Origin of the sequence: Curtobacterium sp. VKM Ac-1395 (assembly GCF_015350975.1) — a bacterium.
Lineage (GTDB): Bacteria > Actinomycetota > Actinomycetes > Actinomycetales > Microbacteriaceae > Curtobacterium.
Window position 1 is genome coordinate 293,278 of sequence record NZ_JADKRX010000003.1, and the last position, 55,299, is coordinate 348,576.

Genomic DNA, 55,299 nt, shown 5'->3' on the forward strand with positions numbered 1-55,299 from the left:
CTGGTCCTGGTCCTGGTCCTGGTCCTGGTCCTGGTCCTGGTCCTGGTCCTGGTCCTGGTCCTGGTCCTGGTCCTGGTCCTGGTACGCAGCCTTCACCAACCGCACTGCTTCTGCTGAGCTGACACCGAGTGCACTCATGCCTTGGACGAAGGCGATGGCGGCGTGGTGTGCTCGTTCGCGAACGTCGTCGCCGTCCGTGGCCACCACGGTTCCGGCCCGCCGCCGGGTCACCACGAGGCCAGCAGCTTCGAGCTCCTTGTAGGCGCGACCAACCGTGTTCGTCGCGACGCCGAGATCCGCCGCCAAGCGCCGAACCGTCGGCAGTCGCATGCCCCCCAGCAGCTCCCCCTCGAGTATCTGCGCGCGGAGCTGCAGACGAATCTGCTCGTAGGGCGGCGTCGGCGACGTGTCGTCGAGGACGATCACGACGATGCGCTTCGCGCCGCGGGTCGATCTGCGGAGACGGAACGGAACGTTCTTGCCGGCCGGAAGACGATCATCGACACGGCGATCCCACCCATGACGTTGACCGCGACCCTGAACACCGTGACCGCCGCAGGTGTCGGGAGGGTCACGCCGAGCATCTCCAGCAGCAACGGGCTCGTGAAGAGGACAGCCAGGCTGCCCGTCAGTGTCGAGGCCCAGGCGAGGTCGCTCAGAGCGCTTCGCCGGATGAGGTCTTCGGCAGACAGCTCTGCTGCGCTGCTGGCCGTCGTGGAGCGTGCAGCGAGGCTCCGACCCCGCACCTCGAACATGATCAGCCCCAGCGACGCGACAACCGCCATGAGCACGGGCGGATCGAGCAGGAACGCCACGAGGGGCGACCTCGCAGACCAGTACTGCGTTGCACCCTGACGCATCGCGACCAGAGCGACCGTGACGATGAGGACCACCACCGCGAGGACGACCATCAGGCGAGCACACCACCGCAGTCGTGAGGGCACCAGGTCCTCGAAGCGCAGGTGCCGTGAGTGCGCCACTCTCGAGCTCGTGGGACTGCGTCTGGACCGAGGAACGCCGGCGACCACGAGCCCGATGACGCTGCCGAGCAGAGCCACAGCGACGATCAACCAGACAGCAGGGCTGCCCCTGTCGATCCCCAGGGCCCACACTTCGAACCCGGACAGCAGGGTGCCGCAGATCAGACCGAAACCAACACCAGCCAACCGGCGTCGACGCCACCGCAGCATGTGGGCATCGCTCCCCGGCGTGGTTCCGGAAGCGCTGTCGACACCGGCACGTCTGACGAGGGAGGCGACTGCGACGACCACTCCCACCGCGGCGGAGCACACGACAGCGACAGCTGTGGGCTGAGCGAGCAGCATCATGACCCCCCTCGTTTGTCGCAGGTTGTGTACCTTCCTGACGGGACACAAGCTCCCACAGAGCACCACCAGTTGTCCAGCGCAATCGGTCGACGATGGCGAGCGACCTCCGATCGACTTCGACTCCACAACTGTCGCCTGCCCGGTGTTGGCCCGTGGGATCGGACAGCAGGTCTGGGATCCGGCGTGTGACCAGCCTCGCTCTGTGTCGTCGTCTGCGCTGCGATCGTTGTCGGGTCAGGTGGTGCCGATGACGAGGGTGCTGCGGGCGCCTTCGACGACGTCGTTGGTGATGACGTCGAGCTCGTTGATCTTCATGACGCGTTTGATCGGAAGGAGGAGGCGCTCGATGAGCCGGAAGTTGCCGCGAGTGATGCGCTCGACGGCGGCGATGGCTTGCGCGTCGATGAAGTCGTCGGGGTCGCGTGTCTTGCCGAGCTTTCGCCATCGGCGTTCGAGGACGAAGAGCAGCTCGACGATGAGGAAGTCCAGCATCGTGTGGTCCTCCTGCCAGATCGCGTTCAAGCGGTCGGCGCGACGTCGGAGCAGCAGCTCAGATTTCGGGACTGGGTTCCGCTACGACACACGCCGCCTCGCACCCTGACGGAGCGCCGGTACGGACCGTCGTAGCGGAATCGTTCGTGTTCGTCACGTCTGTCGCGCTCGCGCGGCGAGCTGGAGTGCTTGCACGGAACGGAGGTGTTGTTCCGAGCGGTGGCGGCCGTTGGCGGGAGACGGATGTGGTGCTGCGATGACCGGAAGGAGTCGGGGGTGCTCGTCCAGGGTGAGGTGTCGCATGATGCCGTCGAGGGCGACGGCCCCGTACGTGACGATCGCAGTGAGCGCGGGGAGGGCCGCGAGCAGTGCGGCGAGGGCATGCCGCCCCTCGTCGATGTCCGCGAGCCGCACGCGGCCGGGGACTTCCCATGGGATGAGGTTCCAGCGGAGGTACTCGTTGCGTGCGAGTCCGGACTCGATGCGGGCTGCGCGGAACGCGGTCGCGGTCGGGCCCGGGTTGTCCTCGCTGCAGATCGCTGCGTGCGCTGCGGCGATGGTCTGGGGGCCGGGCGACTGCATCAGGACCAGCACGCGGCTTGATGTACCGCCGGATCGTGGGTCGAAGCTCGGAACGAACCGTCGCGAGCCGTCCGGTGCGGTGCGCCATGTCTCGGCGAGGGCGTTCAGCGATCGAACGTCCGCGAGCTCCTCGGCGGTGCTCACGCCGGCTGTGGCGGTGCCAGGAGGGTGCCACGGATGACGGATCCGTGGAAGGTGCGGACGGCAACGGTGATCCACGCGACGACGAGGCCGACGTAGTAGACAACTGCGAGGACGGCGACGACGGTCAGTCCTGAGTGCAGGGCGAGCCCGTTCAGGCCGGTGACGCAGGTCCCGACGGGGAACGTGAAGGACCACCAGGTCAGGCTGAACGGCAAGTGTTCGCGGGCGGTGCGGATGGTGATCGCGAGGGCGATGACGGTCCACAGCAGCGCGAAGCCGAGCATCGCGAACCCGTACACCAGCGCCACGACCAGCAGGGCATGCGCGGTACTCGCATCGACAACGGTGGGGGCGTTCGATGCGAGGAGGTTCACCGCGGTGATCGACTGTCCGACCGGCCCGAGGACGATCCACAGAGTCGGGACCATGCCCGCGGCACCGACCTTGTGCTGCGCGAGACGGTTCCAGATCAGCGTGATCACGACCAGCGACGTGATGAGGCTGAGGCCGAAGAAGCCGTAGCAGGACCACAGCAGCGTCTCCCGCGCCTGCCCGGCGGGGGCGTACGGCAGCAGGAGCGCACCGGTAGAGGCGGACACCATCGGCGGGACGATCGGCATCAACCAACCGCCGAACGCGGAGTCGGGCTTGTTCTCGTGGCGGGTGAACGCCAGGTACGGCACCAGGACTGCCGTGAGCAGTCCTCCGATGGTGCCGATGGTCCACAGGACCCAGTCGACGGTGACGGCGGCGGGCAGGCCGATCCAGTCCTTGCCGAGCAGGATCGTTCCGGCACCAACGGTGAGGAACGCCATCGGCGGTGCCCCGTAGAAGTGGGAGATCACCGGGTTGAGGTAGTGCCCGGCTGCAGTGCTCCGGTAGCGCATCCAGTGCAGCACCGTCGCGATCGTGAGGGCGACGAGGAGCACCGCGGCGATCGCCCACACGACCGTCGCCGCGAGGCGCAGCCCGGGGAACTGCAGCGGGAGTGACGCAGCTGCGACAGCGACGATCCCCGTGCCCATGATCGACGCGAACCAGTTCGGTGTGAGGTTCGACACGATCAGGCCTGGCCGCTCCAGGTCACGGAACAACGCCGTCTGCGGCCGTTGGGGCAGCTGGTTGCCGTTCGCGGGTGCAGGGTCGGTGCGGAGCGTTGTCATGGGCCAAGCCTGCGCGAATCCTGCCTCTGGCGGTACCCGGAACCTCTTGGCGGGGCACAATCAATGATTGTGGCACTACGGCGACTCACGGACCGAACCCTCGACCTCGACACACTCGACGTGCTCGCACGCGTCGCCGAGACCGGCTCCCTCTCCGCTGCCGCTGGAGCGCTCGACGTCACGCAACAGGCAGTGTCTGCTCGGATCCGGGTCGCCGAGCGCATGGTCGGTCACTTGTTGGTGCACCGCTCGACCACGGGGTCGGTGCTGACCGAGACCGGCCGGCTCGTCGTCGGGCTGGCCGGCCCGGTCCTCGACGCGTCTCGCCACCTCGAGGCAGGAGTGGCTGCGCTGCGGGCTCCCACGGGTTCGCTCGTCGTCGCAGCGTCACAGACGATCGCGGAGCTGCTGCTGCCGGGCTGGCTGCTCGAATTCCGCCGCCGCGAACCCGACGTGCGGGTGCGCCTGATCGCGGGCAACTCCGCCGCGGTGACGGACCTCGTGCAGTCGGGTGGCGCGAACCTCGGGTTCACGGAGACCCCGGTGACGGCGGCAGGTGTGTCCGCGCAGGTGATCGCGGACGATGAGCTCGCGGTCGTCGTTGCGCCGGAACATCCCTGGGCTCGGTCGACCGGGATCACTGCGGAGGTCCTGGCGGCGACGGCTCTGCTCCTGCGGGAAGAAGGTTCCGGAACTCGCGCGACCCTCGCCGCATGGCTCAGGGAGGCCGGTTTGAGCATGTCGGTTCCGGCCGCGGTGCTGGAGACCACGAGCATCATCCGGGCGAACGCGCAGGCTGGAATTGCACCGGCGGTGATGAGCCTTCGCACGGTCGCCGCCGACATCAACGACGGGTCGCTGGTGCGGGTCCCGCTCGCTGGGCCGCCACTTGCCCGGCCGTTGCGGGCGATCTGGTCGGGAGAGCCTCAGCCAGCTGGTTCTGCTTTCCTGCGCGTCGCCCACGAGGTGACCGGTCGGGGTCAGCGCAGCCCGTAGGGCAGCTCCGGATTGTTCTCCGCGATCTCGGTGAGCCGGTTGTACTTCGCGACGCGTTCTCCGCGGGCGGGTGCGCCGGACTTGATCTGTCCGGTTCCGGTGCCGACGACGAGGTCCGCGATGAACGTGTCGGTAGTCTCGCCGGACCGGTGCGACACCATGCTCCGCATCCCGAGCGAGCGTGCGACGCCGATCGCGTCGAGGGTCTGGGAGACGGTGCCGATCTGGTTCGGCTTGATGAGCGCCGCGTTCGAGAGCCCGTCCTTCCCACCGTCGCGGATGCGCTGCGGATCGGTGACGTAGAGATCATCGCCGACGATCTGGAGCATGTCGCCGAGCGCGAACGACATCGCCTTCCAGCCGCCGTGGTCATCTTCGGAGAAGCCGTCTTCGATGCTCCGGATCGGATACCGGCTGATGAGGTCGCGGTAGTAGTCGACCATGCCTGCGCGGTCGAGCCGGCGGTCCACGACCCGGTAGCTACCGTCACCGAGCGCGAACTCGTTCGCCGCCGGGTCGAGTGCGATCGCGACGGTGTCCACGCCGGGCTCGTAACCGGCGGCACTGATCGCGGCGACGAGGAGGTCGAGGGCCTCCTCGGGCGCGGCGATCGACGGGGCGAAGCCGCCTTCGTCCCCGAGACCGAGACTGCCGAACCGTTCCCGGACCAGTGCCGCCAGTGCGTGGTAGACGTCCGATCCGATCCGAACCGCGTCGGTCATGGTCTCGGCGTTCACCGGTGCGATCATGAACTCCTGGAAGTCGAGCGCGTTCGCTGCGTGCGCTCCGCCGTTGAGCACGTTGAAGTGCGGGACGGGCAGGCGGGGCGTGCTGCCGGTGACGTCTGCGATCCAACGCCAGAGCGGCAGCTCCGCTGCGGCGGCGAGAGCGCGTGCCATCGCGATCGAGGTCGCGACGACACTGTTCGCGCCGAGCCGGCGGTGGTTCGGGGTGCCGTCGAGGGCAGCGAGGGCGGCGTCGGCCTGCCCGATCGAGGTCCACGACTGGCCGGTGATCATCGGTGCGACGTCCGTCGTGATGAGGTGCAGTGCCTGGCTCACGTCGCGGCCGCCGTAGCTGCTGCCGCCGTCGCGAAGCTCGACAGCCTCGTGCGCGCCAGTGGATGCGCCTGCGGGGGCGTCACCGGTGACGACGGTGCCGTCCTCGAGCTCGAGACGCACCTGGATCGTCGGGTAGCCGCGGGAGTCGAGGATCCGGGAGCCGTGCAGGCTGCTGATGGTGACGGGGCGGCTGGTGTGGGTCACGTACTCGCCCTGATGGTGGGTGGTGTGGTGGACGTTGCTGATGTAGTCGTTCACGGCGGTTGTCGCCTTTCGGGTTGGTCGTGCGGGTGTGGGCCGCGGGGAGGCGGAGGGACGACCTCCTGGCGATCACTGGGCGCCAGTTGCCTCCCCACGGCGGTTCAGGGCGCGCACTGGATGGTGTCGGGTGCGCGGGTGCCGGTCAGGGGTGCGGGGTGAACCGTTCCTGTGCGGCGCGGATGATGGCTTCGGCGTCGACACGGTTCGCCCACCCGTTGGTGGTGACGTGCTTGCCGTGCTCGATCTCCTTGTAGTGGGCGAAGAAGTGCTCGATCTCCGCCAGGACCGGCTCCGCGACGTCGGAGATGTCCTGGACGTGGTCGAAGCGGACGTCTCCGGCGGGGACGGTGAGGATCTTGTCATCGCCGCCGTTCTCGTCGACCATGCGGAGCATCCCGACCGGGCGGACGTCGATGACGACGCCGGGGAACGTGGGCCGGGGCAGCAGCACGAGCGCGTCGAGGGGGTCGCCGTCATCGCCGAGAGTGTCGTCGATCGAGCCGTAGTCCTGCGGGAACACCATGCTGGTGAACACCGCCCGGTCCAGGCGGATCCGTCCGGTGGCGTGGTCGACCTCGTACTTGTTGCCGCTGCCGCGGGGGATCTCGATCGTGATGTCGAAGTGCATGAGCTGTTCTTCTCCCAGTCGGATGGTCAAGTGAGGGTGCCGAGGGTGACGCCCCCGGCGGCTGCGGCGACGGAGACGACGAGCATCCCGAGCCCGTTCACGGCAGCCGCGGTGGTGCGGCCGGTGCGTGCGAGGCGGACGGTCTCGAAGCTGGCGGTGCTGAACGTGGTGTAGCCACCCATGAGCCCTGTTCCGAGCACCGCGACGGGGGTGGCGCCGAGGTGACCGGCGGCGCCGGTGATCAAGCCCAGCAGGAACGAGCCGGTGATGTTGATGGTCAGCGTCCCGACCGGGAGCCGGAACTGTCGACCCCGGTTGATCGCACCATCCACGAAGAACCGTGCGGCCGCGCCGACACCGCCAGCGACAGCGACGCTGAGGAAGGCCAGGGCGCTCATGATGTGGCCCCGTTCGGTCGGACCAAACCCGCGATCGCGAGGCCGCTAGCGGTGGCGATCGCGCCGGCGAGGACCGTCAGGAGCCCGTACCCGGTGCCGGCCAACCCGCGGCCAGCGAGGAACAACACCGCGGTGCTGGTCGCGAGGGTGCTGTAGGTGGTGAACCCGCCGAGGACACCGGTTCCCAGGAGCAGGCGCAGTGTCCGGCGGCGACCCTCGTCAGGTCCGCGATGCGCGAGGTGTTCCAGCAGCACACCCAGGAGGAGCGCGCCGGCGATGTTGATCCAGAAGATCGCCCAGGACACTCCGTGCTGAGCGGGGAACGCGGTGCTGAGTCCGTCGCGTGCGGCGGTACCGATGGCGCCGCCGAGTGCGACGACACCGAGGTACCGCCAGCGCAGATGTACTGGCCGGGCGATACGTTCCGGGTCATTGGCGTCGATGTCCGGGTCGGGCGGGAGCTGGCCATCGGGCAGGTCCGTGTCCGTTCGGGAGGTCATGTTCCACCTTCCGCAGCGACCGCTGCCGCTGCTGCTCGTGCTGCCGGATGCAGGTACTCCCCACCCCGCGGACAGAATCCACCGTCGTCGAGCCGGTAGATCAGGGGTTCGCCCGTGGGGAGGTTCAGGTCCGCGAGCTCACCGTCAGTCAGGCCGTCCATGCAGGCACACAGTGCCCGCAGTGAGTTGCCGTGCGCGACGACGAGCACTGTCTGCCCGTCGCGGAGTGCCGGGGTGATGCGGTCCGACAGGACGGGTCGGACCCGGCGGATGACGTCGGAGAGTGTCTCGGTTCGACGAACTGCCGCCCACGGCAGTCCACGAAGCGCCGGCGTCCGCCGGAGCGCCAGCCACGCGCGGATCGACATGCGTGGCGGCCGGCCCGTGCGGGTCCGGCGAACAGCGAAGAACTGCTCCGCCCCCAACGTCGCTTGCGCATTCTGCTTGGACATGCCGGTGAGGGCGCCGTAGTTCCGCTCGTTCAACCGCCACGTCGACTCGATCGGCGCATCACGTCCGAGGACCTCGGTGACGATCTCCGCAGTGTGGAGCGCCCGCTCGAGCGTCGACGTGAGCACGAGGTCCGGTTGGATGCCGGCATGCAGGAGGAGCAACCCAGCCCGATTCGCTTCGGCGCTGCCCTGTTCGGTGAGCGCGACGTCTCGCAAGCCGGTGAAGGTGCCGGCAGCGTTCGCAGTGCTCTGTCCGTGGCGGAGCAGAACGAGCTGGCCGGTCACGGGGTGTCCCACGGCAGTGGGGCATCGAACCCGACCGGATCAACGGGCACCACGAGCACTGAACGGTGCTGTCGATGGGTCAGCCGTGCCGCGACCGACCCCGTGAAGAACTCCGCGATTCGACCCGCTCCCGTCCTGGCCCCGACGACCAGCATCGCCGCGTCGCGGTCTTCGGCCACCTGCGACAGAGCCCGGCTCGGGTCCCCGACACCCGGAACGAACGTGACGTCGACGCCGTAGGTCGTTGCGGCAGCACGTACTGCCGCCTCGTCACTGTCCGACAAGCCCTGCGGTGTCGTGTCAGCGGTGTCAGGGTCGATCGGTTCCACCATCACCGACCCGTCCGAGCGCGTACCGGCATCGATGAGCGACGCATCCACGCTGACGCACACCAGCGTCGTACCGAAGCGCCGCGCGATGGACGCCGCAACCTCGATCACCCCCGGCGCGAGGCCGGGTGGGACACCGACGACGACCGGTCCGGTACCGATTGGTGCTGTCATGACACTCCCTACCTCAGGCGCGCCGAAACGCGACCAGCTGAGATAGGGACTGTTGTCGACGACTGTCGAGGTTGGGTCCGGCAAGCCCCACTGCCGGGTCCGAAGACACCACCAGTATGCACCCGAACCCCTGATCGCGCGAGCCGTCTCGCACACCCGTGACGTCCCGACACCGAAGGACGCGATCACGACGACACGGATCGACGCTGCCCACAGATCTGGCGGAAGCGTTCAGGCCTCGGTGGGACCGCTCGATGGCCGATCGGCTGTCGAGGTGGTCACCTCAAGTGGCCACTGGTCCGAACCAGAGCAGGATCGGCCCCAGGGCGAGCAGGATCGCGCTGAGGGCCGCGACTGTCTCGCTGCGGGTGGCGACAGCCTGATCCCGGGACCGTGTCGCCAGCACCAAGGCGGTCCATGCGCCGCCCCACGGTCCCACGGCCAGCAAGAAGACGATCGGGTAGAGGAAGAGACTGCCCGCGCCGCCGGTCAGGAGCACGGGAACCCACATGATCGCCCAGAGGATCGCGAAGCCCGTCGCGGAGCAGACAAGCAGCACCAGCGCTGCGGTGGACGGTCCGGTCTTCGACGGCTCGGGCTGAACAGGCGACCACACAGCGTGAGACTATCGAGACCGTCGCAGCCGGATCCACTTCCGGAGACCACATGTCGGCGGCCCGTGCCCCGGTTCGCCCTCCGCCGGCGGTGTGGACGCGTGGCGGGATTCCGGTTGACGCGGCCCGCCCCGGTGGACTGCGTGTCCAGGTCGGGGCTTCGCCACCGGGCGGCGAGGAGTGCCGGCCCAGCCGTACGTGACCACGGTCAGAGCGGAGCGGGCATGTCTCGTTCTCACTAGCCAGCCCGCGGCCGACGAGTCGAGCGTGAGACCCGCCACGACGGGATCGGCAGACGGGACGCGCTCGAGCAGGTGCTCAGAGATCGTGAAGACGTGCGCGTATCGACAATTCGGACGCTGGCGATGCGTGTCTCCGCGGAGCAGGAGGCGCACTGGCCGCGGTTCGCAGCCGCTGCGATGCTCGCAGCAGAGGAGGACCGCGGATGTGTTCGCGCCACAGTCTGGGTCAGCTGGGCTGGTGCGCGGCGAGGAACCGTCCCGCTCTCCGGTACATCACCGCGAGCTGGACGAACACGGCGATGAAGCAGGCGGACACGGCGACTTCGAGTAAGCGGAGGTAGAGGACATCCGTGCTCACCGCTGTCGAGGCGGCGAACAGCATCATCGCGGCGTAGATCGGCGCCATCCCGAGCGTGGCTCTCCGGCTCTGAGCAGCGACCGCAGTCACGATGTCGGCATGTTCGGCATCGAGCGGTTCCTTGTCCGCGATCTGGCGTTGGACTGACCGCTTCTCAGCCCGCGAGAGTGGACTGCTCACGAACCGCCAGCGAGTGATGTAGTGCCCGGTCCGGTAGGCCCACGCGAAACCCACTCCGCCAACGATGAACCCGACGGCCAGGAGCGCCACCTGCACCAGCAACCGCACGGTCGAGGTGTCCCCCGTCTGGTCACCGTGCCCTGCGGTCGGCAGGATCAGCGCAAGGCCCACTCCAGCGGCCCACGAGAGCAGAACGAGGGTCCCCACCCAGACCAGGACGCGGGTTCGACGGCGGAGTGTCCCGTCATCCGTCAGACCCTCGGCGAGCCGCGCAGCGGCAGTCCATCGATCCGGATCCACAGGCGTGGTGTCAGCGGGAGGCATCCTGGTGTTCCTGTCGTCGAGGTCGCTGTAACCCTAGCGAGAACGGTCGCGTCCGCCGTCTTCAGGAGCCGTTGCCAGCCGGGCCGAGCGGGGTCGTCCCGAGGCCTGGGACTAGCTGTCCAGGAGAACAACCCAGATCGTCATCAGGACTCCTACGACAGTGGTCAGCGCCATCGCGCTCCAGAACCACGGGGCACCTGGTCGGCGGAGCAGGCTCCCTTGGCCGAATCCGTACTCGCGAACCGTCAGTACCGCGGATCGCACGAAGAGGCCGAGCGCGCCGAGTAGGACGAGCACGAGCGCTGACCAGGTCCACCAGGAGCACTCCATGGCGTCAGACTGCCGCAGACAACGCGGCTTCGCATGGAGAGCGTTCGCTCGGTGGTCGGCATGCTCGACCGCGTCCGGCATGCCGAGCCACGTTCGGACGGGCTGACCGCGTCTCGTGCAGACCCCATGGCTCGGAGACGTCGGTACGGCGCGGGCTCGGTCAGCGGATCGTGCCCAGCGCAGACGCAATCCGACTGATCGTCCGGCGCATCGCGTACTCGTCCTGCGCCGGCTGGTCGTCGGCCACCCACAGGTGGACCGCTCCGGGCCCCAGTGTCCTGGGCGCGAGGTGGACCACGATCCCCCATCTGTACGCGACACCGCGCGGCGTGGGCTCGGTGAACACATCGAAGCCGAGCACCTCCGAACGGAGGGCGATCGGTGTCCCCTGCCCGTCATTGCGCGTCGACCAACTCGTGATCCCCGTGCGATCGAAACCGAGGTCGCACGGGAACGAGACACGCAGCCTCGGGCTCCAGGCCGAGAGGTCGGCGGCCGTCGTTTCCGCCGCATGCGCGGTGATGAACGCGGTACCGGGATGAGTCTCGGCCTTCTGCCGAAGCCGCGCCCGCCGGCGGTGGTTGACCTCAGTGGTGACGCAGGCAACGCCGATCACGAATGTGATGAGGATGCCGAGACGGAGCTCGGTGCACAGTGCCCGTCCCCCGTCGGTGCCGATCAGGACCGCGACGGCGATCGTCGCGACTCCGAAGGCGACGGTGATGGCGGCGAGGAGGATCGTCGACGGGCGCACGGCTCGACGATGCCAGAACTCGACGCGCCGTGGAATGCCCGCACGCTCACAGTGAGCACGACGTCCGCGGACTGAGAACCGGCCGATCGACGATCGGCTACCGGGACACGATGCGACGTTCTCTTGCCAACGACGAGCTCCGACCTGAAGGGCCGACAACCGAAGCTCAGCACCGCGCAGCAGCGACATCTCCTTGAAGTGCACCGAGCCGGCACGCACTCGATACAGGAGCTCGCTGAGCCCTTCGCCATCGGCCGAGCCACCGTCTACCGCTGCATCGAGCGGCAGTCCCACCACAACCACCAACCGAACCGGCATCCGCTCCCGGACCTCGTCCGAGAGCGGATCGCTCATCGACACGGAATGTCCCATGCCCGTCGGTAGCGTTGAGGCATGGCCCACAACCGCCACAAGCCGTACCGGACAAGCATGATCGACGTGGACGGCGGTGCGTCGCTCCACTGCGAAGAGTCGGGCGCCGAAGACGGCGTCCCCGCGCTCTGGCTCCACGGTGGGCCCGGAGGGTCCCTGGGCAGCGGCTGGTAACGCACCCACTTCGACCCGTCCCGCTACCGCCTCATCGGGATCGATCAGCGCGGCTCGGGCAGGAGCCAGAGCCCGGACAGCGACCACGCCGACTCGGTGACTTGGCAGAACACCCAGCAGCTCATCGACGACATCGAAGTGGTCCGCATGGCACTCGGCATCGACACGTGGGTCGTCACGGGGATCTCCTGGGGCACCACGCTCGCCATGGCGTACGCACAACAGCACCCGGAGCGAGTCCGAGCGCTCGCGCTCATGGCCGTCACCACGACCAGTCGCAGGGAGGTCGACTGGATCACGGAAGGCGTCGGCCGCCTGTTCCCCGCCGAGTGGGACGCGTTCAACCGCGCGAGCCACCGGCGCCCCGGCGAACGGCTCGTCGAGGCCTACGCACGGCAGCTCGTGTCGCAGGACGCCGCCGTCCGCGAAGCAGCAGCAGCGGCCTGGGATCGCTGGGAGAACGTGCACGTCTCGCTGGATCACCCTGAGATCCGAGACCAGGGGCACATCGGACCTGCGCGACGTGAGGAGTTCGCAAGGCTGGTGACGCACTACTGGAGCAACGACGCCTTCTTGCCCGGTGACCAAGCAGTCCTCGCTCGTCTGGACCGCATCCGACACATCCCGACCACGCTCGTCCACGGGCGTCGCGACGTCAGCGGTCCTGCGGAAACGGCCTGGCGCCTCCACAAGGGCCTGCCGGAAAGCACACTGACCATCGCGGAACGCGAAGGACACGGCGGCCCTGAGCAGAGCGAAGCACTGACACGCGCGCTCGACCAGCACGCCAACCGGGCCTGAACCGGCAGGGGCAGGCTGAGCCCGTTCAAGGATCGGGTAACGGACGCGGAAGGTCCGTCAGAGCGGTCAGTCGCCAATATAGCGCCCAGCCTGGCAGTGAACCGAAGAGTGACCAGCGGAACAGCATCGCGGGCCGGGCGCCTCCAGCCAGAGCACGTCAGGCGTAGAACAGCAACTCCCACAGACCGACGAACCCCAGCACGATGGACGCCGCGCATGTGGCCATCGCCAGCACGGTGACTACTTGGAGGAATAGCCACTCGGCACGGATCTCCGACGACAAGCGAGTCGTCAGCAGTGTCGCGGCGAATGAGACCGGCAGGCCGGCCATCCGCACGACCGCCTCCACGGCTGCAGCGCAGGGCTCAACAGCGGACGGCGCGGGGTACGCCGGCCCGACCTGTTTCGGCGTCCAGGTCACCTACCCCGCGAACGCCGACGACGCCCGCAGACACTCTCTCCGCCGCACGACTTCGACCGTGCATCATCTTCTCCGTACCCTTACGCCATGACCGACGACCCGATGCGCGACCTCATCGAGGAGGCGACCACGACCGTCGCAACTGGCGGCGACATGAGGCGAGCGGTCGGCCTCATCAGCCTCCTGTCCCTCGTCACCACGAGCGTTGCTGCGGTGACGGCTGGAACCATCGCCCTCGTCGTGTTCCTCATCATCCTGTCGCCGTTCGCCTTCCTGCTCGGCTTCGGACTACTGCTCGGCTGACCGGGATACGAGACCGGGGTGAGTCCGGTAGCGGATCGGCTGTTGGTACATTCATCGACGATCACAGCATCTTCGATCGCTGCGATCTACCCTGTCGAAATGGTGGCATCTCGGGACAAGGCCGCAATGAGTCGTCCGCGCCGAGCGGCGCTTCCTGCTGGAGTAGTCCTCGCTGGTGCGGTCTTCGCGGTCGGGATGTTCAGCCTCGGGAAGATCAGGTACAGCTCCGTGAGCTGGGAATCGGTGGGTGTCGCCTCGGGGGTCGCGATCCCGCTGGGAGTCGCGGTGGCGGCTACCGTCGCCCGGGTTGGAGTGATTGTGAGGAACCGTGCGGAAGATGAATGCGTGGCGCATCCGGTCCGCCGTGCATCGGTCGTTGTGCGAGTACTGGCCTTCGTCACTGCCGCTGTCGGCGGTCTGCTGTTGACGGTGGGTGGTTGGCAGCTTGTCCTGCCGGCGGCAGCCGTCGTCGGTTGCCTGGCCGCGGTATGCGCAGGATTTGTTCTGCGACGACCAGGAGCAGACGCTCGAGACGACGAATCAAATCGCCACGGCGCAGCGGACGCCCGGTAGCCGATCCGTCACCGGCCGGTTCGTGCACCTTGAGGACGAGTCGAGGATCGGGCGATCAGGTTCCGGTTCGGCGGCGTAGGTAGAGCCCCATCATCATCGCGAAGAGCCCTAGTGACGCTGCGATAGGCAGGAGCACCAGCAGGGCGACGCGGACGATGAGGGAGATGACAACTAGAACAACGGCGATGGCCGTGCAGATCGTTACGCTCCGTGCCCACGTCGCCGCTTGTCTCGGGGTCATGGGTAGATGTTCGCCTGGTCTCGGCCGCTCGGCCTCTCGGCCGCATTCGCGGATCGGCTATTGGAACGGCCGATGCTCGGTTGTGCGATCAGTAGCCCCGGCGATAGAGCGCTTGGAAGACGAACACCCATGCGATCAGAAGGACCAGCCCGATCCCACCGACCCACTTCTCGGCAGTCCCGCCGTCGAACAACGCCCAGAAGCACAGCAGGGCCAACAGGCCGGTACCGGCCGCAACGGGGATGCGGTACGCCGTTGTCCAGGTCCTCGCGGCAGGTCGGTGCGAGTCATCGAAGTCGGTCATGATGCGAGCGTATGGGCCTACTTGTCGCATCGGTACGACGACGTTCGAGAGATGCGGTCTCACGCCACGGGTGAAGCGTCGCGTGGGATCGGCGTACGGACGCGATCACAGCTCGAAGCGCAGCGAGAACCACGACCTCGAGAACGCCGGTAGCTGATCCTTCTGCGGACATGGCCGTCGGGCCACCCGACGAAGGATCAGGTGAAGATGCCCTGATGCGCGAGCCCCCAGAGCATCGCACCGCCCGCAATCACTCCCCCTACCGTGGCGAGCACATTCGAGAGCCGATTCGTTGGCTCCGCTGAGCCTTCAAGCTTCCGATAGAAGGCGTATCCGATCGCAGCCATCAGGAACGCGGCTCCGATCACGAAGACGACGACCACCTGAACGGGAACCATCACGAGGACTACTTTCACCGTCGCCGAATCGACCGTGCAGCGCCCACGATCAGGATCACGACCACCGCAGCAATCCAGATCTGCGGCGGCAGACCGTGCGATGCGCCCGGCGGGTTCACGACGGCCAGCAGTCCTGCGGGTTCCACGTTCCCAGCCTGGAGAATGCTCTGCGTCTCGGTAGCCGATCCCCCATCGGACAGACTTGAAACAGTGTCTGACACGCCAGGTTCAGGGGCCGGCGCAAGAAGCTGGCGCGACCTGCAGATCAATGAGCCGGTGGCCGGAGCCCGGTAAGCACCAGGGTGAGAACCCGGTGCCATGCGTCTGTAGGTGCGGGTGGATTCATGACGGAGACGACGGCAGCACAGACCGCTCGAAAGTCAGCGAACGAGAAGTCGTCACGGACAAACCCCTGGGCCTGGTCGGCGGCGATGAGGGCACCTATGGGCCCCTCCGACTCCTCGATCGCGAGGCGGACCTCGTTGCCGAGTCCTGTTGCACTGCCCCGCAGCGCAGCACGCAACGCTCCGTCCTCTGCGGCGCTGGCCATGTACGCCTCGAGCAGCGTTCGCACGCGAGAGCGCTCGTCAGCCTGCTCGCCGGCGAACCGAACAGCATCGTCCGCGAGTCGACGAATGCGGAGCGCGGCGATCGCGTCGACAAGGGCCGCCTTGTCAGGGAAGTGCCGGTAGAGCGTCCCCACACCAACGCCAGCATCCGAGGCGATCTGCTCCATAGACACTCCAGTGCCCGAAGCGCGAAGAAGCACCGCGGCATGCTCCGTGATCCGATGGCGATTGCGCTCCGCATCCGCTCGCATCGTGCCCCTTCCTTCTGCAACGTCTAAGGCGTACCGTATCAAACGGAAGCACGCTTCCGTTTACGAATTGGAGACCCCATGAACGCCCCAGCCGAACTCATCGTCGAAGCTCGCACCGACACCAGCCGGGCGGCAGTCGCCGTGCGCGACGGCAGGATCGTGGCAGTCGCCGCGGATGCCGACGGCGTCGATGCACTGCACGGCACCTGGCGCGGCGACTCCACCTCCGTCCTCCCGCAACACGGGGTCCTTGCTCCGCTCTTCATCGACACGCACAACCACCTCGCGTTGGCATCTCGGAACGTGCTCGGAGTGCCCATGCACGACGTGCGAACGATCGACGAGATCCTCGATCGCATCCGGGAACGCGCCGCGCACACTCCGGCAGGATCCTGGGTCATCACCGCGGCGGACTGGCACGAGATGCAGCTACAGGAACGCCGCTTCCCCACCGCAATCGAGCTCGACGAGGCAGCACCGGACCACCTCGTCCTGGTGCAGCGTGGCGGCCACAACGCCGTCTTGAACAATGCAGCGCTTGCTGCTGCCGGCGTCACCGCAACCTCCGGCGACGTCGCTGACGGGTATGTCGCTCGGGCCGACGACGGGACCCCCACCGGGCTGCTCCAGGACGGTGCGCTCACCGCGATGCAGTCGATGCTCCCCGAGGTACCCCAGGAGGACCTCATCAAGGGGATCGAAGCGACGAGTCGCACCTACCGGGCAGCCGGCGTCGGCGTCGTCCGGGACCCAGCCGTGTCCGTGGAGGAGTGGGGCGCGTTGCAGCGAGCCCGGGCAGAGAACCGGTTGCACGTCCGAGCGTTCTCGATGATCTTCTCCCCCTCTCCGCTCATCGCTGCGGCTGGCTCGATGGATGATTACCTCGACGGACTCGAGGCAAAGGGAATCCACCCGGACAACGGTGACGACCTCCTCCGACTCTGGGGTATCAAGCTCGTCGTCGACGGCGGGGTCGAGGCCGCCGCGCTGCGCGAGCCCTATGCCGACCGGCCGGACTTCACCGGCACCCTGCTGATGACGCCCGACGCGCTGACGGATGCACTGCGCGCCTGCGTCACCCGCGGATGGCCCGTCGGCACCCACGCCTGCGGAGACGTCGGAGTCGACGCGTTCCTCGACGCGGTCCATCGGAACGTGGACCGCGGCATCCAGCACGAACACGGCCAGGTCGTCATGGAGCACGGCGCCCTCATGGACGCCGACCAGATCGCGCGAGCAATCGCACTCGACGTCCACATCACCGCGCAGGAAGCTCTCCGAGATGGGCTCATCGCACCGTTCGTCGAAGCATGGGGACAGCAGCGGGCCTCCGCGATGTTCCCCTGGCGGGAACTGCTCGACGCTGGCGCATCCGTCAGCGCCGGCACCGACCACCCCATCAGCCCCCTCGACCCGATCACTGGCGTCCTCGGAATGACTACCCGACGTACGACGCTTGGGGTCCTCGGCGCCGAGCACGCATGCACCAGAGATGAGGCGCTCGAGCTTTACACGCGTGCGGGCGCGGCGCTCCTTGGGCACGACCTGACGGGAACAATCACGGTCGGAGCGCCAGCGGACTTCGCCGTGTACGCGGTTGACCTGCATCACGCCCCCGACGAAGCGCTCGCTGGCGCCCACCCGACCCTGAGCGTCCTCGCCGGTGAAGTGCTTCACCACCAGGAGGTTTCTCGATAGCCGATCGGCTGGACGCCGTTTGACCCGTTAGTTTCAGGCAATGGGCGAGATGAGACTGTCAGGCCAGCTCGTGTGTGCGACTGAGGAGGAATCTCGTCGAGTTCGCGAGCACCTCCCGGAACACACTCGGCTCACCCGGGCCGAACCAGGATGCGTCGCCTTCGAGGTCGCCCCGACCGAGAGTCCGTTGACGTGGTCCGTCGAGGAACGGTTCGAGAGCCGCGACGACTTCGACGCTCATCAGGAGCGAGTGCAGTCCAGTGAGTGGGGTCGAGCTACTGCCGGCATCGAACGCCGGTACGTCGTTGACGAACTCGACCGATGAGCCATCGGTCAGCGAGATCGCGTGGAAGGTCTCGCACTGGTTCGGTACCGACGTGGGTCAGGGCGCTGGTACACGGTCATCGAGAGGTCGTCATCCACGCCATGCACCCGCTCGGCGTGTGTGTCTGGGTGGGTGGGCTCGTCGCCGTCATGCTTCTCCGCGCCCGACCGGCAGCGGCAGGATGGAACCATCCGGGCGCTGCCGGACACTCCAGGGCATGAGGACCGGAAGCGGCGACGACGCCGAGGACTGGGCGGCTGCAGGCCGCGGCGACGGGGAGGCCTACGGCCGCGTCTTCGACCGCCATCGCGACCGAGTACGACGGCACGCCGTGCGGCTGGTGCCGCCCGAGGTGGACGTCGACGACGTCGTCGCGGTGGTGTTCCTCGAGGCCTGGCGTCGGCGGCGCACCGCTCGGCTCGTGGACGGCGACCTGCTCCCTTGGCTGCTCGTGACGGCGACGAACGTAGCGCGGAACGCCACCCGGGCGACGATGCGCCACCGACGCCTCCTCGCGACGCTGCCGCCCGCCGAGCACGCGCCCGACCCCGCCGACCGACACGACGACGGTGCCGCCGTCGCGGCCTTCCGTCGGCTGGCGGTCGCCGACCAGCAGGTCCTCGCACTCTGTGTCATCGCGGGGCACCGCGAAGCCGAGGCGGCTGCCGTGCTCGGCGTGCCGATCGGGACGGTCAAGTCCCGCCTCTCCCGCGCTCGGAAGCGCCTCGGCGCCCAGTTCACGGAGCACCCAGCCGTCCCGACGACCAGCGGAGGACACCGATGACCACCACACCTCGCGACCGCGCCCTGCGCGCCCTGCTCGTCGACCGCGTCGAGCGGTCTGTGCGTCGCCGCCGCTGGCTCATCCCCACCGTCGGCGTCGGCGCGTTCGTCGTGGCGGGCGCACTGACCGCCGGGGCCCTTGTCGGGACCGGGCTCCTGCAGCAGTCGCTCGCGCCGGAGGACGCGGCCGCCCTCGTCGCGACGGGCGCGGCCGGTGACGTGACGCTGCTCGGCGCGCCGGTCGTTCGGGTGTCGGACGGTCCGACGAGCCTCACGCTGCCCGAGCGGCCGTCCGGTGCGCAGCACGTGGCCGTCGGCCTGCAGTGCGCGCCGACCGGCACCGCGTCCGTCGCGGTCGCCGGCGGAGTACCGACGACCGCGGACTGCGGCACCTCGGTCTCGCTGCCGGTCGGCGCGGACACAGCAGGTCGGCCGACTGTGCGGGTCGAGCACGACGGGCCGATGACTGTCTGGGCGTCGTGGGCGCGCCCCGACCCGATCCCGGGGCCGTCGCCCGAGCAGCAAGCCGCCCTCGAAGACGGTGTCGTCACCCGTTCCGAGTACGTCGCGGCCTGGGACCGGTACGTGGGGTGCATGCGGGCATCCGGGCACCCCGTCGACCTGGGCCCTCTGCAGCCCGTCGTGTTCGTGAGTGGGATCCCGACCGAGGCCCTCCAGGCCGACAGCCGGTGCGGAGCGTCCGAGCTCCTCGACGTCAACGCGATGTGGCAGAACGAGCACCCGGACGCGGAGCCGTACACGCCCGCTGCGGGAGCACCGTACGACCCGGCGACCGACCCCGAGTACGCGGGCTAGGTACCGGCGGCCGCGTGGTCGATGTGCCCAGCTGCTGCTCTCACGGACATGCGTTCGGGGTCGGGCCGGTGTTCCTCCTGTTGCTCTCGCAACTGGGGAGGCACCGGTTCGTTCAACCAGGTGACCGGTAGTCGATCGGCTACCGGACATGGAGTCAGAGGCCGCGTCTGGCTTGCCATCGGTTGATGAGGAAGACGACGATGCCGAGCACGGCGAGCCCGAGGCCGATGAGCATGTGCGCGGGGCTACCGCCGTGGGCAAGGTCGATCCCTCCCTGTACCGACTGGATGATACCGACAGCGACCACTACCCACGGAAAGACGTCGCGCAATAGGTCGGGGCGCAGAGTCCGGAATCGTCTGGGCGTCTCGTTCGCTTCCTCATGCCCGTCGCTCATGAGCGTCAGGCTCCCAGATCACGGGTGACGCCGCCCGGTAGACGACCGGCTAGCGGACACCGCTCGAGCCAGCACCCCCCCCGAGTACCGTGGACGCCGTGACGGATCGCTGGATAGACAACGTGCCTGATGCTCCGGCCGGTATCTTGGGCGCTTGGTTCAACGCTCTCCTGGGCGTTGCACTTGTCCTGGGTGCGCCCACCATCGCCTTCACCACTGGTGAAGCCCCGGCGAGTGTTCTGTTCGCCATCGCAGCCCTGGGGCTCTTCGGTTTTCTGGAAGTCGTCTTCGTCTACAAGCTCTATCAGCGAATCGCCGGTCGACGCGCGCTTCGCGCAGAGCGCGACGACGACTGAGGATCAGATTGAGGGCGTTCACCCGTCCGTAGGTCAATCGGCCCGTGAGACGAACGACGGAGGTCGGCGATCGCGCCAGCGAGAGGAGCTCCTGCGCCGCGCGTCGTCCTCGGCCGTAGCTGACGCAATTCGCAGGAGCAGGAGCAGGAGCAGGAGCAGGAGCAGGAGCATCATCAGTGGCGTGCTCGCGCGGCTTTGGGGCGCATTGCGTTCCTACTGACCCAGGAGTCACGAGCCAGGACGAAAGGCATCGAGTGATCATCAAAGAAGGCAAAGAGTTGCTCGGCGCCGTCTTGGCGTCCGTCTTCGTGGCGATGGGTGGCGTGTGTCTCCTGACACCGCTCAGGGATGAAGTGTCGCGTCATGGATTCCCGATGTGGCTGCTCGGGCTGGTCCTGGTCGTTTGCGGTCTTGTCCTGTGGGGTGGCGTGGTGCGGAACCTACTGCGTCGCCGGGGGTGAGGCGCAAACGCTTCGTTGCAGGAAACATTCGAGAGCGGATTGGCTATCGAGACGCGGTGGCGCTGGCGGCAAGGCGCTCGTGGAGTGCGAATTTGACGGTGGGCCACTCGTCGTCGGTGATGGAGTACACCACCGTGTCTCGGATTGTGCCGTTCTCGAACACGGTGTGCTTCCGAAGCACGCCATCTTGCTTCGCCCCAAGCCCTTCGATCGCTCGACGTGACTGGTGGTTGTGCCAGTGGGCACGGAACTCAACGGCCAGGCACCGCAGCTCCTCGAACGCTCGTACGAGGAGTAGAAGTTTCGTCGCAGTGTTGAGGCCGGTCCGTTGAGCCTTCTTGCCGAGCCATGTGGACCCGGTTTCGAGTCGCCTGTTGGCGGGGTCGAGGTTGCAGTAGGTCGTCATCCCGACCGCTCGATCGCTTCGTACGTCGATGACAGCCCAAGGGGCCATATGGCCGTCGCGTTGAAGTGCGAGGCGATTCTCGATCGTGTCGTGCATCTGATCGGGAGACGGGATGTGGGTGTACCAGGTTCGCCATAGCGCTCCCACTGACACTGCTTGTGCGAGGTCCGCCGCGTGCGCGAGGGACAGCGGTTCCAAGCGCGCCACCCGGTTGCTCAGGACCGGGGTCTCCCATTGCTCCATGAGCAGAGCCTAGGCACCCGGCCCATTCTGAACCGTCCAATCTCGGATCGGCTATCAGGCGGGGTCTAGGAGGGCTCGGGGCCGCTTCACTCGGGCTCTGACTGAGCGCCCTCGTCGACCGCCGACGTGCAGGTCGGGCGCTAGAGGATCACGGCCAGGACGACCCATCCGACGATCGCTGATGCCATTACCAGCAAGAGCGGAGAGACCGACACTGGTCGTCCCTCAAGTGGTCGTCGCCGTTCCTGCACGACGACGAGAACGACGCTAGCTACGAGAATCCCAAGTACGACGGCCCATACCGCCCACCAGGCACCCCCACGTCCTAGTGCGAAGGCAAGCCAGCCGCCCTGCGCCGGAAGTAGGAGGGCTCCACCGACTCGGTGGGTCACCTCACGTCGTCGCCAGCTAGGGTTCTGGCGCGCGTCGGGGCTGCGATCACGGACCATCCGCTCAATCTAGCGAGCGAGTTTGCTATGGCCCGCTTTCCACCGCCGTGATTTCGGAGCTTCCAACGCGTCCGGTCGACGATCGGCTACTAGACATGAGGTTCTGGTCATCCCCTAGCCCTCGGAGTGGTCTTGCTCTGTTCCCGCGGCCCATCGCCGGTACGCGCGGTCGATACGCTGCTTGACCCGTGCGTCAGGAGTGTTGTCGGTGATGTGCGAGTAACTCATGGCGATGGGGATGATGATCCGATGCTCGTGTCCTCGCCTCGCACGTATGACTGTGGTGCCCTCTTCAACGCGCAGCACATCACCCCGAGGAATCCGTCTTCGCGAGATGAGTCCGGTCAGTACGAGCTCGTTCGGCGCGAACTCGACCTTCAGTGCCGAGAGACGCCACCACATCAGGGCGAAGAGAGCGGCGACGATCCACATGGGCGCCGCGTCCTCGATCACCAGCGCCGAGACAGCGCAAAACACGGTGAAGGCAGCGAACCCTAGAGCGAGGATGAGCCTCGTGATCGGGGTGAACCGTACGACTCGGTCCGTCATGGCCGGTGACTCCGTTCAGGGAAGGCAAGTCGGGCGTTCTGTCACCGGCGGCCATCGATAGGCTGCTCCGCCTCGTGGCCACAGGCCACGAGTGTCGTGGAGCTCCGGCTCGCCCGGTCGCACACGCTACCGAAGTCCGGATCACCATCCTTCACCGAGACACGAGGCCTCGTCTCGATGGGTCCGATGCAGGTCGTTCCTCAGCCGATGTCTCGCTAACGCCCTTCGGCGCCGTTCTGCAGGTGCGCCTCATCCTTGAGCTCGCGGTAAGACGAGCGCAGACGCTTGACACACATCCACACGACTGCGAAGAGATGCACGGCGACGAGCACAAGGGCGCCAGTAATCCACGGCGGTGTCGGAATGAGTACTCCCTGCTTCGTGTGCTCCTGAGTTGCCGCGGTCACCAGCGCCGCGCCGGTCAGCACGAAGGACACCACTACCGCATAGAGGACGTTGGCAAACAACTCGTCAACGAGTCGCGGCAGGAGGGCCTGGCGCTGGACGCGCGGATCGTGGCTGAGGCTCTGCCGCATCTGGAAGACGTAGATGACAACGCCGAATAAGAAACCGGAGAGGACTGATGCGCCGCCCACGATCGCGGAGGCGTCATTGATACGCGCGTCGAACCACCAGCTCGCGGCTCCGAGTACGACTGGCAACGGCAGTTGCAGCAGGAAATCTGGCCACAGGAGCTGATTGGTCCGATGGTGACGAAGCGTGCGGAAGTGTTCCCGGATCAGGCCGATCCGGGACGATGCGGCGCCAGCCGAGTTGCCAGTGCTTCTGCTGTCCACTGTCCGCTCTTCCACTGGTCCTGCCATGTCAGTCCCATCCCGTCGAAGTAGTCGCGTGCCTCATCTTGAGCGCGGCGAAGGAACGCAGTCTCCGTGAGCGCGCTCTCGCCGTTGTTCGTGAGCACCGCACGGATCGCCGGCACCCGCTCCGTTTCGAGGGCGAAGGACTTGACACGACCGTCGCGGCCCTCAACGCGGACGATAGTCTCATCGACTGACGTTCCTTCACCGAAACCCAGGAAATCAGCCGCATCGAGCTGCCGCTTGCGTAGCTTGTCCCAGAACCAACGAGGAAGGATCCGCTCGCCCTTCTCTGGAACGATGCTGTGCTGCAGCCGCCCGAGCGGCTTCGGCTGCGCGCTGGGTCCGTCAGCGATGTCTGGCGTGAAGTTGTAGGACACGGCGGTGACTTCGATCAGCTCCGCTGCCTCACTCCACGCCGAAGTCTCGAGCACCGTCTCGGTGTCGAACGCGTAGGTAGGGAAGCTTGACACCAGCGACCGCTTGAAGAGCTCGATCAGTCCGGGCCCCGACCCCTCGTTTCCCTGCCTCTCAACACCGAACAGCCCAACCTTGCCGCCTGGAGGAACGGTCAGCGCCAGACGCGTGCGGATCGTCGCGGAATCGTCAACCTTTCGGTCATGCTCCGTCGCATGGGTTCGCACGTTGATCGTCTGCCCGGTCTCTCCGTACCAGCCGGAATTCGCCACCACGACGACGCTACGGCCATTCGCCTTGACCTCTTCGATGCGGGTGTAGCGACCGCGCTGCTCGTCGCGCAGAACGTCCTTGTCGAGTTGGACGAAGAGGCCGTAGAACAGCTCGAGCAGATCGTGTCCGTCGATGTCGTCCAGGACACCGTAGGACTGCTTGTGGTTTCGGCCAGGCCGAGACTTGATGGTCTCGAGCCCGAGAGTACGTCGCGGCACTGCTCGCCTTTCGGATGGGCCGGGGCGGCCCCCCAGCATTTCATGAAGAGTAATCGACTCTGAGACCCGCCTGCTGCTGACGCGCACGAATCAGGAGCACCGCTCGGAACACACTGAAGATCTGCAAGCAACTTGCTGACGCCGCGTTCTGCGTCTCGTGAGCCGGTCCCGCTCCGCACCGTTCCGCGATCCTGCCCCGACCCCCGGCTTCGAGTAGTCGCTGTCTCACATAGGTGGTCCGCTGCTCGTCGCGCTCAGGGGAGGGTATGCGGACGCCGACACTCTCAGATGGCAGCCGCGCGAAACCAGTCGTCGCCGGCGTCTCGGCGGGGAGGTCCGCGGACGGCCTCCTCGCTGAAGGAAGCCGTGCGCGCCTCCTGGGGTGCGATTCCGCGCACTCATGTCGAGTCTCCGAGCGGCACGTCTGGATGCTGCGCGGAGAGCGTCGCGGATCGGCCATCGGCAGTTCACCGGCAGCGCCGTGATCGCCAGCCGAATTCACCGATGATGAACCAGACCACATTGCCGTCTGATCTGGGATTTTCGTGGTGGGCCCTGCCGGGATCGAACCGACGACATCCACGGTGTAAACGTGGCGCTCTACCAGCTGAGCTAAAGGCCCTTCCACCTCATCCTACGGGCCCCCGCCGCTCCCCCGCCGGAGCGCGGCGACGCCCGATGCACCACGCACCACAGACCACAGACCAGGCACCGCACCAGGCACCAGGCACCAGGCACCAGGCACCAGCACCACGCACCACGGACGAGCCCGACGACGCCCCCCGTATGCTCCGACCATGACCGCCATCCGCACCGGCTGCGACCTCGCATCCGTGCAGGACGTCCTCGACGGCATCCAGGCGCACGGCGATCGGTACCTCGCCCGGGTCTTCACCCTCCGCGAACGCGCCGACACCGGCGACGACCCGGAGCGCCTCGCCGCGCGCTTCGCCGGCAAGGAAGCCGTCGTGAAGCTCCTCCGCCCGACCCGCACCGACGCGGTCCCCCTGCAGGACGTTGCCATCGTGTCGGACGAGCACGGCGCACCCCGCGTGGAGCTCTCCGGTGCGGCCCAGGCTCTCGCTGCGGCAGCCGGGATCACGAGCATCGACGTGTCCCTGTCCCACGAACGGGGGCTGGCGCTCGCAACGGCCGTGGCCCTCGCGGAGCGCTGAGCACGGGGCAGGACGACCGTTCCTGTACATCCACACAGCGCATGGTTCGTCGGTGCGGTTTCCCGCACCCGCACGGCGGCTTTCCGGGCCGCTCCCCTCGTTACCGTGGTTGGCATGCACCAGGACCCGAACACCGCCGCGACGCCCGTCGCGCTCGCTGACCCGACGGCCGAGCAGGCCGTCCGACGTGCTCTCGCCGACCACGGCCGACTGACCGTCGACGCGATGGACGTCGCACCGATCGCCGACCTGTACGCCCTCGGCCTGACGTCGCACGCCACGGTGAACGTGATGCTCGCGATCGAGAACGACCTCGACGCCGAGTTCCCGGACAGCGTCCTGAACCGCGCCACCTTCGCCTCGGTCGAGTCGATGGTCGCCGCGGCGGCACTGGCCACAGCGCAGTGACGGACACCGCAGTGACGGACGTCGCCGAGACGACGGCCCCGGTCCTCGGCACGTCACCGGACCGCTTCGCGGAACGCACCGCCGCCGTGGCCGCGGTCGCCGCGCAGTTCGCCGACGAGGTCGACCGCGACGCCCGACCGCCACGCGAGGCGATCGCCGTGATGCGCGAGTACGGCCTGCTCGCCGCAGCGGTCCCGCTCGAACACGGTGGCGAGGGCGCCACCGTCACCGAGCTCTCGGTCATCGCGACCGAGCTCGGTCGCGCGTGCGCCGCCACCGGCATGGTGTTCGCGATGCACCAGGGACAGGTCATGGCCCTCTGGCGGCACGGCGGCGACGGTGCCGGCGTGCTCGCGATGATCGAGGCCGTGCGCGACGGTGCCCTCGTGGCGTCGTCGACGACCGAGAAAGGCGTGGGCGGTGACGCCCGCCGGTCGACGTGTGCGATCGAGCCGTCCGAGGACGGCCGCATCCGCCTGCGCAAGGACGCGCCGGTGATCTCCTACGCGACCGAGGCCGACGCCGTCTTCGTCACCGCGCGCCGAGACCTCGACGCCCCCGCGTCCGACCAGCGCCTGCTGATCTGCCGGACCGACGCGATCGTGCTGTCGCAGACCTCCACCTGGGACACGATGGGCCTCCGCGGCACGTGCAGCAACGGGTGGATCCTCGACGCGGAGACCACCGCCGACGCCGTCCTCCGCGACGACTACGCGGCGATCTCCGCGCGGACCGTCCTCCCCGTCTCCCACGTCCTCTGGGCGTCGGTGTGGGTCGGCATCGCGGCCTCCGCCGCCGAGCGCGCCCGTGCCGCCGTCCGCAAGCAGGCCCGCGCCAGCGTCGGGACGACCCCACCCGGGGCCCTCCGCCTCGCCGAGCTGTTGGTCGACCTGCAGCTGCTGGCCGACTCGGTCCGGCACGCGGCCGAGCGGTTCGACGCCGTGGCCGACGACCCCGAGACGCTCGAGTCGAGCGCGTCGGCCCTCGCCGCCAACGCCCTGAAGATCGGCGCCTCCGAGCGGGTCACCGACATCGTCACCGCAGCACTGCGGATCGTCGGGATCGCCGGGTACGCCGCGACGGGTCCGATGAGCATCTCCCGACACCTCCGAGACGCCCACGGTGCCGCCGTCATGGTGAGCAACGACCGTCTCCTCCAGAACGACGCCGGACTGGCAATCATGACCGGAGCGATCCTGTGACCATCACCGAACCCACCACCGCACCCACCGCCCTCGACCGGGCCCGCGCGGCGCTGCGCGCGACGCTCCTCGAGGACCGCGTGCTCATCGACCTCGGCTCCCCCGGACTCTACGGCCGCACGGGCGTCTTCGAGCACGTGTACGCCGCGGTCGACGCCGCCGCCGTCCGCTCGATGGCCGACCTGCAGTCCTCGGTGCTCCGGTTCCCGCCGGTCGAGCCCCTGGCCGCGTTCGAGCGGACCGACTACATCGCGTCGTTCCCCGACCTCGCCGCGTCGATCTCCGCCTTCACCGGTGACGACCGCGCACACCGCGCGCTGCTGGCCGCCCGCGAGCGCGGGGAGCGCTGGGAGTCCTTCCTCGAACCCGCCGACCTGATGCTCGCGCCCGCCGTCTGCCACCCGGTCTACGGGCTGGTCACCGGGACGATCCCGCAGCAGGGCCTGTGGTTCGACATCGTCGGCGACTCGTTCCGCCGCGAGCCGTCGCTCGACCCGATGCGCCTGCAGGCCTTCCACATGCACGAGTTCGTCCACATCGGCACGCCGGACTCCGCCAAGGAGCACCGCGACGGCCGGATCCCGGCGATGCGGTCGCTGCTCGAGGGCTTCGGGCTCGAGATCGACGTCGTGCCGGCGAACGACCCCTTCTTCGGCCGGGTCGGCAAGATCCTCGCCCGCAACCAGGTCGAGGCCTCGCTCAAGTACGAGTTCGTCACCCCGGTCTACGGCGACGCCGGCGAGGCCACCGCCATCAGCTCCGCGAACCTGCACGAGGACCACTTCGGCACCGCGTTCTCGATCACGACCGCTGACGGCGAGACCGCCCACAGCGCCTGCCTGGCCTTCGGGCTCGAGCGCATCACCATCGCCCTCTTCGCCGCGCACGGCACCGACCCGGCCTCCTGGCCGGCCGACGTCCGTCGCGCGCTGGCACTGTGACGACCCACCACGGGTGGTCGGGATCGCCCGCCATCCGTGCGTCGGTGCAGTCGCCGCCGTCGGCGCGCGCCGGCGTCGTCATCTGCCCGCCGCTCGGGCAGGAGGGCGTGATCGCGTACCGCACGCTGCGCCTGCTGGCCGACCGCCTGGAGGCTCGTGGCGTGGCCTCGGTGCGCTACGACCCGTCCGGACGTGGCGACTCCACCGCCGATGCCGACCCGGAGGCGCAGGTCCGGTCCGCCGTCCGCGCGGCAGCCCTGCTCCGCGCGACGGGGGTCGAGCAGGTCGCCTTCGTCGGGCTGGCCTCCGCGGCCCTGGTCGCGGCGGCCGCCGCGACCGAGGACGACGCGCTGGTGCTCTGGGACGCCCCCGACTCCGGCCGCGCCTGGCTCCGCCGACAGCGTGCCCTCGCGACGATCACGGTCGGTGGCGAACGCGTCGTGGACGGCGTCGAGAGCCTCATCGGCATCGACGTCACCCCGGACGAGGCACAGGCCCTGTCCGCGCTCCGCTTCACCCCGCGCACCGGTCCGACGCTCGCGCTCGTGCGCCCCGGCGGTCGTGCCCCGAAGGCCCTCGGCGACGTGGCCACGGCCGAGGCACCCGGCAGCGCCGAGCTGCTCGACGGCACCAGCATCCACGCCCGCATCCCCGGCGACGCGCTCGACGCGGTCGTCACGTGGATCGACGCCTGGGCACCGACGACGACCGTCCCCACCACCGCGCCCGTCCTCGAGCCCCTGGTCGACGTGGACCACCGCGTCTCGGAGCGGATCGTGCTGCTCGGCCCCGAACGGCTGTTCGCCGTCGAGAGCGTGTCGTCGCGGCAGTCCCCCGACGCCCCCGTGGTGGTGCTGCACAACGGTGCCGCCGAACACCGCGTCGGCGCCTCGGACTACCAGGTGACGCTCGCCCGGCGACTCGCCCGCGACGGCGCCCGGGTCGTCCGTGTGGACCGCCGCGGCACCGGCGAGAGCTCCGTCGTGCGCGCCGACGAACGCGACTACCTGTTCGCGCAGGAGTGGGTCGACGACCAGTCGGCCATCGTCACGGCGCTGGCTGCCCCCGCGGAGCAGCTCGTGGTCGTCGGCATGTGCGCCGGCGCCTGGGTCGCCGGACGCGCCCACGAGGAGACCCCACGCCTGGTCGTGGAGATCAGCCCGAACGACTACCGCCGCCGCCCGGCCCTCCCCGGTGCCTACAGCGACGCCGTCCGCGCGATCGACGCCCCGTCCCCGCGCCGGCAGTGGATCCGCGACCGGTACAACGTCGTCGTCCCGGAGTGGCTCCGCGACCGCATCGCCCGCCGCGACCGCTCGGGTGGTGTGCTCGAACACGTGAAGCCGCTCGTCACGCAGGGCACCGACGTCGTCGTCATCGTGGCCGACGGCGACGCGGAGCTCTTCGACCGGCTCGGTGGGCAGCGCGCCCTCCGGCGGTACCCCGTCGGCGGACGCAGCGGCGGCGTGGAGCTCGTGCACGTGGTCGACGGCGACCACTCGCTGTTCTCCCCCGCGATGCGCGCGACCGTGATCGACGAGGTCCGTTCCCGCGTCCGCGAGGCCTTCCCCGTCCCCGCCTGAACCGCCGGGTGTAGGCAGGACCCGTGCGACGAGCAGCAGCGGCGGGGGTGGGGATCGCCCTCGTGGCACTCCTCGCCGGGTGCGCCGCGCCCCAGGGCGGCCCGCCGTGGCCCCGTCCGACCGACCTCGCCGCGCGGGCACAGGACGCCGGGCTGCGCGACGTCTGGGGCCAGGAGCTCGCGGAGCACGTCCACACGCACGTCACGGTCACCGACGGCGACCAGCCGGTGGTGATCCCGGGGGACATCGGGCACTCGGCGGCCGAGCACTTCGCCGCGGAGGTCCACACGCACGACACGTCGGGCATCGTGCACGTCGAGTCACCCGAACGCCGGACGTTCACCCTCGGGCAGTTCTTCGACGAGTGGGGCGTCTCCCTCGGTCCGGCGCACGTCGGTGGGCTGCACGGGGACCTGACCGTCTGGGTCGACGGACACCGCTCCTACGGCAACCCGCGCTCGATCCCGCTGCGGGACCTGGAGCAGGTCGACCTCGTGGTCACGACGATCGGCGAGGTGCCCCGACGACCGGCTGCGTTCGACTGGCCGCCGCAGTACCACTGACGTCGCCCGCAGCGCAGGCGTCCGCGGCGAGCAGCGCCTCGGCGACCGCGGCCGGGTGCTCGACGTGCGCGAAGTGCCCGCAGTCCTCGAGCAGCACGGTGCGGACCCGCGGCAGGACGCCCACCAGCCGCGCCAGGTCCGACACCCGGGCGAACACGTCGTCCTGCCCGGCGATCGCCGTGACCGGGACCGTGATCCCCCGCCAGCGGTCGGTGTCGTAGGCGGCGCCGGAGCGGGCGGCCGCCAGGAAGCCCTCGGGCCGGAGCTCCTCGACGAAGGCGTCGAGGACGCTGCGGTCGAGCCGCCCGACGTGCGTGAACACCGGCGCGGCGAGCAGCCGGAGCAGCCCGACCGCCGCCAGCGTGCGGAGCAGCGGGACCGCAGCGGCCCGGGTGACGGCGAGGCCGGCGCGGAGCAGGGTGAACGCCGGCAGCGTGACGAGCCCGAAGAGCGGGTGCCGAGCGGCGTGGGCAGTGGCGAAGGTGGTGCCGGACACCAGCGCGACCGACCGGATCCGCTCCGGCATCGTCACGGCGCAGTGCATCGCGACGAAGGCACCCATCGAGTGCCCGACCACGTCGACGGTGTCGAGTCCGAGGGCGTCGAGCACCTCCCGGAGCACCTGCACGGCGTCGTCGGTGGAGAGCGGGACCGCCGGCGCCGGCGAGGACCCCCACCCGGGCAGGTCGACGAGCACGAGCCCGCGGCCGTCGAAGCCGTCGGCGGCACGGAGCAGCGGGGTCCACGTCGTCCACGAACCAGCGACGCCGTGGAGCAGCAACAGGGGCCGCTCGCCGAGCCGGGTGTGCACGACGACGTCGCCGACGGCGGTCGGGACGACCATCCGGGTCAGTGCCCACGGCACCGGGTCGGACGTCACCGGGAACGGGGCGTAGGGGTCGGACGCGACCGTCTCCGGTGCGTCACCCGTGTCGATGTGGTCCACCGTGCCTCCAGTCCGGCGCGTCTGCGCCCCCCGGAGGATTCGGAGCCGGACCCGTCGGCGGTTGGCTAGCCGACCGCGACGGGGGTGGAGCAGGCCGCCAGCTTGTCGAGTGCGGCGCGGTACTCGGTGACGTCGCGGGCGATGCCGGGCTCGGAGATGATCGAGGCGCGGATGCGGCCCTGCACGTCGATGACGAACGTGGCGCGGTTCGCGAAGCCCTTGTGCTCGAGGAACACGCCGTACTCCTTCGACACCGCACCGTGCGGCCAGAAGTCGGCGAGCAGGTCGAAGTCGTAGCCGTTCTGGTCGGCGAACGAGCGGAGCGTGGCCTTGGAGTCGACCGAGATGCCGATGAGCTCGATGCGGTTGTCCTGGAACATCGCGATGTTGTCGCGGAGTTCGCACAGCTCGCTCGTGCACGTCGACGAGAACGCGAGCGGGAAGAAGACGAGTGCGACCGGGCGGGAACCACGGTGGTCGCTGAGGCGGACGTGCTCACCGAACTGGTTCGGGAGTTCGAAGTCCGGCGCGAGCGAGCCGACATCCAGTGCCATCAGGCGTGTGCTTCTTCCTCGGGCTGCGGGTGTGCCCGTCGATCCACGCCTGCGCGCGGTCTGCGGCAGGCACGATCGGCAATCGTACGCCGACGACACGTGAACGCAAGGACCTGTCCACCCAGGCTGTCTGTCTGCCGTGGGGCCTAAGGTGGACGAGGCTCCCGCCGCCGGTCGCGACCCGATCGATCGGTGGGCCGACCATGTCCCCACCACGAGAACGAACGAGGTCAACGGTGACGGTGAACGACCAGGACCCGCGCAGCACCGCAGGAACCGACCAGGACCCGGAGGAGACCGCCGAGTGGCGTGAGTCCCTCGACGGTCTGGTCGCGGCCCAGGGCCACCAGCGGGCTCGCGAGATCATGCAGGGACTGCTGAAGCGCTCGAACGAGCTGCACCTCGGCGTGCCGATGGTCCCGACGACCGACTACGTGAACACCATCGCACCAGAGGACGAGCCCGAGTTCCCGGGTGACGAGGAACTCGAGCGCCGGTACCGCCGGTGGATCCGCTGGAACGCGGCCGTCACGGTGCACCGCGCCCAGCGCCCCGGCATCGCCGTCGGTGGGCACATCTCGACGTACGCGTCGAGCGCCGCCATGTACGAGGTCGGCTACAACCACTTCTTCCGCGCGCAGGACCACGCCTCCGGTGGCGACCAGGTCTTCTTCCAGGGCCACGCCTCCCCCGGCATGTACGCCCGCGCGTACCTGGAAGGCCGTCTCGGCGAGGACCAGCTCGACGGCTTCCGCCAGGAGAAGTCCCACGCCGGCGGCGGGTTGTCGTCCTACCCGCACCCGCGCCTCATGCCGCACTTCTGGCAGTTCCCGACCGTGTCGATGGGCATCGGCCCGATCAACGCGATCTACCAGGCGCAGCAGGCCAAGTACCTGACCAACCGCGGCATCAAGGACGCATCGGACCAGCAGGTCTGGGCGTTCCTCGGTGACGGCGAGATGGACGAGGTCGAGTCCCGCGGCCAGCTGCAGGTCGCGGCGAACGACGGCCTCGACAACCTCAACTTCGTCATCAACTGCAACCTGCAGCGTCTCGACGGACCGGTCCGCGGCAACGGCAAGATCATCCAGGAGCTCGAGGCCTTCTTCCGCGGTGCCGGATGGAACGTCATCAAGGTCGTCTGGGGCCGCGAGTGGGACGACCTGCTCGCCCGCGACACCGAGGGCGCCCTGCTCAACCTGATGAACCAGACGCCGGACGGCGACTACCAGACGTACAAGGCCGAGAACGGTGCCTACGTCCGCGAGAACTTCTTCGGGCGCGACCCGAAGGCGCTCGAGCTGGTCAAGGACTACACCGACGACCAGATCTGGAACCTCAAGCGCGGTGGGCACGACTACCGCAAGGTGTACGCGGCGTTCAAGGCCGCGTCGGAGCACAAGGGCCAGCCGACCGTCATCCTGGCGAAGACGGTCAAGGGCTACGGCCTCGGCCCGAGCTTCGAGGGCCGCAACGCGACCCACCAGATGAAGAAGCTGACGCTCGACAACCTCAAGCAGTTCCGCGACGAGATGCGCATCCCGATCTCCGACGCCCAGCTCGAGGAGAACCCCTACACGCCGCCGTACTACCACCCGGGCAACGACGACGAGGCGATCCAGTACATGCACGAGCGCCGCGCCGCGCTCGGTGGGTACGTCCCCGAGCGCCGGACGAAGTACACGTCCATCACGCTGCCGGACGACGCCAAGTACCAGGTCGTCAAGAAGGGCTCCGGCAAGCAGGAGATCGCCACCACCATGGCGTTCGCCCGACTGCTCAAGGACCTGCTCCGCTCCCCGGACTTCGGCAACCGCGTGGTGCCGATCATCCCGGACGAAGCCCGCACCTTCGGCATGGACGCCTACTTCCCGACGGCGAAGATCTACAACCCGAACGGCCAGCACTACACGTCGGTCGACCGCGAGCTGCTCCTGGCGTACAAGGAGAGCCCGCAGGGGCAGATCATCCACGTCGGCATCAACGAAGCCGGCGCCCTCGCTGCCTTCACGGCCGTCGGCACCTCGTACTCGACGCAGGGCGAGCCGCTCATCCCGGTCTACGTCTTCTACTCGATGTTCGGGTTCCAGCGCACCGGCGACGCCATCTGGGCCGCCGGGGACCAGATGACCCGCGGGTTCATGATCGGTGCCACCGCCGGCCGCACCACCCTGACCGGTGAGGGCCTGCAGCACGCCGACGGTCACTCGCCGCTCCTCGCCGCGTCGAACCCCGCGGTCGTGTCCTACGACCCGGCCTACGGCTACGAGATCGGGCACATCGTGCAGGCCGGCCTCGACCGGATGTACGGCACGAACGAGGACGGCTCGCCGAAGCACGACGACCCGAACGTCATGTACTACCTGACGGTCTACAACGAGCCGATCGTGCAGCCGGCCGAGCCCGAGGGCGTCGACGTCGAGGGCATCACCAAGGGCATGTACCTGCTCAAGGGCAGCGACCACGACGGCCCGAAGGCGCAGCTCCTGGCGTCCGGTGTCGCCGTGCCGTGGATCCTCGAGGCCCAGCAGCTCCTCGCCGAGGACTGGGGCGTGTCCGCCGACGTCTGGAGCGTCACGAGCTGGGGTGAGCTGTACCGCGACGGTGTCGCGGCGGAGCAGCACGCGTTCCTCAACCCGAACGAGCAGCCACGCACGCCGTACGTCACCGAGCGCCTGCTCGGCACCGAGGGCCCCGTCGTCGCCGTCAGCGACTTCATGCACCTCGTGCAGGAGCAGATCCGCCCGTTCGTCCCGACGGACTACGCCACGCTCGGCGCCGACGGGTTCGGGTTCTCCGACACCCGCTCGGCCGCCCGCCGCTTCTTCCACATCGACGGCCCCTCGGTCGTCGTGCGGACGCTGCAGCAGCTCGCCCGCCAGGGCAAGGTCGACGCGGCACTCGTCCAGCAGGCCATCGACAAGTACCGCCTGCACGACGTGACCGCCGGCACCACGGGCAGCGCCGGCGGCGAGAACTGATCACCCGGTGACGACTGTCCGCACCGATGCCGCGAGCCGGGAGAACGACCGTGAACGGGCGCTCTCCTGGCTCCGGCAGGTGTCGGGCGAGCTGTCCACCGCCACCATCAAGCGGCTCGAGGACACGCTCCCCTGGTACAGCGAGATGCCGCCCGGGCGCCGTTCCGCGGTCGGCATGGTGGCGCAGGCCGGCATCACCTCGTTCATCTCCTGGCTCGAAGGCAGTGCCTCCACGCCGTGGATCGCGGCGGCCGACGTGTTCGGCTCCGCGCCCCGGGAGCTCCTGCGCTCGGTGAGCCTGCAGCAGACCCTGCAGCTCATCCGGGTCGTCGTGACCGTGGTCGAGGAACGCGCCAAGGACGACGAGATGCTGCAAGAGGCCATCTTGAAGTACTCGCGGGACATCGCCTTCGCGGCCGCCGACGTGTACGCCCGGGCAGCCGAGGCTCGTGGACTGTGGGACGCCCGGCTCGAGGCCCTCGTGGTCGACTCGATCCTCTCCGGCGAGTACGACGACGAACTGCCGTCGCGGATCGCCGCGCTCGGCTGGCACGGCCACGGCGAGGTCGCGGTGCTCGTCGGCACCGCCCCCAAGCAGCTCGAAGTCGACCAGGTGCGCCGGACCGCCCGCCACATGGACGCCGACGTGCTCATCGGCGTGCAGGGCTCCCGGCTCGTGGTCGTCATCGGTCGGGCCACCCCGCGGGACGACGTCCCCGAGGGCGAGGAACCGGTGTCCTTCACCGCCATCGCGCAGTCGCTCGAACCGCTCTTCGGCGAGGGGCACCTGGTGCTCGGCAACGAGGTCGCCGGGGTCGTCGACGCCTCCACGTCCGCCAAGGCCGCCCTCGCCGGGTTCGCCGTGGCCCGTGCGTGGCGTGGTGCGCCCCGTCCTGCCCTCGCCGACGACCTGCTCCCCGAGCGGGCACTCGCCGGTGACCCCCTCGCCCGGTCGGCCCTGGTCCAGCGCATCTACGTGCCGCTGAAGGACCAGTCCACGGAGCTCCTGCAGACGCTCTGGTGCTACCTCGACACCGGGCGCTCGCTCGAGGCCACCGCGCGCGAGCTCTTCGTGCACCCGAACACCGTGCGCTACCGTCTGCGCCGCGTGGCGGACATCATCGGGTGGGACGCCACCCACGCCCGAGACGCCCTCATCGTGCAGTCGGCGCTCATCCTCGGGGCGATGTCGGAGTCGACCGCCGGTCGTCGCCGCGTCGGCCGACGGTAGAGGTCCCACAATGTCTCGGCCCGATTCGTGTCGGGAGTCCACACGGGCGCGGCCCTGTCCGAGGGCAAGGATTGTCCGGTGATCGTCGTCGTCGCGCCCGGACAGGGCTCCCAGACCCCCGGATTCCTCGCGCCCTGGCTCGAGGACGCCGCCGTCCGTGACCGCATCGGGGAGTGGTCCGAGGCCATCGGCGTCGACCTCGCGAAGCACGGCACCGAGTCCGACGCGGAGACGATCAAGGACACCGCGCTCGCGCAGCCGCTCATCGTCGCCGCGGGGCTCATCACGGCCGACGCGCTCCTCGCCGACGGTCGCCGTGCGCACGTCGGCGGCGTCGCCGGGCACTCGGTCGGCGAGTTCACCGCCGCCGCGGTCGCCGGCATCCTGCAGCCGACCGACGCCGTCGCCCTGGTCGCCGAGCGCGGCCGGGCCATGGCGGACGCCGCGGCGCTCGAACCCACCTCGATGGCAGCCGTCCTCGGTGGCGACCCCGACGAGGTCGCGCAGGCCCTCGAGGCCCACGGCCTCGTGCCGGCCAACCACAACGGTGGCGGCCAGACCGTCGTCGCCGGCAGCGCGGACGCCGTCGCCGCGCTCGTCGCCGCTCCCCCGACGAAGGCCCGGGTGATCCCCCTCGCCGTCGCCGGTGCGTTCCACACGCGGTACATGGCCCCCGCGGTCGACCGTGTCGCTCCCGTCGCCGCCGCCGCTGCCGTCGCTGACCCCACCCTGCCGATCTGGACCAACGCCGACGGCTCCCGCGTCGACGACGGCCGTCGGTTCGTCGACCTCATGGTCCAGCAGATCGCCAGCCCCGTGCACTGGGACGCCGTCATGACGTCCTTCCAGCAGGCCGGCGTCACCGGGATCATCGAACTCGCACCCGCCGGTGCCCTCGTGGGGCTCGCCAAGCGCGGCCTCCGCGGCACCCCGACCGTGGCGGTCAAGTCCCCCGAGGACCTGCCCGCCGCGATCGAGCTCCTCACGACCGAAGAGGTACCCGCATGACCCTCACCCCCGACTCCACCCAGCCCGACGCCGCCGCGCGTCCCGTGCTCGCGCAGCGCCGCGGCCACGAGTTCAGCCGCATCATGGCGTTCGGCGCCGCCCGCGGCGAACTCACGGTGCCGAACGACGACCTCGTCGGACCTATCGATTCGTCCGACGAGTGGATCCGTCAGCGCACCGGCATCGTCACCCGCATGCGCGCCGGTGCCGACGTCGAGGCCGTCGACCTCGCCGAGGCCGCAGCGCTCGAGGCCATCGCCAAGGCCGGTCTCACTCCCGACCAGATCGGCGTCGTGCTCGTCAGCACCGTCACGAACACCGTCGCCACCCCGTCGATGGCCGCGCTGCTCGCCGAGCGCATCGGCGCCACGCCGGCGGCCGCGTACGACATCAGCGCCGCGTGCGCCGGGTACGCCTACGGCATCGCGCAGGCCGACTCGTTCGTGAAGTCCGGCATCGCCGACCACGTGCTCGTCGTCGGCGCCGAGAAGCTCAGCGACATCGTCGACCCCACCGACCGCTCGATCTCGTTCCTGCTCGGTGACGGTGCCGGCGCAGCGGTCGTCGGCCCGAGCGACTTCCCGGGCATCGCGCCCACCATCTGGGGCTCCGACGGCTCCAAGTGGGACGCGATCGGCATGACCGCCACGTTCAACGAGTGGCAGGCCGGCGCCGCCCGGCCCACGATCCGGCAGGCCGGTCAGACCGTCTTCCGCTGGGCCGTCTGGGAGATGGTCAAGGTCGCACGTGAAGCGCTCGAGACCGCCGGCGTGCGTCCGGACCAGCTCGCCGCCTTCGTCCCGCACCAGGCCAACATCCGCATCATCGACGAGTTCGCCAAGCAGCTCGGCATCCCCGACTCGGTGATGATCGGTCGCGACATCACGACCACCGGCAACACCTCAGCGGCGAGCATCCCGCTCGCCACCCACCGCCTGCTCGAGGAGCACCCGGACCTGTCGGGCGGCCTCGCCCTGCAGATCGGGTTCGGCGCCGGCCTCGTCTTCGGGGCGCAGGTCGTCGTCCTCCCGTAGGACATCCGCTTTCGCACAGTCCCGCACGGCTGCGGGCGCGGGACCACCCCGTGCCCTAGGCTGATCAACGGTCAAACGACACCCCCCTCAAGGAGACACCATCATGGCCCTGTCCAACGAAGAAGTCCTCGCCGGCCTGGCCGAGCTGATCAACGACGAGACCGGCATCGCCACCGACACGGTGCAGTCGGACAAGTCCTTCACCGACGACCTCGACATCGACTCCATCTCGATGATGACCATCGTCGTGAACGCCGAAGAGAAGTTCGACGTCAAGATCCCGGACGAAGAGGTCAAGAACCTCAAGACCGTCGGTGACGCCGTCGACTTCATCGTCAAGGCCCAGGCCTGACACGAACTTCCCTGAACGCCGTGGTCCGGCTCGACCTCCCGGTCCCCGGCCACGGCGTTCTCCATGTCCACCACTGAAGAGACAAGTCGTTCCATGACCAACAAGACCGTCGTCGTCACCGGGATCGGTGCGATCACCCCTCTCGCTGCGACTGCCACGGAGACCTGGGACGCCCTGCTCGCGGGCAAGTCCGGCATCACCAGGATCGAAGACCCGCGCTTCGCCGCGCTCGAGCTCCCCGTCGAGTTCGCCGGCCAGGCACGCCACTGGATCACCGACCAGCTCACGCGCCCCGAGACCAAGCGCTTCGACCCGTCGTCGCAGCTGTCGCTCATCGCCGCGCGTGAAGCGTGGGCCGACGCCGGCATCGACGCCGAGACCGTCGTCCCCGAACGCCTCATCGTCGACTGGGCCACCGGCATCGGCGGCGTCAACACGCTGCTCGACGCCTGGGACACCCTCCGCGAGAAGGGCCCGCGCCGCGTCCTGCCGATGACGGTGCCGATGCTCATGGCCAACGGCCCCGCCGCGGCGATCGAGATGGAGTTCGGCGCCCGTGGTGGCGCACGCACCTACCTCTCGGCGTGCGCGTCGTCCACCGAGTCCCTCGCCGAGGCGTACCGCCACGTCGCGACCGGTGAGGCCGACATCGTCATCGCCGGTGGCGCCGAGGCCGCGCTGCACCCGATGCCGCTCGCCTCGTTCGCGGCGATGCAGGCCCTGTCCCGCCGCAACGACTCCCCCGAGACCGCGTCGCGTCCGTACGACGTCACGCGCGACGGCTTCGTGCTCGCGGACGGCGCCGCGGCGCTCATCCTGGAGACCAAGGAGCACGCCGAGGCCCGCGGCGCGAAGATCTACGCCGAGGTCGCCGGTGCCGGCATCACCTCGGACGCCTTCCACATCACGGCTCCGGACCCCGAGGGCAGCGCTGCCGCTCGTGCCGTCCTGATGGCGCTCGAGCACGCCGGCGCCTCGCGCGAGGACGTCGTCCACGTCAACGCCCACGCGACGTCGACGCCCGTCGGGGACATCGCCGAGTACCACGCGATGCGCCGCGTCTTCGGTGACCACCTGGACTCGGTCGTCGTCTCGGCGACCAAGGCGTCGACGGGTCACCTCCTCGGAGGTGCCGGTGCGATCGAGGCCGTCTTCACCGCCCTCGCGCTGCACAACCGCATCGCGCCGCCGACGATCAACCTCACCGAGCAGGACCCGGAGATCGTCATGGACGTCGCGACGTCGCCGCGCGAGCTCCCCGCGGGCGACCTGCTCGCCGTGAGCAACTCGTTCGGCTTCGGCGGGCACAACGCCGTCGTCGCGTTCCGCTCCGTCTGATCCACGCCACGAACGGCCGCAGCCCTCGCCGGCTGCGGCCGTTCTGCTTGCGATGCCCCTCGTCGACGTGGGACACCCCCGGACACACGAGACGCCGCCGTGTTCGGCGGCGTCTCGCGGGATCGGGGGGGCGTCGCGGCGTGACGGGGTGTCAGCCCACGCGGTGGAGCCAGACGACGGGGTTGCCCTCGGCAGCGTGGCGGAACGGCTCGAGTTCGTCGTCCCAGGCCTGTCCGAGCGCCAGTCGCAGTTCGCGGTGCAGTTCGAGAGCGTTGCTCCCGGCGACCTCCATCGCGTAGCGGACGCGGTCCTCGGGGATGACCATGTTGCCGGTGACGTCGGTCTGCGCGTAGAAGACGCCGAGGTCGGGCGTGTGCATCCACCGGCCGCCGTCAGACGCCGCGGTGGGCTCCTCGGTGACCTCGTACCGGAGGTGTTCCCACCCGCGCAGCGCAGAGGCGATCGCGGCACCCGTGCCGACGGCACCGGTCCACGTGTACTCGGTGCGGCGCGAGCCGTCCTGTGCCGGCTGGTCCAACCAGGAGAAGTTCACGGCGCGACTCATCGCGCGACCTGCTGCCCATTCGACATGGGGGCAGAGCGCGCGTGGGGAGGAGTGCACGTAGAGCACTCCCGACGCAGTCCCGGTCATGGTTCCTCCGATCATCAGGTGCGACTTCCCCATCGACCTGTGCTGGAGGGACCAGGTGCAGTGCACCACGGAACCATCGATATGCGATTGTGATGTCCTCGCGGACACGCCCATTATGCAGGGCTGCGGCTGTGTACGGCAAGGACGCCGGGTGGATCAGTGGAAGACTGCCCCGTCGACGTCGAGCGGGTGCCGTTCCCCGGCGTCGAGCGCCACCGACAGGCGGTTCTCCGGCGGCGGGATCGGGCACGCGTACTGGTACGAGAACGCACACGGTGGCAGGACCAGGTCGTTCCAGTCGAGCTCGACGTCGGCCGGGCCGCCCGGGTCGGCGACGAACAGGAACCGCCCCATCGAGTACGAGCTGCCGGGGTCGTCCTCGGGCAGCGCGCTCGTGGCGTCCTGGACGATGAGCTGCAGGCGTGCCGAACCGCCGAACGGTGCTGATCGGACCGCGAGGAGCCTGGCGTCCACACCACGGATCGTGGTGTCGATCGTGCCGGCGACCACGAGCGGTTCGCCGGCGGCGTCGAGGACGCTCCCCCGAGCCTCCTGGCCGTCTGCTGGTGTGTACGTGCCGGACGTGACCAGGTCCGACGGCGGGAACCGGTCGATGCGCGCGAAGCGGCCGACGGCGTCGGCGGACGGGTCCCAGATGCGCAGGGTGTGGCCGCCACGGCCGGCGGCGACCGTGCCGGCCATGCCGTCGGGGAAGGCGACCGTGGACGCGACCACGGCGTCGTCACCGGCCACCAGGACCGTGCCGACGACCGGGAGGCCGTCCACGGTGATGCCGTCGGCCTCCGTCGCGGTGACCTGCAGCCCGCCGACCGCCGGCGACCAGGTCCCGGGGACGGGCCAGACCTGCTGCGGTTCGTCGACGCGCTGGGCGTTCACGAGCGCGAGGGGGCCTCGGGCACTGCGGGCCCAACGGTCGCGGGCGTCGATGTCGGTCATGCCTGTTCCTGCCGCGGGTAGATGACCTTCTGCACGATGATGATCACCGATGCGGCGACCGGGACGGCCACGAGGGCGCCGAGCACCCCGCCGATCGTCGCTCCGGCCACGGCCGCGATGACCACGAGTGCCCCGGGCACCTGCACGGCCCGCGACATGATGCGCGGGGAGATCACGTAGGACTCGACCTGCATGTACACGAGGTAGTAGACCGCAGCGGTCAGGGCGGTCGCCGGCGAGGCGAAGAAGCACAGCAGCGAGATCACGACGGCGGCGCTGATCGTGCCGACGAGCGGGATCAGTGAGCCGAGGAAGGCGAACGTCGCGAGCAGCACGGGCAAGGGCGCGCCGATGATGATCAGCAGGGCGAGGCTCAGCACGCCGTTGATGCCGGCCTGGGTGATCTGTCCGACGACGTAGCGACCGACGGACGAGGTCACCTCTTCACTGACGGCGATGTAGTTCTCGCGGCGTGACGCCGGGACGAAGCGGTACATCATCCGCTTCATGCCCCGCATCGACGCGAGGAAGTAGAGCATCAGGATGAGCACGATGAGGGCGCCGGTGATGCCCGAGAGGATCCCGCTGCCGACGGCGAGGATGCCACCACCGAGGCTCAGCAGGTTGCCCGGGTCCTCCACGAACGACTGCAGCGACTGCAGGGCGTGGTTGACGTCGAAGGAGCCGTTGAGCTGCTTCGACAGGTCCTGCACCCACTGCTGGCCGGAGAGGTCCTGCACGATCTGGGGGAAGTTCTGCACCAGGTTCGTCGCCTGGGTGATGAGGATCGGGACCACCGCGAACACCACGCCCGCGAAGGCCGCCAGCACGGTGACGACGACCGCGAGGATCGCGAGCCACCGTGGGACGTACCGCTCCATGAACGTGACGAGCGGGTCGAGGCCGAGCGCGATGAACAGGGCCACGCCGATGTAGACCAGGACCGTCGAGAGCTGGCCGATGAGCGACCCGGCCAGGAGCGCCACGAGGACGCCGATCCCGCCCATGAAGCCGATGCGGAAGGCATTGACGCGGACACCGGTGCCCTCGCGGGAGGCCTCGAACACGACGTTGGGGGTGGGGCCGGGGGTGTCGACGCCGTGGGGGGCGTTCCGTCGGCGACGCAGGTGCATGGTGGGCGGGCGGCCTTTCGGATCCTGTCGCACGAAGCGCGGGGCCGCGCTGCGGTGCGACGACGTGGGGCGGGCCAGTGTCGGTTCGGCTCGAACCCGCGCTGGTGGTGCGACTACGTGGGGCGGGCGGGACTCGAACCCGCGAATCGTTCCGTTATGAGCAGACTGCCTTGACCAGCTTGGCTACCGCCCCTCGTCGGCAGGCCTAGGCCACCGGCTCCCCACGATACAGCGCCTCGAACGTGGCGAGCGTGCGGTTGATGTCGTGCGCTTCGATCATGGCCAGGCTGCGCCCCCGCAGCGCGACGTAGTCCTCGTCGGACGCGGTCAGGACGAGCGCGAGCTTCGCGGCGAGGTCCTGCTCGTCGCCCGGCTCGAACAGGTACCCGTTGCCGTCGATGAGGTGCGGCAGGGCCATCGAGTTCGCCGCGACGACGGGCAGGCCGGACGCCATGCCCTCGAGCGAGGCGATGCTCTGCAGCTCGGCGGTCGAGGGCATCGCGAAGACGGTGGCGTTCGTCAGCGCGCGGTACTTGACCTCGTCGGAGACGAACCCGAGGAAGGTGACACGGTCCTCGATACCGAGCTCCTTCGCCTGGGCGGTCAGCTTCGGGATCATCTCGCCGTCGCCGACGATGGTGATCGTGGCGTGGAGTTCCGCCGGCAGCAGCGGCAGTGCCCGGAACAGGACGTCGAGGTTCTTCTCCGGGGCGACGCGTCCGACGAACACGATGTCGTTGCCGACGGGGCGTCCTTCGCGGGCCATGTACCGGGAGGCGTCGATGCCGCAGGAGATCGCGAGGACGCGCTGCCCGGCGATCGCCTTGCGGAGGTAGTCCGCCGCGAGGTTCGTCGGCGTGGAGATGACGTCGGCGAGCCGGTAGGTCTTCGCGGCGTCGTTCCAGGCGATCTTCAGCGCGATCGGCAGCGTGAAGCGCCCGAACGGCGTGTACTCGAGCAGGTTCTCCGGCATGAAGTGGTTCGTCGCGATGATGCGGATGCCGCGGTCGTGGGCTTCGCGGGCGACGCCGCGGCCGATGATGATGTGCGACTGGATGTGCACGACGTCGGGCTTGATCGCGTCGATCAGCGGTGCGACGTGTCGGCGCACCGTCCAGGGCCAGGCGAAGCGCAGCCAGGCGTGGAGCGGCCACTTGTAGGACGGCAGCCGGTGCACGGTGAGGGTGACGCCGTGGTGCTCTTCCTCGTACGTGCCGTGGTGGCGGTTGGCGGCCGGGGCGATGATGTGGACCTCGTGGCCGCGTTCGGCCAGGCCGACGGCGAGCTGCTCGGTGAAGGTCGCGGCACCGTTCACGTCCGGTGCGAACGTGTCGGCGGCCATGAGGACCCGGAGCGGGTGGTGCTCCGCCGGGTGGTCCTGCGGTACGGGGGTGGCGTCTGCTGACACGGCGGGCGTCGTCCTCTCCTGGGCCTTCTTCCGGTACCGGTGCTGCTCGGGTGCCGGGATGGTCTGGGCTTGGAACGCTACCGTACCGCTCGGTCCGGCCACGTCAGCCGCGCGGCTGACGTGTGGGCGGCCTAGCGCCGCGCTTCCGGGTGGTGTTTCGCGAGCAGGAACACCCCGGTGACGGCGATCGCGGCGGCGACCACGAACCCGAGCACGGCGACGACCGGGGCCCCGTCGGCCTCGTTCAGCACGATGACCCCGATGCCGACGGCCACGATCGGGTCGACGACGGTGAGCCCGGCGATGACCAGGTCGGCCGAGCCCGCCGAGTACGCGTTCTGCACGAAGTACCCGCCGAGGGACGCCGCGACGACGACCCCGACGATGGCCAGCACGGTGACCCAGTCGAACGTGTGGTTGACGAAGCGGTTCAGGGTGACCTTGGCGAGCGTCGCGACGAAGCCGTAGAGCACGCCGGCGCCGATGATGTAGTAGAGCGCGCTCTTGTGCTTCGCGACGACCCGGAACGACACCAGCACCAGGACCAGCACGACCGCCAGGACCACCAGGACCGTGACGAGTTCGCCGCGCGTGATCGCCGTCTCACGGCCGACGAACGCCGCGATGCAGACGAAGATGCCGACGCCGACGATGCAGGTCCACACGGCGCGGCGGGCGGCCTGGCCGAGCGGCACACCGGACGACCGCGACGAGAACCACGTCGTGATGACGAGCGCGACGGCACCGAGCGGCTGCACGACGATCAACGGCGCGAACGTGATGCTGACGAGCTGGAGGACGACGGCGATCCCGAGCATGAGCGTGCCGAGCACCCAGTACCCGCTGCCGACCAGCGCCATGACGTGTCGGATGCTGAGGCCCTGCGACTGCTTGCCGAGCCGGGCCTCGACCCGCTTGACCCCGCGGCTCTGGAACTGCGCGCCGAGCGACAGGAACACCGCGCCGACCAGGGCCACAGGGATCATCAGCGCCTGGAACGGCGTCAGGTTGCTCACTGCGGCGGGCAGCTGGAGGTCCGGCGTCACGGGTCGAGGGTACCGTCCTGCTCCCGATAACCTGGGTGAATGGCCGTCCTCCCGATCCGGATCACCGGTGAACCCGTCCTGCACGAACCCGCCGAAGCGGTCACCGTCTTCGACGACGACCTGCGCGCCCTGGTGCAGGACATGTTCGAGACGATGGACCTGGCGCCGGGCGTCGGGCTGGCCGGGCCGCAGGTCGGGGTCGGCAAGCGCCTGTTCGTGTACTCGTACGTCGATGACGACGGCGTGCACTGGCGTGGCGTCGCGGTGAACCCCGTCCTGTGGATCACTCCCCCGGAACCAGAGTCCGTGGAGGAACTCGACGAGGACGAGGAGTCCGAGGGCTGCCTCTCGGTGCCGGGTCTGCGCTTCCCGCTCCGCCGCTCGCAGGGCGCACTGCTCCGCGGGGTCGACGAGCACGGGGAACCGTTCGAGATCGAGGCCCACGGCTGGCTCGCCCGCGTCTTCCAGCACGAGTTCGACCACCTCGACGGGCTGCTCTACACGGACCGCCTCGTGCACCCGTGGGCGAAGCAGGTCCAGAAGGCGGTCAAGAAGCACAGCTGGGGCGGTCCCGGACAGTCGTGGCTGCCCGGCCGCGACCACCCTGAGGGCTGACGCCCCGGCCAGGAGGCCCACTCAGCCCCGGTACGCCGCGATCGCGTCGTGCAGGTGGTCCATCTCCGGGTGCCCCGGGCAGTACTCCGCCAGACCGGCCGCCACGTGCGCGTCGTGGTCCGACGTGATCGCGGTCGTCCAGGCACCGTGGCCCGTCACCGCACAGGTCGTGGCGAGGTCCTCGAGCGAGGCGGCGCCGTCCGCTGCGCTGACCGCTGCCCGCTGCTGCGCCGAGGCCTCGGTCCCGGTGATGCGTTCGGCACGGCAGTCCGAGCGGGCGTCCTTCCACGCGGCGGAGTACGTCGTGTAGGTCTCGGTGCGGTCGGAGTCGTCGACGCGGCAGACGAACGCGAAGACGATCGGTGCGGTGCCCGAGGCCTCGACCTGCGACGAGGGGGTGCTGTCGACGGCGTCCTCGGGCTCGGACTCCGCCTGCACCGTGCACCCGGCGAGACCGCACGCCACGAGCACCGCGGCGGAGAGCGCTGCGACGGTGGTACGGCGGACAGAGAGCACCTGTGAACGCTAACAGGTAGGAGCCGCCACCACATGGGCAGCGGCTCCGAACCGGGAGCGCCGAGCGCACGAACGCGCCCTGGGACACGAAAAGGCCCCCACCTGACGGTGAGGGCCTGACGCTCCCCGAGTTGGACTCGAACCAACAACCTGCCGGTTAACAGCCGGCTGCTCTGCCAATTGAGCTATCGAGGATCAGCTGCCCTGCCGGAACCGGTCTGGACAACGGGTAACAGCATAGCAGGACATCGAACGGCACCCGCGCATCCGACACGCACCCCGGGCGCGCCGCCCGGACGGCCCGGGGCAGCGCGGTCGGCGATCAGTAGCCGGCGGCCGGGTCCACGACGCCGACGAAGCCCTCGCCGGACTCCGTCAGGAACGCCGTCACGTTGTGCCGCACCCGCTCCGCGAGCAGTGGCTCCACCATCTCCGGGGTGTCGGCCTGGTGCGGGGTGATGACGACACCGGGGGCGTCCCACAGCGGGTGGCCGTCGGGCAGCGGCTCCGGGTCGGTCACGTCGAGGCCGGCGCCGGCGATGTCCCCGGCGTGCAGGGCATCGACCAGGGCGTCGGTGTCGACGAGGCCACCGCGGGCGATGTTGACGAGCCGGGCGGAGGGCTTCATCAGTGCGAACTGCGCCGCGCCGAGGAGCTTCGACGTGTCGTCGGTCATCGCGGCGGCGATCATCAGGACGTCGGCGTCCGGCAGCACGGCGTCGAGCTGGTCCGTCGTCACGGTGCGGGCGGCTCCTGGCACCGGTGCGGAGGAGCGGCGGACCACGGTCACGTCGACCTCGAACGGGGCGAGCAGCCGGAGGTACTCCAGCGCGATGCCCCCGGCACCGATGACCACCACGGAGCGGCCGTAGAGCGAGACGCCCTCGGGCTCGGTCCCCCACGACCGCACCCGGGCACGCTTCGGCAGGACCCGCAGTGTGGCGAGGGTCAGCGCGAGCGCGTGCTCGGCCACGGGCTCCGCGTAGGCGCCCTTGGCCGAGGTGAACAGCACGCGGTCACCGTGCTCACGGATCAGGTGGGCGAAGGCGTCGACCCCGGCGAAGGGCAGCTGCACCCAGGACACCGACGGCGCGGACTCGAGCGCCCGTGCGAGCCCGGACGGGTCGCGGGCGTCGAGCCAGACGATCCCGCGGGTGTCCTCACCGAGGTCGGCTACCGTGCCGCCTGCCTCGGACACCGCCGACACGTGCAGGTCGGTCGGCGCCGGGAGGATCGCCACGGGGCCGGCCGCCGGCGTGCTCACGGGGAGCGGTGCTCCGGCGTCGGTGACGACGGCTCGGTGGCCGCGGGGCTGGACGTCGGTGTCGCTCACTGCTGCTCCTGTCGGGAGGTGCTGGTGCTGGTGCCGGCGGTCGCCGGGCGGCGGGGTGCGGCCGACCGGCGGGGAGCCCCGGCGGCGGCGGTCGTCGGGCGCTTCACCGGGCGTGCCGCGGTGGCGGCGAGCGTCCGGACGTACGGGTCGACGGGGCTGTCGAGGACCTCGTCGAAGGTGCCGAGGCCGACGAGTCGTCCCTCGGCCATGACGGCGACACGGTCGGCGAGTGCCCTGGCCTCGCGGAGGTCGCTCGACACGACGACCGCGGAGAACTGTCGGTTGCGCTGGAGGCTCGCGAGGGCCTCGAGCACCGACTGGCGCACGAGCACGTCCACGCCGCGCGCGGGTTCGTCGGCGACGAGCAGCTGGGGTTCGAGGACGAGTGCCTGCGCGAGCGCCACGCGCTGCCGCTGCCCGCTCGAGAGCTCCCACGTGTTCAGCCGCATGACGCCGAGCGGCAGGTGCACGGCGTCGACGAGCCGCGCGACGATGAGCCCGGCTTCCTTGCGGTCGAAGCGGCGGTCCCGGGCGTAGATCGGTTCCGCGATGGCCTCGCCGACGGTCAGGTCGGGGCTCAGCCGGTCGGCGGCGTCCTGGGAGAGGTACCCGATCCGTCCGGTCAGGCGGCCGAGGCGACGGGAGGACGGCCGCAGCCCGCGGATCCGCTGCCCGAGCACGGTGAGCTCGCCCCCGACGATGTGCCGTCGGTGCGCGCCCTCGCCCTCACCGCGGGCGCCGAGCTGGCCGGCCACGGCCGCCGCGAAGCTCGACTTGCCGGAGCCGGACTCGCCGAGGACCGCGAGGATCTCGCCGGTCCCGACGGTGAGGGTGATGCCGTCGACCGCCCGGATGGGCCGTCCGCCGGGGACCCGGTACTCGATGGAGACGTCGTCGGCGACGACCGCCGGGCCGTTGACCCCGCTCATGGAACCCTCTCCGCGCCGCCCCCTGGCGGCGCAGCGCGGACAGCGGGTGTCCGCGCGACGTACGTGGTGCTCTGGACACCAGCACCCTGGAGGCTCGACCTGCGTCGTCGACGCGGGGCGGGCCTCCAGGGTGGGTGGACCGGGTGTCAGGACCCGGCGCGGTCCAGTCGTTCCAGCGTACGCCGTCGCTCCGCCTGCTCTGCCGGGTCCGGCACCGGCAGCGACGCCAGGAGCCGCTGCGTGTACGGGTGCTGCGGCGACCCGAGGACCTCCGCCGTCGTGCCCGTCTCGACGAGGTCGCCTCGGTAGAGCACGGCGATCCGGTCGGAGAGCGCGCCGACGACCGCCAGGTCGTGGCTGATGAACAGCGACGCGAAGCCGAAGTCCTGCTGCAGCTCGAGGAAGAGCTCCAGGACGCGGGCCTGCACCGAGACGTCGAGCGCGCTCGTCGGCTCGTCGGCGATGAGCAGCTTCGGCCGGAGCGCGAGCGACCGGGCGAGCGAGGCGCGCTGGCGCTGCCCACCGGAGAGCTCGTGCGGGTACCGGTCGCCGTACGCGGCGGGCAGCTGGACGGCCTCCATCAGCTCGTCGACCTGCTTGCGCGCGGCCCGGGGCGACGACGCGACCCCGTGCACGACGAGTGGCTCGGCGACGCACTCGGCGATCGTCAGCAGCGGGTTGAACGATGTCGCCGGGTCCTGGAAGACGAACCCGATGTCCTTGCGCAACCGCTTGAAGTCCCGCTCCTTGTACCCGAGCATCTCGGTGCCGAGCACGTTGAGGGACCCGCCGGTGATCTTCGTCAGGCCGGCGATCGCCCGGCCGATGGTGGTCTTGCCGGAGCCGGACTCCCCCACCAGGCCGAGGACCTCGCCGGGCCGGATCGCCAGGTCGACGCCCTTGACCGCGCGGAACGCCGGGGCGCCGAAGCGGCCGGGGTACTCGATCTCCAGGCCCTTCGCCGAAACGACGGGTGCGACGTCCTCGGTGATGAGGGCACGACGGGCGACACCGGTGCTTGCCTCGAGCCGGGGCACGGCTGCGAGCAGGCGCTTCGTGTAGTCGGCCTGCGGGTCGCCGAAGAGCTGGGCGACCGGGGCCTCCTCGACGATCTCGCCCTGGTACATCACGGCGACGCGGTCGGCCAGGTCGGCGACGACACCCATGTTGTGCGTGATGATGACGATCGCTGCGCCGAACTCGTCACGGCAGCGACGCAGCAGGTCGAGGATCTCGGCCTGCACCGTCACGTCGAGGGCGGTGGTCGGCTCGTCGGCGATGATGACGCTCGGCTCGAGGGCCAGGGCGCTCGCGATCACGACGCGCTGCTTCTGCCCGCCGGAGAACTGGTGCGGGTAGTGGTCGACGCGCTGCTCGGGGTCGGGGATGCCGACGCGGCGCAGGTAGTCGATCGCCTTGACGCGCGCTTCTTTCCTGGAGACACCGCCGTGCGCCCGCAGGCCCTCGGCGATCTGCCACCCGACCGTGAAGACCGGGTTGAGTGCCGTCGACGGCTCCTGGAACACCATCGCGCCGGCCGTCCCACGGAGCTCCCGCAGCTTCTGCGCGCCGACGGACACGACGTCGGTGCCGTCGAGGAACACGGCACCGCCGAGCGTCGCCGTCTCCGGCATCAGCCGCAGCATGCTGCGCGCGGTCACGGACTTGCCCGAGCCGGACTCGCCGACCAGGGCCAGGACCTCGCCGGGTCGGACGTCGATGCTGACGCCCTTGACCGCGTCGACGGCGCCGCCGTCGGTGGTGAAGGTGACGGTGAGGTCGTCGACGACGACCACCGGCTCGTTCTGGAGGCTCGTGGTTGCGTCGGTCATGCTGCTGCCCCTTCCGCGCTGGTCGCCTTGTCGCGCGTGGAGACCAGCTGCTTCAGCCGCCGGCGCGCACGCAGACGGGGATCGGAGATGTCGTTGAGGCTCTCGCCGATGAACGTGACCCCGAGGACGAGCAGCACGATCGCGATGCCCGGGTAGACACCGGTCCACCAGACGCCGCTCGCGACGTCGGACAGTGCGCGGCTGAGGTCGTAGCCCCACTCGGCGCCCTGGGTCGGGCCGATGCCGAACCCGAGGAAGCCGAGGCCGGCCAGGGTCAGCACCGCATCGCTGGCGTTCAGGGTGAGGATGAGCGGCAGGGACCTCGTCGAGTTCCGCAGGACGTGCCGGGTCATGATGCGCCACGGGTTCGTGCCGATCACGCGGGCCGACTCCACGAAGGCGTCGTTCTTCAGCCGGACGGCCTCGGCCCGGACCACGCGGAAGTACTGCGGGATGTAGACCACGGTGATCGAGATCGCCGCGGCCGTGATGCCGCCCCAGTAGTCCGAGTTGCCCCCGGACACCACGATCGAGACGACGATCGCGAGCAGCAGGGACGGGAAGGCGTAGATGGCGTCGGCGACGACCACGAGGACGCGGTCGAGCCAGCCGCCGATGTACCCGGAGACCATGCCGAGCACGACGCCGATCGCGATGGACACGACGACGGCGACGATGACGACGAGCACCGCGGTCCGTGCGCCGTAGACGACGCGGCTGAAGACGTCCAGCCCGCCGACCGTGGTGCCCCAGATGTGGTCGGCGCTCGGCGCACCGGTGCGCGGGAAGTTCGTGCCGTCCGCGGTCTGCTGGTCACCGAAGCCGTACGGCGCGATGAGCGGGGCGAAGACGGCGACGAGCAGGTACAGGGCGCAGATGACCACGCCGACGATGAGCATGGCGCGCTGCCATCCGGTGCTCCGACGGAGCTGGACGACGACGGGGAGCCGCTTCCAGAGCGGCTCGTGGCGGTCGACGAGGGTGATGTCGGACATCGTCAGAACCTCACTCTCGGGTCGATGAGCGCCGCGACGACGTCGACGACGAAGTTCGTGACGGCGACGATCACCGCCAGCATCGCGACGATGCCCTGCACGGCGACGAAGTCACGGGCGGACAGGTACTGGTTGAGCTCGAAGCCGAGCCCGCGCCAGCCGAAGGTCGTCTCGGTGAGCACCGAACCACCGAGCAGCATGGCGATCTGCAGGCCCATGACCGTGATGATCGGCACGAGGGCCGGGCGGAACGCGTGCGTCCGGACGAGCCGCGACTCGCGCACACCGCGGGACCGGGCGGCGTCGACGTACTCGGAGCCGAGGGAGCCGATCATGTTCGCGCGCACCAGGCGCAGGAAGATGCCGGCCGTCAGCAACCCGAGCGTCAGCGCCGGCAGGACCGCGTGCTGGAGGACGTCGCTGATGATCTGGCCGTTGCCGGTCCGGATCGCGTCGATGAGGAACACCCCGGTGGGGTTCTCGATGCGGTCGAGGATGAGCTGTGCGCGGGTCGACGCCCGGTCGCCGAGCGGCAGCCAGTCGAGCCAGACCGAGAACACGAGCTTGAGCAGCAGGCCGCCGAAGAACACCGGCGTCGCGTACGTCAGGATCGCGAGCGCGCGGAGCAGCACGTCCGGCCACTTGTCGCGCAGGTACGCGGCGAGCATGCCGAGCGGGATGCCGAGCACGAGGGCGACGATGAGCGCGTAGAACACGAGCTCCGCGGTCGCACCGCCGTACTGCAGGATGATCTCGGTGACCGGGCGGTTGTCGGTGACCGACGAACCGAAGTCACCGCGGACGATCTGTCCGAGGTACTCGAGGTACTGGACGATCACGGGGCGGTCGTACCCGGCGGCGTGCAGGCGTTCCTGCAGCTGCGTCGGCGTGAGTCGCCCGCCGACCGAGGCGGTGATCGGGTTCCCGACGACACGCATCAGGAAGAAGACCAGTGTCACCAGGATGAACACGGTCGGGAAGATGAGGAGGAAGCGGACGAAGACGTACCGACCGAGGCCGCCGCCGCTGGCACGTCGCTGTGCCTGTGGCTTCGTGGGCTCCGTGTCGATCGCCTCGGGGTTCGTGAGGGTCACAGGGATGGGTGCCTTTCGCAGGACGCGGACAAGGGGCGCTCCTCGTGGGAGCGCCCCTTGTCGTGCGTCGGGTTACTTGCTGATCGTCCCGTAGCGGAACTTGAAGGACGCGTCGAGCGTGACGCCCTTGACGCCCTTGCCGGCGACGGCCACCGACTTGCCCTGCAGGAGCGGCAAGGTCGAGATCTGCTCGGCCTCGCGCTGCTGGGCCTGCTCGATGATGTCGGCGCGCTTGTCCTTGTCGGACTCTTCCTGCTCGTCGGCGATCAGACCCTGGATGGTCGGGTCGTCGTAGTGGTTCTGCACGAAGTTGTCCTTCGTGAAGAACGGCGAGAGGTAGTTGTCCGCGTCCGAGAAGTCCGGGAACCAGCCGAGCTGGTACAGCGGGTAGGCGTCCTTCGTGCGGTCCACGGCGTAGGTCGTGTAGACCGTCGACTGGATGTTGACGGTGAACAGGCCGGAGTTCTCGAGCTGGGTCTTCAGCGTCGCGTACTCGTCGTCCGAGGCCGAACCGTAGTGGTCCGGCGAGTACTGGATGTCGAGCTCGATCTTGCCCGACACACCGGCGTCCGAGAGGGTCTTCTTCGCCTTCTCGACGTCCGGGGCACCGTTGCCGTCACCGTAGAGCGACTTGAACGGCGTCGCAGCACCGGTGAGGCCGTCCGGCACCATCGAGTACACGGGCGTGTAGGTGTTGTTGTAGACCTCCTTGGCGAGCTCGTCGCGGTCGACGACGTCGGCGACGGCCTGGCGCACGGCCAGGGCCTTCGTCGTGTCGGCGTCGGACTGGCCGGTGCCGAAGGGCTGCGTCTTGAAGTTGAAGACCACGTAGCGGATCTCGCCGCCGGGGCCGTCGATGACCTGCAGCTTGCTGTCCTTGCGGAGCGAGGAGATGTCGGTCGGGGTCAGGGAGCGGTACGCCACGTCGACGTCGCCCTTCTGGACCGCGAGCTTGAGGTCGGTCTCCTTGGTGAAGTACTGGGCGGTGACGTCCTTGGTCTTCGCCTTGTCGAGGACCCCGTCGTACTTGGGGTTGGCCTCGTAGGAGATGAGGTCGTTCTCCTTGTAGGACTTGATGACGTACTGCCCCGCGAAGGCGTTGCCCTTGACGATGTCCGCCGCGCTCGTGAGCTTGGTCGCCGAGAAGACGTCCTCGTCCACGATCGGGCCGGCGGGGCTGGAGAGCACCTGCGGCCAGGTCTGGTCGGCGTGGTCGAGGTGGAACACGACCGTGGTGGCGTTCGGCGTGTCGATGCTCTTGAGGTTCGCGAGCAGCGACCACGGGCCGTTGTCGTTCTTGATCTTCAGGTCACGGTCGAACGAGAACTTGACGTCGCTCGAGGTGAGCTTGTTGCCGTTCGCGAACTCGAGGCCCTTCTTCAGCGTGACCTCGTACGTCGTCGGGTCGGTGAACTCGCCCTTCGTGGCGATGTCCGGCTTGACGTCCGGGCTGCCCGTCGGGGTGTTCATCAGGAACGGGAAGACCTGGTTCTGGACGGCGAAGGAGCCGTTGTCGTAGGAGCCCGCCGGGTCGAGCGACGTGATCTTGTCGGTCGTGCCGATGATCAGGCCGTTCAGGTCGTCGGAGCTGCCGCTGCCGCCGCCCGCGCAGCCGGTCAGCACCAGCGCGGTCGCTGCTGCTCCGGCGCCGAGCGCGAGGGTGCGCTTGCCCCACTTGGTCACGGATGCCATGTCCGATGCCTCTCTGGTGTTGGTTGCAGGAGCTCCTGGACGGGAGGTGGAACGACTGTGTGCCCGACCAGGAACACTCATTGGGAGACACCCTGCCACGGAACTCCGTCCCGCGGGGGCTGTTTGTTTACACCGCTGTAACGCGGGACGGTGCCGGGTGGCGCACGATTCCGCTAGTCGGATGCGGCGCGGCGCGCACGTTCGTTGCGCACTGCAACGGAGTCGTGCACGTGGTCGCGGGGGTCGTCGCTGCGCCGCTCGGTGCGCCGCCGGTGCGCCGCCGGTGCGCCGCCGGTGCGCTGAGATCGCACTTCGCGTCGGCTCCGCCGCCCGGGTCCCGACACGAAGTGCGATCTCAGCGACGGGGTCGCCCGTCCGCTGAGTGCGAGTGGTCACGACACCCCGCTCAGCTCCGCCGAGCGGCCACGTCCCGTCGGCCGCAAACGCCCCGACCGACGCCCCGTGACCACTCGGCGCGCAACCCACGGTGTGTCCCGCCCGGTCAGGAGGCTCACCCCACGTCCCCCACGCCCGCCGCGCTCGGCACACCCCGCCCGGTGCGCGGTGAGATCGCACTCCGCGTCGGCTCCCCCGCCCGGGTCCCGACACGAAGTGCGATCTCAGCGGGTCGGCCGTCCGTAGAGCGCGAGTGGTCACGACACCCCGTTCAGCTCCGCCGAGCGGCCACGTCCCGTCGGCCGCGCGCGCCCCGACCGACGCCCCGTGACCACTCGGCGCACGACCCACGGTGTGTCCCGCCCGGTCGGGAGGCTCACCCCACGTCCCGCACGCCCGCCGCACCAGCCACACCCCGCCCGGTGCGCGCTGAGATCGCACTTCGCGTCGGCTCCCCCGCCCGGGTCCCGACACGAGGTGCGATCTCAGCGAGTCGGCCGGGAGGCTCGACTCGCGTCCGCCATGCCGGTCCCGGCCCTGATGCGAGGTCGGCCGCCCCGTGCGGCCACGTGGCGGCGCACCGGGAGCGCGAGCTCGCACCGGGCGGACGACCGCGCACCGTGCTGGCCGCGCGAGCCGCCCCTACGCGGACTCGGCGTCGGCGCGCAGCCGCATCCGCTGCGCGTCGAGGTCGACGAGCTGCCGCTGGATCTCCCCGCGGCGGTCGGACTGCTCGTTCGGGTCTGCGCGCTGCAGCTGTCCGAGGAGCGAGGCCTTGCGGGCGAGGAGGTCCCGCTCGACGAGCGCCACGACGATCCCGCGGCAGTAGATCGCGAGGTCCTCGTCGGTGCGGGCGGGGATCGGCGCCAGTGCGAGCTCGGACACGAGGCCACGGACCGGCGCCGGCACGTCCGAGGTCAGACGGTCGAGCCAGTCCGACGCGCCGAGGGCATCGACGTTGGCCACGACGGCGTCCCGCACCACGGCGAGCATCGGCGCAGAGAAGGTGGCGGCGGCGGCGAGGCCGAGCAGCGGCGCCCCGACCGACGTCGGCTGCTGCACCATCGCCATCACGGCGTCGCGCTCCATCCGCGTGATGAGGTCGTTCGGCAGCGACCGGAGTCCGGCGACGGGCTCGTCGAGCGGTGCGACGAGCTGGCCGCCCGGGCCGGCC

At 69.4% G+C, this 55,299-nt stretch carries 61 protein-coding genes, 3 tRNA genes and 2 pseudogenes (1 of these 66 only partly in view); 24 read left to right on the forward strand and 42 right to left on the reverse strand.

Features of this window, described 5'->3' with window-relative positions; genetic code table 11:
* From ITJ68_RS09965 to ITJ68_RS09985, 5 genes and pseudogenes are all read right to left on the reverse strand, one after another.
* A partial coding sequence (locus ITJ68_RS09965; protein WP_194661119.1) for a GntR family transcriptional regulator occupies nt 1-426 on the reverse strand: 426 nt, incomplete at its 3' end.
* The gene (locus ITJ68_RS09970; RefSeq protein ID WP_194661120.1) at nt 423-911 is read right to left on the reverse strand and encodes a hypothetical protein; all 489 of its coding nucleotides are present in this window, start codon (nt 909-911) and stop codon (nt 423-425) included. The genes ITJ68_RS09965 and ITJ68_RS09970, both read right to left, overlap by 4 nt.
* Nucleotides 912-1,562: 651 nt before the next feature.
* Nucleotides 1,563-1,799: pseudogene (locus ITJ68_RS09975) on the reverse strand (ATP-binding protein); the annotation flags it as partial.
* Nucleotides 1,800-1,973: 174 nt separating this feature from the next.
* Nucleotides 1,974-2,546 carry a uracil-DNA glycosylase family protein gene (locus tag ITJ68_RS09980; protein WP_323743272.1) on the reverse strand — a complete coding sequence of 191 codons (573 nt, stop codon included), beginning with the start codon at nt 2,544-2,546 and terminating at the stop codon, nt 1,974-1,976.
* Complete coding sequence (locus ITJ68_RS09985) at nt 2,543-3,709, reverse strand: TDT family transporter (RefSeq protein WP_228505202.1); 1,167 nt, start codon at nt 3,707-3,709, stop codon at nt 2,543-2,545. Before ITJ68_RS09985 ends, ITJ68_RS09980 begins: the two co-directional genes overlap by 4 nt.
* Nucleotides 3,710-3,772: 63 nt before the next feature.
* On the opposite strand from ITJ68_RS09985, the gene ITJ68_RS09990 reads away from it, so the two are divergent.
* Nucleotides 3,773-4,705, forward strand: coding sequence for a LysR family transcriptional regulator (locus ITJ68_RS09990; protein WP_228505333.1), 933 nt, complete (start codon nt 3,773-3,775; stop codon nt 4,703-4,705).
* Here the strand turns inward: ITJ68_RS09990 and eno are convergent.
* From eno to ITJ68_RS10035, 9 genes are all read right to left on the reverse strand, one after another.
* Nucleotides 4,690-6,024 (reverse strand): phosphopyruvate hydratase, encoded by a 1,335-nt coding sequence (eno, locus tag ITJ68_RS09995; RefSeq protein WP_083393829.1) that lies wholly within the window; start codon nt 6,022-6,024, stop codon nt 4,690-4,692. The two genes, ITJ68_RS09990 and eno, sit on opposite strands and share 16 nt — an antisense overlap.
* A 145-nt stretch (nt 6,025-6,169) precedes the next feature.
* Nucleotides 6,170-6,655, reverse strand: coding sequence for an inorganic diphosphatase (locus ITJ68_RS10000; RefSeq protein WP_055960822.1), 486 nt, complete (start codon nt 6,653-6,655; stop codon nt 6,170-6,172).
* Between the two features lie 26 nt (nt 6,656-6,681).
* Nucleotides 6,682-7,053 (reverse strand): fluoride efflux transporter FluC, encoded by a 372-nt coding sequence (locus tag ITJ68_RS10005; RefSeq protein ID WP_055960823.1) that lies wholly within the window; start codon nt 7,051-7,053, stop codon nt 6,682-6,684.
* A complete protein-coding gene (locus ITJ68_RS10010) occupies nt 7,050-7,553 on the reverse strand; it encodes a fluoride efflux transporter FluC (protein WP_228505204.1) in 504 nt (167 codons plus the stop codon). Before ITJ68_RS10010 ends, ITJ68_RS10005 begins: the two co-directional genes overlap by 4 nt.
* Nucleotides 7,550-8,290 carry a 2,3-diphosphoglycerate-dependent phosphoglycerate mutase gene (locus tag ITJ68_RS10015; protein WP_323743273.1) on the reverse strand — a complete coding sequence of 247 codons (741 nt, stop codon included), beginning with the start codon at nt 8,288-8,290 and terminating at the stop codon, nt 7,550-7,552. The genes ITJ68_RS10010 and ITJ68_RS10015 overlap by 4 nt, the downstream gene beginning before the upstream one ends.
* Nucleotides 8,287-8,877, reverse strand: coding sequence for a universal stress protein (locus tag ITJ68_RS10020; RefSeq protein ID WP_228505206.1), 591 nt, complete (start codon nt 8,875-8,877; stop codon nt 8,287-8,289). Before ITJ68_RS10020 ends, ITJ68_RS10015 begins: the two co-directional genes overlap by 4 nt.
* A 199-nt stretch (nt 8,878-9,076) precedes the next feature.
* On the reverse strand, nt 9,077-9,409 hold the full coding sequence (locus ITJ68_RS10025) for a hypothetical protein (RefSeq protein ID WP_194661122.1): 333 nt from the start codon (nt 9,407-9,409) through the stop codon (nt 9,077-9,079).
* A gap of 466 nt (nt 9,410-9,875) precedes the next feature.
* A complete protein-coding gene (locus tag ITJ68_RS10030; protein ID WP_194661123.1) occupies nt 9,876-10,511 on the reverse strand; it encodes a hypothetical protein in 636 nt (211 codons plus the stop codon).
* Between the two features lie 490 nt (nt 10,512-11,001).
* Nucleotides 11,002-11,595 carry a hypothetical protein gene (locus ITJ68_RS10035; protein ID WP_194661124.1) on the reverse strand — a complete coding sequence of 198 codons (594 nt, stop codon included), beginning with the start codon at nt 11,593-11,595 and terminating at the stop codon, nt 11,002-11,004.
* 198 nt (nt 11,596-11,793) lie between these two features.
* Here ITJ68_RS10035 and ITJ68_RS10040 point away from each other — a divergent pair, with 198 nt between their 5' ends.
* The 3 genes and pseudogenes from ITJ68_RS10040 to ITJ68_RS10045 all read left to right on the forward strand — a co-directional run.
* Nucleotides 11,794-11,979 (forward strand): helix-turn-helix domain-containing protein, encoded by a 186-nt coding sequence (locus ITJ68_RS10040; protein WP_323743297.1) that lies wholly within the window; start codon nt 11,794-11,796, stop codon nt 11,977-11,979.
* A 9-nt stretch (nt 11,980-11,988) separates the two neighbouring features.
* On the forward strand, nt 11,989-12,141 hold the full coding sequence (locus ITJ68_RS19020; RefSeq protein ID WP_228505208.1) for a hypothetical protein: 153 nt from the start codon (nt 11,989-11,991) through the stop codon (nt 12,139-12,141).
* 21 nt (nt 12,142-12,162) lie between these two features.
* Nucleotides 12,163-12,942, forward strand: a pseudogene (locus ITJ68_RS10045) (alpha/beta fold hydrolase); the annotation flags it as partial.
* Nucleotides 12,943-13,099: 157 nt separating this feature from the next.
* On the opposite strand, the gene ITJ68_RS10050 reads toward ITJ68_RS10045, so the two are convergent.
* On the reverse strand, nt 13,100-13,291 hold the full coding sequence (locus tag ITJ68_RS10050; RefSeq protein ID WP_194661126.1) for a hypothetical protein: 192 nt from the start codon (nt 13,289-13,291) through the stop codon (nt 13,100-13,102).
* Nucleotides 13,292-13,450: 159 nt separating this feature from the next.
* On the opposite strand from ITJ68_RS10050, the gene ITJ68_RS10055 reads away from it, so the two are divergent.
* The gene (locus ITJ68_RS10055) at nt 13,451-13,666 is read left to right on the forward strand and encodes a hypothetical protein (RefSeq protein ID WP_194661127.1); all 216 of its coding nucleotides are present in this window, start codon (nt 13,451-13,453) and stop codon (nt 13,664-13,666) included.
* Nucleotides 13,667-14,568: 902 nt separating this feature from the next.
* Here the strand turns inward: ITJ68_RS10055 and ITJ68_RS10060 are convergent.
* From ITJ68_RS10060 to ITJ68_RS19545, 4 genes are all read right to left on the reverse strand, one after another.
* Entirely contained in the window at nt 14,569-14,784 is a 216-nt protein-coding gene (locus ITJ68_RS10060; protein WP_194661128.1) for a hypothetical protein, read from the reverse strand.
* A gap of 197 nt (nt 14,785-14,981) precedes the next feature.
* A complete protein-coding gene (locus ITJ68_RS10065; RefSeq protein WP_194661129.1) occupies nt 14,982-15,185 on the reverse strand; it encodes a hypothetical protein in 204 nt (67 codons plus the stop codon).
* A gap of 262 nt (nt 15,186-15,447) precedes the next feature.
* The gene (locus tag ITJ68_RS10070; protein WP_228505210.1) at nt 15,448-16,002 is read right to left on the reverse strand and encodes a TetR/AcrR family transcriptional regulator; all 555 of its coding nucleotides are present in this window, start codon (nt 16,000-16,002) and stop codon (nt 15,448-15,450) included.
* A 60-nt stretch (nt 16,003-16,062) separates the two neighbouring features.
* Complete coding sequence (locus tag ITJ68_RS19545; protein WP_323743300.1) at nt 16,063-16,380, reverse strand: hypothetical protein; 318 nt, start codon at nt 16,378-16,380, stop codon at nt 16,063-16,065.
* On the opposite strand from ITJ68_RS19545, the gene ITJ68_RS10075 reads away from it, so the two are divergent.
* The 4 genes from ITJ68_RS10075 (at nt 16,306) to ITJ68_RS10090 (ending at nt 19,624) form a co-directional block, all read left to right on the forward strand.
* Complete coding sequence (locus ITJ68_RS10075) at nt 16,306-17,700, forward strand: amidohydrolase (protein WP_323743298.1); 1,395 nt, start codon at nt 16,306-16,308, stop codon at nt 17,698-17,700. The genes ITJ68_RS19545 and ITJ68_RS10075 overlap by 75 nt on opposite strands.
* A 49-nt stretch (nt 17,701-17,749) precedes the next feature.
* Complete coding sequence (locus tag ITJ68_RS10080; RefSeq protein ID WP_228505339.1) at nt 17,750-18,025, forward strand: putative quinol monooxygenase; 276 nt, start codon at nt 17,750-17,752, stop codon at nt 18,023-18,025.
* Nucleotides 18,026-18,242: 217 nt separating this feature from the next.
* Nucleotides 18,243-18,809: an RNA polymerase sigma factor gene (locus ITJ68_RS10085; protein ID WP_194661133.1), complete on the forward strand. Its 567-nt coding sequence runs from the start codon at nt 18,243-18,245 to the stop codon at nt 18,807-18,809.
* On the forward strand, nt 18,806-19,624 hold the full coding sequence (locus ITJ68_RS10090) for a hypothetical protein (protein ID WP_194661134.1): 819 nt from the start codon (nt 18,806-18,808) through the stop codon (nt 19,622-19,624). The genes ITJ68_RS10085 and ITJ68_RS10090 overlap by 4 nt, the downstream gene beginning before the upstream one ends.
* 154 nt (nt 19,625-19,778) lie before the next feature.
* Here the strand turns inward: ITJ68_RS10090 and ITJ68_RS10095 are convergent, their stop codons facing one another.
* A complete protein-coding gene (locus tag ITJ68_RS10095; protein ID WP_194661135.1) occupies nt 19,779-20,021 on the reverse strand; it encodes a hypothetical protein in 243 nt (80 codons plus the stop codon).
* 98 nt (nt 20,022-20,119) lie between these two features.
* Between ITJ68_RS10095 and ITJ68_RS10100 the strand changes: the two genes are divergently transcribed.
* Nucleotides 20,120-20,377 (forward strand): hypothetical protein, encoded by a 258-nt coding sequence (locus ITJ68_RS10100; RefSeq protein ID WP_194661136.1) that lies wholly within the window; start codon nt 20,120-20,122, stop codon nt 20,375-20,377.
* A gap of 254 nt (nt 20,378-20,631) precedes the next feature.
* Nucleotides 20,632-20,838: a hypothetical protein gene (locus ITJ68_RS10105; RefSeq protein WP_194661137.1), complete on the forward strand. Its 207-nt coding sequence runs from the start codon at nt 20,632-20,634 to the stop codon at nt 20,836-20,838.
* A 43-nt stretch (nt 20,839-20,881) separates the two neighbouring features.
* Here ITJ68_RS10105 and ITJ68_RS10110 read toward each other — a convergent pair whose 3' ends face one another.
* From ITJ68_RS10110 to ITJ68_RS10130, 5 genes are all read right to left on the reverse strand, one after another.
* A complete protein-coding gene (locus ITJ68_RS10110; RefSeq protein ID WP_194661138.1) occupies nt 20,882-21,487 on the reverse strand; it encodes a GNAT family N-acetyltransferase in 606 nt (201 codons plus the stop codon).
* 563 nt (nt 21,488-22,050) lie between these two features.
* A complete protein-coding gene (locus ITJ68_RS10115) occupies nt 22,051-22,485 on the reverse strand; it encodes a hypothetical protein (RefSeq protein ID WP_194661139.1) in 435 nt (144 codons plus the stop codon).
* A gap of 215 nt (nt 22,486-22,700) precedes the next feature.
* Entirely contained in the window at nt 22,701-23,282 is a 582-nt protein-coding gene (locus ITJ68_RS10120) for a hypothetical protein (RefSeq protein ID WP_194661140.1), read from the reverse strand.
* The gene (locus ITJ68_RS10125) at nt 23,225-24,211 is read right to left on the reverse strand and encodes a hypothetical protein (protein ID WP_194661141.1); all 987 of its coding nucleotides are present in this window, start codon (nt 24,209-24,211) and stop codon (nt 23,225-23,227) included. The genes ITJ68_RS10120 and ITJ68_RS10125 overlap by 58 nt, the downstream gene beginning before the upstream one ends.
* A 546-nt stretch (nt 24,212-24,757) precedes the next feature.
* A tRNA-Val gene (locus tag ITJ68_RS10130) sits at nt 24,758-24,833 on the reverse strand.
* A 175-nt stretch (nt 24,834-25,008) separates the two neighbouring features.
* Here ITJ68_RS10130 and ITJ68_RS10135 point away from each other — a divergent pair.
* The 6 genes from ITJ68_RS10135 (at nt 25,009) to ITJ68_RS10160 (ending at nt 30,083) form a co-directional block, all read left to right on the forward strand.
* A complete protein-coding gene (locus tag ITJ68_RS10135) occupies nt 25,009-25,386 on the forward strand; it encodes a holo-ACP synthase (RefSeq protein WP_194661142.1) in 378 nt (125 codons plus the stop codon).
* Nucleotides 25,387-25,500: 114 nt separating this feature from the next.
* Nucleotides 25,501-25,794: an acyl carrier protein gene (locus ITJ68_RS10140; RefSeq protein WP_194661143.1), complete on the forward strand. Its 294-nt coding sequence runs from the start codon at nt 25,501-25,503 to the stop codon at nt 25,792-25,794.
* Nucleotides 25,791-26,996, forward strand: a complete 1,206-nt coding sequence (locus tag ITJ68_RS19550; protein WP_323743275.1) for an acyl-CoA dehydrogenase family protein — start codon at nt 25,791-25,793, stop codon at nt 26,994-26,996. The genes ITJ68_RS10140 and ITJ68_RS19550 overlap by 4 nt, the downstream gene beginning before the upstream one ends.
* Nucleotides 26,993-27,937 carry an amino acid--[acyl-carrier-protein] ligase gene (locus tag ITJ68_RS10150; protein WP_323743276.1) on the forward strand — a complete coding sequence of 315 codons (945 nt, stop codon included), beginning with the start codon at nt 26,993-26,995 and terminating at the stop codon, nt 27,935-27,937. Before ITJ68_RS19550 ends, ITJ68_RS10150 begins: the two co-directional genes overlap by 4 nt.
* A gap of 44 nt (nt 27,938-27,981) precedes the next feature.
* Entirely contained in the window at nt 27,982-29,520 is a 1,539-nt protein-coding gene (locus tag ITJ68_RS19555) for an alpha/beta hydrolase (protein WP_194661144.1), read from the forward strand.
* A gap of 23 nt (nt 29,521-29,543) precedes the next feature.
* A complete protein-coding gene (locus ITJ68_RS10160) occupies nt 29,544-30,083 on the forward strand; it encodes a hypothetical protein (protein WP_194661145.1) in 540 nt (179 codons plus the stop codon).
* Here ITJ68_RS10160 and ITJ68_RS10165 read toward each other — a convergent pair.
* Nucleotides 30,019-31,029 (reverse strand): alpha/beta fold hydrolase, encoded by a 1,011-nt coding sequence (locus tag ITJ68_RS10165; RefSeq protein WP_194661146.1) that lies wholly within the window; start codon nt 31,027-31,029, stop codon nt 30,019-30,021. The genes ITJ68_RS10160 and ITJ68_RS10165 overlap by 65 nt on opposite strands.
* A 65-nt stretch (nt 31,030-31,094) precedes the next feature.
* A complete protein-coding gene (locus tag ITJ68_RS10170; RefSeq protein WP_194661147.1) occupies nt 31,095-31,583 on the reverse strand; it encodes a peroxiredoxin in 489 nt (162 codons plus the stop codon).
* Between the two features lie 236 nt (nt 31,584-31,819).
* Here ITJ68_RS10170 and aceE point away from each other — a divergent pair, with 236 nt between their 5' ends.
* From aceE to ITJ68_RS10200, 6 genes are all read left to right on the forward strand, one after another.
* Entirely contained in the window at nt 31,820-34,564 is a 2,745-nt protein-coding gene (aceE, locus tag ITJ68_RS10175) for a pyruvate dehydrogenase (acetyl-transferring), homodimeric type (protein WP_194661148.1), read from the forward strand.
* Between the two features lie 7 nt (nt 34,565-34,571).
* A complete protein-coding gene (locus ITJ68_RS10180) occupies nt 34,572-35,795 on the forward strand; it encodes a PucR family transcriptional regulator (RefSeq protein WP_194661149.1) in 1,224 nt (407 codons plus the stop codon).
* A 78-nt stretch (nt 35,796-35,873) separates the two neighbouring features.
* The gene (locus ITJ68_RS10185; protein ID WP_194661150.1) at nt 35,874-36,803 is read left to right on the forward strand and encodes an ACP S-malonyltransferase; all 930 of its coding nucleotides are present in this window, start codon (nt 35,874-35,876) and stop codon (nt 36,801-36,803) included.
* Nucleotides 36,800-37,837, forward strand: coding sequence for a beta-ketoacyl-ACP synthase III (locus ITJ68_RS10190; RefSeq protein WP_194661151.1), 1,038 nt, complete (start codon nt 36,800-36,802; stop codon nt 37,835-37,837). Before ITJ68_RS10185 ends, ITJ68_RS10190 begins: the two co-directional genes overlap by 4 nt.
* Before the next feature lie 103 nt (nt 37,838-37,940).
* The gene (locus ITJ68_RS10195; RefSeq protein WP_071275967.1) at nt 37,941-38,189 is read left to right on the forward strand and encodes an acyl carrier protein; all 249 of its coding nucleotides are present in this window, start codon (nt 37,941-37,943) and stop codon (nt 38,187-38,189) included.
* A 93-nt stretch (nt 38,190-38,282) separates the two neighbouring features.
* A complete protein-coding gene (locus ITJ68_RS10200) occupies nt 38,283-39,527 on the forward strand; it encodes a beta-ketoacyl-[acyl-carrier-protein] synthase family protein (RefSeq protein ID WP_194661152.1) in 1,245 nt (414 codons plus the stop codon).
* A gap of 151 nt (nt 39,528-39,678) precedes the next feature.
* Here ITJ68_RS10200 and ITJ68_RS10205 read toward each other — a convergent pair whose 3' ends face one another.
* From ITJ68_RS10205 to ITJ68_RS10230, 6 genes are all read right to left on the reverse strand, one after another.
* Complete coding sequence (locus ITJ68_RS10205) at nt 39,679-40,179, reverse strand: DUF3145 domain-containing protein (protein ID WP_194625965.1); 501 nt, start codon at nt 40,177-40,179, stop codon at nt 39,679-39,681.
* A gap of 156 nt (nt 40,180-40,335) precedes the next feature.
* Entirely contained in the window at nt 40,336-41,136 is an 801-nt protein-coding gene (locus ITJ68_RS10210; RefSeq protein WP_194661153.1) for a DUF1684 domain-containing protein, read from the reverse strand.
* On the reverse strand, nt 41,133-42,269 hold the full coding sequence (locus ITJ68_RS10215; protein ID WP_194661154.1) for an AI-2E family transporter: 1,137 nt from the start codon (nt 42,267-42,269) through the stop codon (nt 41,133-41,135). Before ITJ68_RS10215 ends, ITJ68_RS10210 begins: the two co-directional genes overlap by 4 nt.
* A gap of 118 nt (nt 42,270-42,387) precedes the next feature.
* Nucleotides 42,388-42,462: transfer RNA gene (locus ITJ68_RS10220), tRNA-Ile, on the reverse strand.
* 12 nt (nt 42,463-42,474) lie between these two features.
* Nucleotides 42,475-43,677 (reverse strand): glycosyltransferase, encoded by a 1,203-nt coding sequence (locus ITJ68_RS10225; protein ID WP_323743277.1) that lies wholly within the window; start codon nt 43,675-43,677, stop codon nt 42,475-42,477.
* A gap of 131 nt (nt 43,678-43,808) precedes the next feature.
* Nucleotides 43,809-44,723 carry a multidrug DMT transporter permease gene (locus ITJ68_RS10230; protein ID WP_194661155.1) on the reverse strand — a complete coding sequence of 305 codons (915 nt, stop codon included), beginning with the start codon at nt 44,721-44,723 and terminating at the stop codon, nt 43,809-43,811.
* Nucleotides 44,724-44,762: 39 nt separating this feature from the next.
* Here ITJ68_RS10230 and def point away from each other — a divergent pair, with 39 nt between their 5' ends.
* Entirely contained in the window at nt 44,763-45,338 is a 576-nt protein-coding gene (def, locus tag ITJ68_RS10235; RefSeq protein ID WP_194661156.1) for a peptide deformylase, read from the forward strand.
* Nucleotides 45,339-45,359: 21 nt separating this feature from the next.
* Here def and ITJ68_RS10240 read toward each other — a convergent pair whose 3' ends face one another.
* The 9 genes from ITJ68_RS10240 to dnaG all read right to left on the reverse strand — a co-directional run.
* Nucleotides 45,360-45,854, reverse strand: coding sequence for a hypothetical protein (locus tag ITJ68_RS10240; protein ID WP_194661157.1), 495 nt, complete (start codon nt 45,852-45,854; stop codon nt 45,360-45,362).
* A gap of 122 nt (nt 45,855-45,976) precedes the next feature.
* Nucleotides 45,977-46,049: transfer RNA gene (locus ITJ68_RS10245), tRNA-Asn, on the reverse strand.
* Between the two features lie 127 nt (nt 46,050-46,176).
* Nucleotides 46,177-47,187 carry a D-isomer specific 2-hydroxyacid dehydrogenase family protein gene (locus ITJ68_RS10250; RefSeq protein ID WP_323743278.1) on the reverse strand — a complete coding sequence of 337 codons (1,011 nt, stop codon included), beginning with the start codon at nt 47,185-47,187 and terminating at the stop codon, nt 46,177-46,179.
* Nucleotides 47,184-48,116, reverse strand: a complete 933-nt coding sequence (locus tag ITJ68_RS10255; protein WP_194661158.1) for an ATP-binding cassette domain-containing protein — start codon at nt 48,114-48,116, stop codon at nt 47,184-47,186. Before ITJ68_RS10255 ends, ITJ68_RS10250 begins: the two co-directional genes overlap by 4 nt.
* Before the next feature lie 146 nt (nt 48,117-48,262).
* Complete coding sequence (locus ITJ68_RS10260) at nt 48,263-49,948, reverse strand: ABC transporter ATP-binding protein (RefSeq protein WP_194661159.1); 1,686 nt, start codon at nt 49,946-49,948, stop codon at nt 48,263-48,265.
* Nucleotides 49,945-50,943, reverse strand: coding sequence for an ABC transporter permease (locus tag ITJ68_RS10265; protein WP_194661160.1), 999 nt, complete (start codon nt 50,941-50,943; stop codon nt 49,945-49,947). Before ITJ68_RS10265 ends, ITJ68_RS10260 begins: the two co-directional genes overlap by 4 nt.
* Before the next feature lie 2 nt (nt 50,944-50,945).
* Nucleotides 50,946-52,037 (reverse strand): ABC transporter permease, encoded by a 1,092-nt coding sequence (locus ITJ68_RS10270; protein WP_194661161.1) that lies wholly within the window; start codon nt 52,035-52,037, stop codon nt 50,946-50,948.
* Between the two features lie 72 nt (nt 52,038-52,109).
* Entirely contained in the window at nt 52,110-53,729 is a 1,620-nt protein-coding gene (locus ITJ68_RS10275) for an ABC transporter substrate-binding protein (RefSeq protein ID WP_194661162.1), read from the reverse strand.
* Between the two features lie 1,038 nt (nt 53,730-54,767).
* Nucleotides 54,768-55,299, reverse strand: the final stretch of a protein-coding gene (gene dnaG, locus ITJ68_RS10280; RefSeq protein WP_194661163.1) for a DNA primase. Its footprint extends 1,379 nt past the window's final position; only the last 532 of its 1,911 coding nucleotides appear in the window; its start codon lies off the right edge, out of view; it ends in the stop codon at nt 54,768-54,770.

Excerpts from the sequence above, each read along its gene's own strand:
- ITJ68_RS09970 (WP_194661120.1), bottom strand. The coding sequence starts at position 911 with ATGGTCGTCCTCGCGGTGGTGGTCCTCATCGTCACGGTCGCTCTGGTC.
- ITJ68_RS09985 (WP_228505202.1), bottom strand. The coding sequence starts at position 3,709 with ATGACAACGCTCCGCACCGACCCTGCACCCGCGAACGGCAACCAGCTG.
- ITJ68_RS09990 (WP_228505333.1), top strand. The coding sequence starts at position 3,773 with ATGATTGTGGCACTACGGCGACTCACGGACCGAACCCTCGACCTCGAC.
- ITJ68_RS10000 (WP_055960822.1), bottom strand. The coding sequence starts at position 6,655 with ATGCACTTCGACATCACGATCGAGATCCCCCGCGGCAGCGGCAACAAG.
- ITJ68_RS10005 (WP_055960823.1), bottom strand. The coding sequence starts at position 7,053 with ATGAGCGCCCTGGCCTTCCTCAGCGTCGCTGTCGCTGGCGGTGTCGGC.
- ITJ68_RS10010 (WP_228505204.1), bottom strand. The coding sequence starts at position 7,553 with ATGACCTCCCGAACGGACACGGACCTGCCCGATGGCCAGCTCCCGCCC.
- ITJ68_RS10030 (WP_194661123.1), bottom strand. The coding sequence starts at position 10,511 with ATGCCTCCCGCTGACACCACGCCTGTGGATCCGGATCGATGGACTGCC.
- ITJ68_RS19020 (WP_228505208.1), top strand. The coding sequence starts at position 11,989 with ATGGCCCACAACCGCCACAAGCCGTACCGGACAAGCATGATCGACGTG.
- ITJ68_RS10055 (WP_194661127.1), top strand. The coding sequence starts at position 13,451 with ATGACCGACGACCCGATGCGCGACCTCATCGAGGAGGCGACCACGACC.
- ITJ68_RS10060 (WP_194661128.1), bottom strand. The coding sequence starts at position 14,784 with ATGACCGACTTCGATGACTCGCACCGACCTGCCGCGAGGACCTGGACA.
- ITJ68_RS10070 (WP_228505210.1), bottom strand. The coding sequence starts at position 16,002 with ATGCGAGCGGATGCGGAGCGCAATCGCCATCGGATCACGGAGCATGCC.
- ITJ68_RS10080 (WP_228505339.1), top strand. The coding sequence starts at position 17,750 with ATGAGACTGTCAGGCCAGCTCGTGTGTGCGACTGAGGAGGAATCTCGT.
- ITJ68_RS10085 (WP_194661133.1), top strand. The coding sequence starts at position 18,243 with ATGAGGACCGGAAGCGGCGACGACGCCGAGGACTGGGCGGCTGCAGGC.
- ITJ68_RS10090 (WP_194661134.1), top strand. The coding sequence starts at position 18,806 with ATGACCACCACACCTCGCGACCGCGCCCTGCGCGCCCTGCTCGTCGAC.
- ITJ68_RS10095 (WP_194661135.1), bottom strand. The coding sequence starts at position 20,021 with ATGAGCGACGGGCATGAGGAAGCGAACGAGACGCCCAGACGATTCCGG.
- ITJ68_RS10110 (WP_194661138.1), bottom strand. The coding sequence starts at position 21,487 with ATGGAGCAATGGGAGACCCCGGTCCTGAGCAACCGGGTGGCGCGCTTG.
- ITJ68_RS10115 (WP_194661139.1), bottom strand. The coding sequence starts at position 22,485 with ATGACGGACCGAGTCGTACGGTTCACCCCGATCACGAGGCTCATCCTC.
- ITJ68_RS10135 (WP_194661142.1), top strand. The coding sequence starts at position 25,009 with ATGACCGCCATCCGCACCGGCTGCGACCTCGCATCCGTGCAGGACGTC.
- ITJ68_RS10140 (WP_194661143.1), top strand. The coding sequence starts at position 25,501 with ATGCACCAGGACCCGAACACCGCCGCGACGCCCGTCGCGCTCGCTGAC.
- ITJ68_RS10170 (WP_194661147.1), bottom strand. The coding sequence starts at position 31,583 with ATGGCACTGGATGTCGGCTCGCTCGCGCCGGACTTCGAACTCCCGAAC.
- ITJ68_RS10190 (WP_194661151.1), top strand. The coding sequence starts at position 36,800 with ATGACCCTCACCCCCGACTCCACCCAGCCCGACGCCGCCGCGCGTCCC.
- ITJ68_RS10195 (WP_071275967.1), top strand. The coding sequence starts at position 37,941 with ATGGCCCTGTCCAACGAAGAAGTCCTCGCCGGCCTGGCCGAGCTGATC.
- ITJ68_RS10200 (WP_194661152.1), top strand. The coding sequence starts at position 38,283 with ATGACCAACAAGACCGTCGTCGTCACCGGGATCGGTGCGATCACCCCT.
- ITJ68_RS10205 (WP_194625965.1), bottom strand. The coding sequence starts at position 40,179 with ATGACCGGGACTGCGTCGGGAGTGCTCTACGTGCACTCCTCCCCACGC.
- ITJ68_RS10210 (WP_194661153.1), bottom strand. The coding sequence starts at position 41,136 with ATGACCGACATCGACGCCCGCGACCGTTGGGCCCGCAGTGCCCGAGGC.
- ITJ68_RS10215 (WP_194661154.1), bottom strand. The coding sequence starts at position 42,269 with ATGCACCTGCGTCGCCGACGGAACGCCCCCCACGGCGTCGACACCCCC.
- def (WP_194661156.1), top strand. The coding sequence starts at position 44,763 with ATGGCCGTCCTCCCGATCCGGATCACCGGTGAACCCGTCCTGCACGAA.
- ITJ68_RS10255 (WP_194661158.1), bottom strand. The coding sequence starts at position 48,116 with ATGAGCGGGGTCAACGGCCCGGCGGTCGTCGCCGACGACGTCTCCATC.
- ITJ68_RS10260 (WP_194661159.1), bottom strand. The coding sequence starts at position 49,948 with ATGACCGACGCAACCACGAGCCTCCAGAACGAGCCGGTGGTCGTCGTC.
- ITJ68_RS10265 (WP_194661160.1), bottom strand. The coding sequence starts at position 50,943 with ATGTCCGACATCACCCTCGTCGACCGCCACGAGCCGCTCTGGAAGCGG.
- ITJ68_RS10275 (WP_194661162.1), bottom strand. The coding sequence starts at position 53,729 with ATGGCATCCGTGACCAAGTGGGGCAAGCGCACCCTCGCGCTCGGCGCC.